This is a genomic window from Cyclobacterium lianum (assembly GCF_900143075.1).
GTDB lineage: Bacteria > Bacteroidota > Bacteroidia > Cytophagales > Cyclobacteriaceae > Cyclobacterium > Cyclobacterium lianum.
This window is the reverse complement of the sequence record NZ_FRCY01000001.1, coordinates 527,185-584,855: the sequence shown is the minus strand read 5'-3', so window position 1 is coordinate 584,855 and position 57,671 is coordinate 527,185. Positions and strand designations below refer to the sequence as shown.

Below are 57,671 nucleotides of genomic sequence, written 5' to 3'. Positions count from 1 at the left end.
AGAATGGCTCCTGCCTGCCAGACCTGATCGTAAAGCCCTGCATCTTTCAGGCCTTGAATAAATATGTGGTCCACTTCCTGAAGGGTTTGGACCTTGTCCTGCGTGATATCTCCCAGGATCCTGATCCCCAGACCAGGGCCGGGGAAAGGATGTCTGCCGATGATAGCATCCGGAATATCCAGCGCCTTTCCTACCTCTCGTACTCCGTCTTTAAACAAGGTTTTCAGGGGTTCTACCACCTTTAGGTTCATGAAATCGGGCAAGCCGCCAACGTTGTGGTGCGATTTGATTGTAGCAGAGGGACCATTGACGGATACCGACTCAATGATATCGGGGTAGATGGTGCCTTGCCCCAGCCACTTTACATCCTTAATTTTATGGGCCTCTTCGTCAAAAATCTCGATAAATGTTCTTCCGATGGCCTTGCGCTTGCCTTCCGGGTCGGAAATCCCCTCCAGGGCATCATAAAACTTCTGTCTGGCGTCTACGCCAATCACATTCAGACCCATCCCTTTATAGGAATCCAATACCTCTGCAAATTCATTCTTGCGCAAGAGTCCGTTATCCACAAACACACAGGTAAGCTGCTCACCGATAGCCCGGTGGATCAAAGTAGCCGCGACGGAAGAATCTACCCCTCCGGAAAGGCCCATGACGACCCGATCTGAACCTATCGTTTTTTTGAGTTCATCTACGGTGATATCGATAAATACATCAGAAGTCCAGTCCTGAGAGCAGCCACAAATCTGGACTACAAAATTTCTGAGCAGGTTTTTCCCCTCGGTAGAATGAGTTACTTCGGGATGGAACTGAATGCCGTAGGTTTCCTCCCCCTGGACTTTATACGCTGCTATCCTTACTGAGGGAGTACTGGCAATGATGTCAAAGCCTTCAGGCAGCTCCTTGATGGTATCCCCGTGTGACATCCACACCTGCGAACCATGCGTCATTTCCTTAAACAAGTCAATATGGGTATCCAGGTGAGACAAACTTGCCCTTCCATACTCCCTGATCTCTGAAGGCGCCACATTTCCCCCATATTTCTGGGCCAGCAACTGGGCCCCATAGCATACGGCCAGGACAGGGATTTTGCCCCGGATCATTTCCAGATCCAGGTCGGGAGCGCCTTCATCTCTCACCGAACAGGGGCTCCCGGAGAGGATAACACCTTTAATGTCTGCAGAAAGTGGGGGGATTTTATTGAAGGGATGAATTTCGCAATATACATCCAGTTCCCTGACCCGCCTGGCAATAAGCTGGGTGTATTGGGAACCAAAGTCAAGAATTAAGATCTGTTCGGCCATGCGCAAAGTTAACCAGCCCCTCCCAAATCCCGAAATAAAAACGCCAATTTTCAAAAGATTGTTTGGGATGCAGCCCGGATCAATCGTCCCTGGCATCCGCCGCATCCCCTTCGAACAGCGTATCCAGTACGAGTGCCTCCAGCCCCTGTTCGCGCAGGTGTCTGGCAAAAGCCTCATTGAAGCCGTGGGTGAGGTAAATCTTTGAAGCACCGGTAGCGGCTATGGCCCCATTCAGGCCCGCCCAGTCGGCATGATCGGACAATACGAAACCGGCATCTGCCGCCCTCCGCCTCCTGGTACCCCTGACATTCATCCATCCCGAGCAAATGGCCGTACGATAGGGCGCAAATTGCTTCATCCAGGGACTCCCGGCTGCTGATGGCGGAGCCAGTACCAGGGCATTCTTGTATTGCGTCTTGGGTATTTCCCGACTTACCTTCCTCACCTCTGGCAGCAAAATCCCATCCGCCTCCAAGGCAGCGTTGGTATTCCATATCGATCCATGGACAAAGACCGGACCTGTGTCCTGGTCCAGGTGTCTGAGAATGCGCTGGGCTTTCCCCAGGGAATAGGCAAATACTACCGTGCAACGGTTTTCTGCAGCATTGTCTGCCCACCATTTATTCAGCCCGGCAAAGATGCTCTCCTGCCTGTCCCACCGGTAGATCGGTAGTCCAAAAGTGCATTCGGAGACAAATACATGGCAGGAAATGGGAGTAAAGGGACTGCTGATCCCATCCGCTTCGGTCTTGTAGTCTCCGCTGACGACAGCCACCTGACCCTTGTATTCCAGTCGCACCTGTGCTGATCCCGGAATATGACCTGCCGGATGAAGGGAAAGTCTCACTCCGTTGATATGGATGGCTGTGTTGTAAGGAAGGGTTTCCAGGTTTATATCTGCGCCCAGGCGATATTTTAAAATGGACCTGGATTGTTCATGGGCCAGGTAATGTTTCATCCCCCAGCGGGCATGATCTGCATGGGCATGGGTAATGACAGCCCGCTCCACAGGTTTCCAGGGGTCTACATATATGCCTGCCTGCGGGCAAAAAATTCCCTTGTCATCAAGCGTAATCAAATGCCGCTTTTATTTTAGCTGTCAACTCCTTCATCTCTGTTTCCGGCACCTTCAATTTGGGCCGGCTGAAGTTGATATCATCCATGGTTTTCAATGGCACCAGATGGATGTGTACATGTGGTACTTCCAGCCCTATTACTGCTACTCCTATTCTCGTGCAGGGTACTACACTTTCCTGGGCTTTCGCCACCTTTTTGGCAAACAGGTGCAGGCTGGAATAAAGCGTATCGTCCAGGTCATAGATATAATCGACCTCCTTTTTGGGAACCACCAGCAAATGACCTTTGACCAGGGGCATGATGTCCAGAAAAGCGATATGGTGTTCATCCTCGGCGACGATATATCCGGGGATTTCTCTGTTGATTATTTTGGTAAATATGGAAGACATGATTCAGGAGCTTAATGGTGTCACACAAAAAAATCCCGATGCAAAGCAATCGGGATAGCGTTTAATAATTGATGTCCAATATTTCAAATTCAAGCATACCCGCAGGAGCCTGTATCTGAGCAATTTCACCAACTTTTTTACCCAGCAGACCTTTTCCGAAAGGGGATGCCAGGGAGATCTTATTGGCTTTCAGGTCAGCCTCTTCCTCAGAGACCAGTGTATAACTTACGGTCATGCCGTTTTTGACATTCTTGATTTTCACGGTACACAAAATGCCAACTTTGGAGGTGTCCACTTTGGAGTTGTCCAGGACCCTGGCATTACCGAGTACATTTTCTAGTTTGGCGATTTTCAACTCAAGATGTCCCTGAGCATCTTTGGCGGCATCATACTCCGCATTCTCACTCAAATCACCCTTGTCTCTGGCCTCTGCGATCTGTTTGGCAATATCAGATCTGCCCTTGGTCTTGAGTTGCTGAAGCTCCTCTCTGAGTTTCTTCAACCCTTCTTCTGTGTAATACTGAATGTTTCCCATATCAATTAATTAATAGCCTGACATTAAATAAAATAACGGTCTCAACTTTGAGACCGTTCCCTTACGCTTCCTGTATTTTTGTATAGACAAAGATATAATAAGAATTCCTATTATACAATTTAAACGGCCATTTATTGGCCGTTTAGCCCCTCCATTCTCCGCAGATCTTGGCCACCAATACCTGGTTGATCTTGAGGTAAGACTCCCGCGTCCATCCGGCCACGTGGGGAGAAAAAATTACGTTTTCCCATCCTGTTAGTTTCTCTAATGACAGCTTTTCTGCCGCGGTCAGTGTCTGAAACTTTTCCTTTTCCAGTACGTCCAATACCGCTCCTTTCAACAGGCCATTTTGCAAAGCCTCATTTAAGGTATCCATTCGGATTACTTCACCCCGGGCTGTGTTGATCAGGTAAAAGGGCTTTTTAAATCCGGCTATTATCTCGCGAGTAAAAAAATTCCGGGTTTCATCAGTCAGCGGTACATGTATGCTCAGCACATCTGCCCTGTCCTGAAGGGTCTTGAAATCGCATTCCCGCACCTGAGGGCTACCAAATCCCGATTTATACTTATCGTAGGCGAGGATTTCTACATCAAAACCGCTTAACTTTCTGGCGAAGGCTTGTCCCATATTGCCATACCCGAATACCCCTACGGTTTTCCCTGCCAATTCCTCCCCCCGGTTTGCCTCCCTGTCCCAAATACCGCTGCGAACCTGCCGGTCCGACTGTATGTAGTGGTTAAACAAGGCAAGCAGCATCCCGATGGCATGTTCGGCCACAGCATCCCGGTTACCTTCCGGCGCATGGTAGAGTGCAATGTTATTCTCCTTCAGAAAGTCCAGGTCGATATTGTCCAGACCGGCCCCTGCCCGGGCTACAAATTGCAGCCTTGGCCCCTGCTCCAGCAGGGGCCTGTCGATCGGCGTCTTGGAGCGTATCACCAGGCCTTCATATCTCTCCAGGCAAGCGAGTATTTCCTTTCTGTCTATTTCAGGCCGGTAGTCTACCGAATGCCCGCGCTCCTCCAATAGGGGAACGATGCTTTCATGCATTTGATCAATGATCAGAATCCTCATGTTTTGATTATAGGTTTAGCAATAGCGTGGCTACGCCAAAATAAACGCCGAGACCCAGCAGGTCATTGGCCGTAGTAATAAAGGGACCAGAGGCCATGGCCGGATTGATCCCTATCTTATCCAGAATAATGGGTGTAAGGGTGCCCATAAAAGAAGCCAGCAGGACCACACTAAACAGTGCGATGGCGACTACAAGGCCAAATTTTGCCTCTTCGCCATAGAGATACACTACCGTAGAAAACACAAATGCTGCCAATACCAGGCCATTCAATATAGCGACCAGCAAAACCTTGAAAAACCGTTTGGTAAGGCTATCCTCAAAAACCGATTTGTTAGCGAGGCTCTGCACTACCAGGGTAGAACTCTGAATACCTACATTGCCGCCAGTCGCCGTGATCAGGGGGATAAAGAATGCCAGTGCAGTAACTGCATTGAGACCATCTTCGAAAAAGCCAATAAAGCCTGCTCCCATCAGCCCGCCCACCATGCCAATCAGCAACCAGGGGAGCCTTGCCCGGGACAGCCGGTATATCGAATCGGACTCCTCCACGTCATCAGAAAAACCCGTCATGGCCTGTATGTCTTCTTCTGCCTGCTCGCGGATCAGGTCAAGAATATCATCCACAGTAATCCTTCCCACCAGCTTGTTTTTTACATTCACCACCGGCACCGCCTCCAGATCATACCGGCGCATGATCTCAGCTACTTCTTCGCCTTCCATATAGGTAGGCACGGAAATGATATTGTCTTCATACAAATCAGCCACCTTGGTATCCGAAGCCGCCAGAATCAACTTTTTTAGCGCTATTCGCCCCAAAAGCTTTTCCTTGTTGTCCACCACATAAATGGAAAAGATCTTTTCTACATTCTCGGCCTGCCTCCGTATTTCATCGATGGTCTGTACCACGGTCCAGTTAAGGTTGGCTTTGATGATTTCTTTGGCCATCAAACCACCCGCACTGTCCTCATCGTAGCGCAGCAGCTCTATGATATACAGGGATTTTTCCTTCTTTTCCAGATGACTGATTACAGCCTCCCTATCATTGACTACCAGTTGATTCAACACGTCTACCGCATCATCGGAATCCATGTGATCGATCAGTGTGGCCAGTTCTTCGGGTGGCATGGCGGTGATCACCTTATACTGTGAATCTTCATCCAGCTCGATAAGGATATCCGCAGAAAAATCCGGGTCCAGGGCACGGAGCACAAAAAGCGCCTCCTCCATGTCAAGTTCATCCAGCAGGGCAGCTACATCTGCTCTGTTGGCTTCCAGCATGGATTCCTGGATAAAAGCACTGTTTTCACTGCTTATATTTTCCCGCAATGCCTCCAAATACTCTTTGGAGAGCTCAAATGGTATTATTCTTTCCAAGATATTTCAAGTTGTCGGGTTAAATAAACAAATTCCGCTACGCCCAATTGTTCGGCCCGCAAATCTAGCAGGGGTTCATTTTTAAATGCATCGGATAGTCCCATAGGTTTCAATGCATTGCGAAGGGTTTTTCTCCGGGTATTGAATGCCTGCTTTACCAATCGGAAAAACAACTTTTCGTCACAATCCAGCTGGTAGGTGTCATTTCGTTTCAGTTGGATGACACCGCTATTTACTTTGGGAGGAGGATCAAAGACTTCCGGAGGCACATCAAACAGATAGCTTACCTCGTAGTAGGCTTGTAGCAGGACGCTCAATATGCCATAGGTTTTGCTTCCTTTTTTTGCAGCGATCCGTTCAGCTACTTCCTTCTGAAGCATACCCACGATTTCCGTTACCTGCTGTCTTTCCTCCAAAACCCGAAAGAAAATCTGACTGGAAATATTGTACGGAAAGTTTCCTATAATGGCATAAGGCTCATCAATCAGCGTCCTGAACCTGCGGTCCAGGAAATCCCCCTTGATCACTTTTATAGCCGGGTCTGCATATTTTGACAGCAGGTAGTCTACAGCTTCCTCGTCAATTTCGATAAGGTACAATTCCCAGTCTTGCCGGGCCAGAAAATCTGTCAACACACCCATGCCCGGACCGATCTCCAACACCTTTTTAATCTGCCGATGGCCTGAAAGTGAACCAGCTATCCTTTCAGCTACCTGCAGGTCTGTAAGGAAATGTTGCCCCAGATGCTTTTTGGCTCGCACTTTACGCATATTGAAAGGTATTTAATAGGGGTTTGAGTATCAAAAGTAAAACAATAATCTGTAACCACCATAGGCAAGCCGTTGCTCTGATATAAAATTTGGAACGGTAGGGGATATGCCTCAAAATCGGTCAGATACAGGAAGGAATTGCATAAATAACCCGGGCTTATGACCTCATTACCTCAGTGGCTTTTTGACGATTTCGGGGCGTTTGCGGTAGGCAACTCCCTGAAAATAACTCCTCAGCCGAATATCCCGGGGCACTTCCCGGTACTGCTTTCTCACCCAGTCGATGGCATGGTGGCTGAGCAACTCCAGGCTTACCGGAACAATCCCGTCACGTACCATATCGAGGTGTTCTGCTACTCCCTTCGACAAATCTATGATTCGCCTGGAGGATTTTGGCAGGCGGTCATTGATCCGCACAATGGCCTGGTATCCATTGTTTTTGTTGGTGACCTTTATCAAGGTTCCAAAAGGGAGGTGCTTGTGTGCAGCGGTAAATTCCCACATATCAAATATCTCACCATTGGCTGTCATTCGCTTGTGAAACCTGCTGCCATAATAGCTGGCAATTCCTTCCTGAATGATCAAAAGCGAATCAGGGGCTGTAAAAGGGGATTGGGCCATTGACGGAAAAGCCAGAAGCAACTGGCTCAATATCCCTATGGTAAAAATAAATTTCATACGCTTAATAATTGTCTTTGAACGAACTTATGCCTGTCGAGGAACTTCAGAAGAGGATCTCGCAGATCACCATCTCTACCCGGGACACCGGCATCATACCCCTCTGCACGGGCTGGCTTGATTTCATAGCTATTTACCTGATGATACATCTTTATGGCTGCCTGCGAAAAGAAAGCCAGGTAATTGATACTCAACCCTGTCCACTACCCGGATGGTTCCCAATGGTCTAAAAATCGTCTTTTGGTTCCAAGAGACAAACTAAAGCCAAAAATTTTGCTGTACGTTCAATGTCCGGATTTTTTTCCAAAACCACTACATCTGTACCAGGAAAATTTCGCTAAAAACTCATTGCCCTACCCTCCCTTTGGTGTAAATTGAGCTTTCAATTAATGTTTTAGCAGTCAATTTCTCAGCAATGAAAATCCTACATACAGCAGACTGGCATCTGGGCAAAAAACTCCAGGAAGTATCCAGGTTTGAGGAGCAGCAACTTGTGCTGGAAGAAATTGCCACCATTGCCGGAAAACATGATGTGGACCTGGTCCTGGTTGCGGGAGATATCTTTGATAATTTTAATCCCAGCCATGATGCTGTGGAACTGCTCTACAGGACCCTTCGCAAACTTTCCAGAAATGGAACCCGTCCGGTGCTGGTCATTTCCGGCAACCATGACGCTACCCAATTTGTAGAAGCGCCGGATCCACTGGCCAAAGAAATGGGGATATTTTTTTATGGAAATTACGATAGAGTGATTCCGGTCGGGAAACTCGACAATGGCTTGGAAATACTGGAATCAGAAGCTGGATTTGTTTCGCTGAAAATACCCGGGGTTGATTTCCCGGTACGGATAATTCTGGCACCTTATGCCAATGAACTGCTGTTGCGCAGCTATCTGGGAGAGAAAGACCGTGAGCAGGAACTAAGGAATCTTTTGGCCGGAAGGTGGAAAAACCTTGCTGACAAATATTGTGACGCCAGAGGTGTAAATTTATTCCTGGGTCACTTTTTCTTTGTAAATGAGGGGGAGGATCCGGGACCGGAACCGGAAAGTGAGCGGCCGATCCTGCATGTAGGCGGCACCCAGGCGCTGTACACCAATCATATCCCCAATCAGGTACAGTATGCAGCCCTGGGTCACCTTCACCGTTACCATGCTGTACGCAGCTCCCCATTTCCTGTAGTGTATGCCAGCTCTCCGCTGGCCTACTCCTTCAGTGAAGCGGGGCAGGAAAAACAGGTAGTACTTATCGAGGCCAAACCCAATCAGCCTGTAAATTACTCGGCCATACCCCTGACTCAGGGGAGAAATCTCGAGCGGAAAACCTTTGCAGAGCTGACTGTTGCGCTGGAATGGCTGGCTGACCACCCAAATTGCTTTCTGGAACTAACCTATGTAACCGAACACTCCATAGACGCTGCTACCCGGCGCAGCCTGATGAAAGCCCATGACGGGATCATCAATATCATTCCACAAATCAACCGCAATAAGGGCGGTTCGGACCAGCAACTGCAGGTGGCGGACCTGGAGAAAGACATGCTGACGCTTTTTGGGATGTACTACCAGGAGGAAAAAGGTCAAGCGCCCCATCCGGAATTAACCGCCGTTTTTAAAGAAGTAATCAGCCAAAACGACGCCTGATGATCCCCATCAAACTCAGCATACAGGGCCTCTATTCCTATAAGGAGCCCCAAACCATTGATTTCACCCAATTGACCGCTGCCGGACTATTTGGGATTTTCGGAGCTGTAGGTTCTGGGAAATCCTCCATTCTGGAGGCCATTTTGCTCGCCCTGTATGGCAGTACCGAACGGCTTTCCGACAAGGGTGAAAAAAACAGTATGGTCAATTTGCAAAGCGATATTTTGCAGATCAATTTTGAGTTTACCGCGGGTAACAACCACCATATCAGCTACCTGGCCAGGTATGCTGTCAAAAGAAACCCGAGAAACTTTGAGGATATCCGTCCAGCAGAGCACACGTTTTACCGAAAGCAGGACGGAGAAATGGTGCCGATTTCCGAAAAAGCGGAAGCAATCATCGGCATGAAAAAGGAGCACTTCAAACAAACAGTGATCATCCCCCAGGGCAAATTCCGGGAGTTTATTGACCTTAGGCCCGGACCACGCGCCGATATGATGAAAGAACTTTTCGGACTGGAAAGATTTGATCTGTCTGGCAAGACAGGAACCCTGGCGAAAACGGCAAAAGAGGAGAGAATCAGGTTGCAAACCAAACTGGATGCCCTGGAAGGGCTGAACCCGGAAATGCTTAGCGATAAAATGGAGGAAAAGCAGGGACTCGAAAAGCTCCTGAAAAAACAGGAGGAGCTCTGTGATTTAACCGGCAGGGAGTTGCAGCAAATGCAGGGAATCCGGGAAAAACACCTGGAGCTGAAAGTTCAACAACAATCCTGGGACAGCCTGGAAAGACAAATCCCGGAAATAGAAAGAAAGAAAAAAGAGCTGAAAGCCTTTCTGGAAGCCAGAACCCACCTATTTCCTGTCTGGGAAAAAATACAGGAAGAAGAACTGAGTCTGGAAGAAGCCAGCGTCGGATTTACGGACTGTTCCCGCTTTCGCCTGGCCTACGAAGAGGAGATCAAAAAACTGGAGGATGAAGAAACTTCTCTGAAGGAGAAAGCAGAGAAACGATCTGAGCGGGAAGCCAAAATCAGGGATCTGCAAAAGGTCCTGGAAATCCAGGCCATACAAGAAAAACGGCGCGCAGCGGAGGAAAAATTAAATGCGCTGAAACCTGATATGGAAAACTTCTCGCAACAGGAGCAAGTTCTTAAAGAGCAATGGGAAAAAGTGGACCGAGAAGCCGAAAAAGCGGAAAATACGGAAAACAGAGAATTGCTGGCCAGCTATGGAAACAAGGTCCGGGACTGGCAGTCTTTAACCTCTCGTAGCCGGGAGATCAGGGAAGAAATGAATGCAATGGAGCAGCAGGTACAGCAATTTGCGCATCAGGCAGACAGCATTGGCAGGAAGCTGCCGCCCGGATACAGGGACTTTGAGGAGTGGCAGCATGCCCAGAAAGCTGCCATCCAGATTCTGGAAACCGAAAAGGAAAAGCTGATAGCGAAAAAAGCCCTGCAGCACCAGGCCCACATCCTGACAGAGGGAGAACCATGCCCCTTGTGCGGCTCTTCAGAGCACCCTGCTCCACTCAGTCCTGCACCCTCACAAGACCTTTTGGAGAAGGCTAAAGATGAGCTGAAACAAGCGGCCAAAACTCTTGAACAGATCCAGGAGATGGCCAGGGACCTGTTGTTTTTGCAGACCCGGAAAGAAAACGAAAGCCTGAACTTGCAAAACAGGGCCGAGGCGCTCAAAAGGATAGATGAGGAGCTCAACGTGCTTCAGCAAGAGCTTGCAAAGGAGGGAATCCGGGACCTTGAAAGCCTGCAAACCGCGCAACGGAAATTGGAAGTCGAAATCGGGAATCAGAAAGCCCTGCAGGTCAAGAGCAGAGCGCTGAGAAAAAAACTGGATGAATTGCGCATGGCTATGGAGAAAAACCGAAATGAATTTCAGGAAATGGAGCAGCAACTTTTACAGGCGAGCAGTACCCTGAAAGCCAAAGAAGAGGAAATCAGCGATCCGGATTTTACAGCGGCATATCTGCAACGATCCAGTGACACCATTCACCAAACCATAGCAAAGGTCCGGGAGGACATCAGGGAAACGAACAACCTGCTGGACAGCAAACGAAAGGTCCTGAGCGACACAAAAAGCAAAGCTGCAACCAATCTGGCAAACCTGGAGAACTTTAAACAAAAAAGGGAAAAAGCGGCTGAAAAACTTCAGGGTCTGAATGAAAACTTCGAATTGCTCCGGCAGGAACTTGGCTTTTCAGACAAGGAACATCTGGTACAGCTTTTTGCCCTGAAGATGGACACGGATCAGATGGATCAGGAAATCCGCGAACATGAAAAGAACTACTCGGTGGTGAAGTCCAGAATTGCAGCATTGGAGCAGGTGCCGGGGGTGAACGCATTCCGACAGGAGGCATTCGACGAATTGAAAATCAAGCATGCAGCAGAGAGTGAGGAACTGGAAAAAATCCGAAAACAACTCACCCTGTTGAATAAGTCCATTTCGGATATCCGTGAAAAGCTGGAGGAAAAATCCAGGCTCAGCGAATTGTTTGAAAAGCTGGAATTGAGGCTGTCCTATCTGAAGGAACTGGAACAGCTATTCAAGGGCAATGGGTTTGTAAAATATGTAAGCCGGATTTATCTCCGGGAGCTGTGCAATACGGCAAACCTGCGCTTTACCAGATTAACAAAAAACAGCCTGAGCCTGGAAATCGACGACAACAATACTTTTTGGGTAACGGACTACCTGAATGGTGGTAAAAAGCGCCTGCTAAAGACCCTTTCCGGAGGGCAGACCTTTCAGGCTTCCCTATGCCTGGCCCTGGCTTTGGCCGAAAAAGTTAAATCCCTGAATCAGGCCGATCAAAGTTTTTTCTTCCTGGACGAAGGCTTTGGTGCCCTGGACAGAAATTCGCTGCGGATCGTTTTCGAAACCCTGAAAGCACTCAGGCACGAAAACCGGATTGTGGGCATCATCAGCCATGTAGAGGAGCTACAGCAGGAAATAGAAGTCTATGCCGGCATCAGGTTAGATCCTGAGCGGGGAAGTCAGGTCAGCTACAGTTTTGGTTGACAAACAGCCCCTTGTGAATGAAGGGGCTGCATGTCCTGCTTGAGAAACGGTAGAGCCTTAACTGGCAATGCGCTCCTTTTCATCCTGTTTCAGTCTCAGGATAAAATCGCTCAGCACATTCATATAATTGATAAAAGCTTCGTATGGACTTTCATATGGACTAAAATACGCGTGTATATCCCCGTCTGAAAAGAACTTGGTACACATGTAATAAAAGTGGTCGCTGGTCTGCAGGTATAGCCAGTCTCGCTGGATCTCCGGATTACTGGATCGCTTTACACTTGCCTCCAGTTCAAACAGGCGGTCAAAGGCCTCATCCTGAAGGTCATTGCCCAGCCAGGCTGTCAGGTCACGTTCTTCATCTGCCCAGGAAATTGGGATCGGCACATTTATTTTACCCACGGGTGAGGCATTGGCGATAACCTCCGAGGGTGTAGAAAAACCAAAATTGGTTCGATTCAACACTGCTTCCGGAAGGTGTCGCATGAACTCAAAGATGCCGGTTTCTTTCCATTGGTGCTCTCCGAAAGTTTCATAATCCATAAACAGGTTGATCACTTCGTCTTCCTGCGGGACCTGGTTGAGCCAACCGATAAATTTATCTGTTGTAAGGGGGTAGTCTGACCAGGTTTTTTCTCCGAATCGAAACGCTATGTCGTCACTCAAACGGAAGTTTTTGAGCAATACTTTCAGCTTCGGTTCATGTGCATTGACATACACAAAATTCGGACTTTTCCATCCCAATATATGTTTGGCACCTTCAGAAAGGATGCCGTCGAAGCCCATACCCGCTACCATCTCTCCAATGCTGTCGGAGTAGATGAGCTCTGTATTTCTGAAGACCTTTGGCTCATAGCCTTTAAAGTGATGTTTGATCTTCTCTTGGTGCAATTGAACCATATGCTTGAATTCAGACTCGCTTTTGAGTGCGCAAAGCGAATGAGAATAGGTTTCATTGAGCAGCTCTACATGCCCGGTATCCACCAGCTCCTGAAAGCTGCGCAACACCTCCGGGGCATAGGCTTCCATTTGATCAAGTATACATCCCGAGAGAGAAAAGCAAACCTTAAACTTTCCCTGAAATTTATGAATAAGCTCCAGTAAAAGTTGGTTCATGGGGAGATAGCATTTCTTAGCCACTTTATTCATGATGTTCCGATTGGAATAATCGTCCCAATAATCATGATCATCCCCAATCTCAAAAAATCGATACGGCTTTAATCTGAATGGCTGATGTACTTGAAAGTAAAAACAAATGGTTCTCATATCCTATTGATTAACAGTTTGCGTATAAATATCGATTACTTTTTTAGCCACGTGCTCCCATTTTAGCCTCTTTAGCTCCTCCCTGCCCATCTCTTTAAACATCTTGGAAATCCCATTATAATGGAGCAGTGCAAATATGGCATCTGCCATGGCATCTATGTCCCAAAAATCAACTTTTACGGCATTTTGAAGCACTTCGGCCACACCCGATTGTTTGGAAATGATCACCGGTGTATTGTGTCTTACCGCCTCGAGTGGAGATATTCCAAAGGGCTCTGATACGGAGGGCATGACATAGACATCACTGAGGGCAAACATTTTGTCCACATCGTCTCCTTTCAGAAAGCCGGTAAAATGAAATTTGGTACCAATTCTCAATTCCGCCACCCGCTGGATCATCCGATTCAGGAGGTCGCCGGAACCGGCCATGACAAACCTCACATTGTCGTCCTTTCTGATCACCTTATAGGCTGCTTCTACAAAATACTCCGGCCCTTTCTGAAAGGTGATCCGACCCAGGAAAGTGACTATTTTTTCGGGTACTTTCTTTTGCTCCCTGGACCTGATGATACTGGTATCCAAGACCGCATTGTGCACCACCACTACTTTTTCTTCCGCTATACCATATTTTGTGACGATGGTATTTTTGGTCAATTGACTCACGGCAATGATCTTGTCCGCCGCTTCCATACCTGCCCGCTCTATATCATACACGCGTTGGTTTACCGTCTGCCCGGAGCGGTCAAACTCGGTGGCATGGACATGGGCGATCAGCGGCTTGCCGCTCATTTTCTTGGCGGCTATTCCGGCCGGAAAAGACAGCCAGTCATGTGCATGGATCAGATCGAATTTCTTGTTTTTGGCGATCTGCGCGGCTACCAATGCATAGCGGGACACTTCCAGGATCAGGTCTTTACCGTATTTGCCACTAAAGCTGAATTTATTCGCCAACACGCTGGATTCCAGTTCATCCTGATCTCTGAGGAGTCGCTCGGTATGGTTGTGGTATTCTTCAGGACTCAGGTAAGGGATTAAAAATGAACTGACCTCCAGGTAGGTGAGGTTTTTCCAGATATCCCGAAAACGACGTTCCCGGTAATCGATTTCCACATCACTGGCATTGACGAATTCAGCCAAAGGATCCTCATCTCCCCATAACCTGGGGACGACAAAAATCAGGTCCTGTTTGTGGTGGGCCATCCCCTTTACCAACCCATAGCAGGCCGTACCCAAACCTCCTGAGATATGGGGTGGAAATTCCCATCCAAACATCAAAACTTTCATAAAAACCCTTTTAGAGATTATTGATTAAATATTTCATCCTTAGTAATTCGCCCACACTCCATGCCTGGGAAATAGATCCCTTTGGCCTATGGGGGGGGTCACCATCATAAATTTCGGCGATGGTGCCAATCCCGTACTGCGTCATTACCCCGTCGAAGCTACTGATCATGTTCTCTACCAGCTTCTTACCCTGCTTGCCGTGCAATTTGAGATACCCTTCCGCAAAATGTCCCAATAGCCAGGGCCAGGCTGTGCCCTGGTGGTAAGCGTTGTCCCGCTCATATTGATCCCCTTTGTAATAACCCTTATACCTGGGGTCACTTGGAGCAAGTGTCCTGAGTCCCCGGTGGGTAAACAGGTTAGTTTTCACTACTTCCAGCACATGGTCTTTTTGCTCGTTACTCAATGGGCTGAAGGGTAGCGAGGTGGCAAAAACCATATTCGGGCGAATAGACCAGTCTTTTTCTTCCCCATTCACTACGTCAGCCAGATAACCTTTCTTTTCACTCCAAAAACTTTCCAGAAATGATGTATCTACCTGTTCCGCGAGTTCGCTGTATTCTTCCTCTCCGGTGAGCTCATGAAAAAAGCAGAGGGCATTGTACCATAGGGCGTTGATCTCTACAGGACAGCCCATCCTTGCCGTAACCGGGCCATCTTTGGTGACTGCGTCCATCCAGGTGAGCGCAATACCTTCTTCTCCACCGCACAGCAATCCGTTTTCAAGAACGTGTATGTTAAAGGCAGTCCCCTTTTTAAACCCCTCAATGATCCCGCGACATTTTTCCAAATACTTTGAACGAATCGTTTCCTTATCACCGGTAAACAATACATATTGCTGCAGGGCCCAAAAATACCAGAGAGGTGCATCAATAGAATTCATGTTGGTCATCACGCCACTACCTACATTTGGAAACAAAGCGCCTTTCAGGTCCTTTGACATGGAGTCCATCACGTCCAGAAAAGTTTGCGTATCTCCCATGGTCAGGGTCAGGCCGGGCAATGCGATAAAAGTATCCCTGCCCCACCAGCCAAACCAGGGGTAACCGGCGATGACCCGGGTCTCTCCACCTCTCCTGCTGATAAACTGGCCCGCAGAATTTTTCAGGCAATTTTCGAAGTTGTCTCTTGGAATTCTCCTGCTGATTTCCTTTTCGAACGAAGCATGTAGCTTGGCCGGGTCTGCCTCCTTCAATCCGGCAGACAAAATGACAGACTCTCCCTTTTCCATATCAAATTCAAAATACCCTGGTACATAAAGGTCTTCCTGGTAGTCGTATCCCCGCTCAATTTCCCTGATGTACTCAATATTGTAAAACCAATCAGGTACAGGAACAAAAACATTGTCTTTAGAAACCTGCAGAGAGAGGGGATCATAAGCTTCATAAAGCCTGAACTGTACGCCATTTTTGATTTTTTTGAATTTTTTGTTGACGTAGGTATTGGCCTTGGAAAGCCCATGATAGCCCCTGAACGCTAAAAATGGACTAACTCTTAATTTAGTAGGAATCAAAGCCTCTTGTAGGGTATATTTGATCATCACCCTATCTGCAGTAGAATCCAGAATGATCTCTTTCTCCAGTAAAACCCCTCCTACCCGATAGCTCAGTTTAGGTATGGGTTCGGAATCAAAATCTTCCAGGTATTTGTGCCCTCTGGGATAATAATTACCTGGATACTTGTTGATCCCAAGATTAAATACTGCATCCTTCTGTGCGATGCTCTCGTGCACATTGGAAAGCAGCACATGCAACTGTCCGTCAATCTGCGGCTGAGGAGCCACAAGCAAGCCATGGTATTTTCTGGTATTGCAGCCGATAATCGTTGTACTCGTATAACAACCTGAACGGTTAGATCGGATAATCTCTTTTTCCAAAGAATAATTTAGGTTGATGAGTTGCGTTTTATCGAAATGTATGTAGCTCATTTAAACAATTTTTGTGGTTTTTATAAAAATACTTGAATACTTCGTAAAGAAAAATAATTGTTCGAAAAACTAATAGAAATAAGTTTTTTAGACAGGAAATGTATTTTCTCATAAAAATTTAGCCCAAAAAAAAAAGGGCTTCAATGCCCTTTTTCTCTACTTATAGTATATAACTGAAATTCAACTGTTTTCATTCTGGATTTCTTCCAGATTCTTAATCGACTCCTCAAACTTCATGATGTACAATTGAATTTGATTCAGATTGACGTATCTGATTTGAGGAAATTTTTTCGGGGGGCGAAATAATTGAAACATGACTTCTGAAAATTAAATAAATGCCTAACAACAAATCTCAAATAATATGCCACAAACCCTTGTTTGGGCTATCGAAAACGCTGCGATCTGAGACAGCTTGTAATGGATCTAACACCTGATCATGGTTTACTAAAAACGCAATCTGTATCAAATAGTTCAAAATACCGTCTCCTGACAACTGGTATTATACCGGCGCAGGCAGAACCATTCTAAAAAAAACAACCCTCCCGTTGCAGGGGAGGGTCTGGGTGAAAGACCGGGTTCGAACCGGCGACCTCTGGTGCCACAAACCAGCGCTCTAACCAGCTGAGCTACAATCACCATCTGGTATACTTTTGGTGCTTCTACCGCAAGAGAGTGCAAAGGTAATATGCTTTTTTTAGTCAAGCAAAATATTGCTATACATTTCTCGAAAATTTAAGCCGCTCTCCCTGCTTGTCTTCATGGAATGTACCATTTTCGTACGCCAGGTGTCCGGATACGATGGTATGGGTGATTCGGGACCGGAATGTCTGGCCTTCAAAAGGAGACCAGCCGCATTTCGACAGGACATTCTCCCTGCTAACCTCCCAGGGATCTTCCAGGTCTACCAACACCATGTCGGCATGGTATCCAGGCCGAAGATAGCCTCTCTTTTCAATTTCAAATAGTATGGCCACATTGTGACTGGTTTTTTGCACGATTTCTTCCAGACTGATTTTGCCATCTTGATACATTTCCAGCAGTGCTGGCAGACAATGCTGCACCAAAGGGCCACCTGATGGGGCCGAGGTATAGGGCTGAGATTTTTCTTCCAGGGTGTGCGGCGCATGATCTGTCGCGATCACATCGATGTGTCCATCCAAAACTCCTTTCAGAATGCCTTCTCTGTCTGCTGCCGTTTTGATGGCGGGATTCCACTTGATAAAATTGCCCTTTTTTTCGTAATCCTCCTCAGCAAACCACAAATGATGCACACAGGCCTCTGCGGTAATTCGCTTTTCCTCCAGGGGTAGTCTCTGATCAAAAAGCCGGACTTCCTTTGCCGTACTGATGTGCAGCACGTGGAGCTTGCTGCCGTACATCCTGGCCATATCCACCACGGTCTTGGAGGCATCAAAGCAGGCCTCTTCTGATCGGATCTTCGGATGAAAACGGGTAGGAATATCGGCGCCATATTCCTTTTTGTACTTTTCCAGATTGGCCCTGATGATACCATCATTCTCACTGTGGGTAGCGATCAGTATGGGACAGTGCCTGAATATCTTTTCCAGGCTGTCCGGATTGTCCACGAGCATATTTCCCGTAGAAGAGCCCTGAAACACCTTGACACCACAAACCGTATTTGGATTGACCTGCTTGATGGTTTCTATATTGTCATTGGTAGCACCCAGGTAAAAGGAGTAGTTGGCCAGGGACTTTCGCGAGGCCAGATTGTATTTTTTCTCCAGCAATTCCAGATCGGTAGTCTGGGGGTCTGTGTTGGGCATCTCCATATAGCTCGTAATGCCACCTGCCACCGCAGCTTTGCTTTCGGTATATATTTCTGCCTTATGGGTCAATCCCGGCTCCCGGAAATGGACCTGGTCATCGATCAGTCCAGGCAGCAGGTATTTGCCTTTCGCATCGATTTCTATATCGGCTTCATATCCGGACAGGTCTCCCCCGATGGCGAAGATCAGCCCTTCCTTAATGTAGGCGTCTCCGGCCATTATCTTGCCTTCATTCACTATATTTGCACCGCGTATCAATATTCTTTTCATATGTCTGTTATTTTCCTCTACCGCTCACCACTTGCCCAGCAGCCCAGGGGCGGCCTTTCATGATCTTCAGGGAACCTCTCAGGGACAACAGTCCTACCTTAAGCTACCCCTTGAAAAGCTGGATATCATGCCATTCGTTATCTCGTTTAGAAAACAAGTGGTTTGCCTATTTCAATTTTAATTTCCATAAAATTATAAAATCATGTCCGATCAAATGCAATCTTTTGAGAATTTTAAACTCAATAGCCAACTATTGAATGCTATTAAGGATATCGGCTACACCAGACCAACTCCCATCCAGGAAAAAGCCATACCCCTGGCGCTTGCAGGACATGATATCCTTGGCATTGCACAGACCGGCACAGGAAAAACAGCTGCTTACCTCCTGCCCCTCCTATATAAAACCAAATACGCCCGGGGCCAGCACCCCAGGGCACTGATACTGGCGCCTACCCGGGAACTGGTCATGCAAATAGAAGCGGACATCAGGAACCTGGGAAAATATACGGATCTGCGCTTTGCCTGCCTTTATGGAGGTCTGGGACCCAAACCACAAATAGAAAAACTCGCGGAGGGAGTTGACATCATCATTGCCACTCCCGGCAGATTTATGGATCTGTACAAAAAGGAAGTTCTCTATACCCGGGATATCAAAACCATGGTCCTGGATGAGGCGGACAAAATGATGGACATGGGCTTCCTTCCCCAGATCCGCTCCATTCTGGAGATCATTCCTGTAAAGCGACAAAACCTGCTGTTCTCGGCGACTTTCAGCGACAGAATAGAAAAATTGTCCCATGAGTTTTTAGAATTCCCGGAACGGGTAGAGGTAGCCCAGCAGGCCACCACCGCTGCCACCATCACTCAGGCAAAGTTTCTTGTCCCCAATTTCAAAACAAAACTTAATTTACTCGAAAAAATCGTCAGGGACAGCAAATTCGAGAGAGGCATTGTATTTACCAGGTCACGTAAAAACGCTGAAGCAGTATTTCGTTACCTGGAACAGCAGCGAACGGGAAGTATCCGTGTGATCCATGCGAATAAAGGGCAAAATACCCGCATCAATAGCATGGAGGAATTTAAGAAAGGCAATATCAGCATATTGGTGGCTACCGACGTGGCTGCCCGCGGACTGGATGTCAGCATGGTAAGCCATGTGGTAAACTTTGATGTTCCGGTGATCTATGAGGACTATGTACACCGAATCGGCAGGACCGGCCGGGCAGAAAATGAAGGCATGGCCTTTACTTTTATCAATCCCGCTGAAGTGTATCATTTTGAAAAAATCGAGGACATTATCCGCATGCAGGTTCCTGAACGCAGGATACCAAAAGGTGTAAAAATACTGGAAACACCTTTTGCAGAAAAACAGGCCTATGAGCGGGAAATTGACAAGCAAAAGAAAGGAACAGATCCGGATTACAAGGGAGCTTTCCACGAGAAAAAATACACTCCCAAAAAGACAACAGACAAGCCAAAGAAGCGCGGCAACAAAAACAGCAAGGCCAAGAAAAACCGCAACCAGATGAAAACCAGGGGCAAGTGGAAAAAGAGTTGAGCACCGGCCGCTGGTGACTTCACCTGTATATATTTTCTTTGAGTAACCCGAAAGCCTGTCCGGAGTCCAAATCCGGAGAAGGATCCCGCATGCTTTATGATCATTCCGCTGTGCGAGCTTCACCCATTGCCGGCCTGACTCCGGGCAGAGTCGATTTCATAAATACAAAACTGTTTTTCAAAAATTAAAATTTGTTTATTATGTTTTTATAGTATTTATTATTGTTTTTTATTAATTTTAATTTTTTTATTTTGAATATATGTGCGATATTTGTCAAGCGGGATCTTCGCGCAAGCGATTGGGAGATGTCTCGTGAAGATGCAGGCGGTGTTGGATTTTTTCCAGCTTTTTGATGTATAGTATTGAACATATACCTTTTTAAAAATATTAGCCATGAAAAAGATCATCTGTTTTTATTTGCTGACCTTTATGGTGGTAAGCCAGGTCAGCGGCCAACTGCAGTTTTTTAAAAATGCAGACTTTGAAAAAATTGCCGATGCTCACGAAACGATAGCAACGGTACCATTTTTGGCTAAGGTAAACCTGCTTCCGGAGCAAATGGATACCATCAGCACAGGGGAACTGGCAAATTTGGAAAAATCAGAGGGAGAAAGCATCCAGAAAGCCATTTACGCCTGGTTTCTACAAAAGCAGGAAAAAGGAAAACTTTCTGTTGCGATTCAGGCTCCACTTGTATCCAATGCCAGGCTGGAAGCTTCCGGTATCGATCATAAAAACTACCTGGCCTATAGCCCTACTGAGTTGGCCCGCATTCTGGGCGTGGATGCCGTGGTAATGGGCTATTATGAGACCAACCAACCCAAGGCCTGGCAGCAAAAAAATGGTGATTGCGAACATAAAAACGAGGGTACCGGGCTGGCCGTAATTAACTTTTCCATTTTCAATGCCGAAGACGGGGAACTACTGGTAAAGTTCCGCAACGGCATTGCAGCACAGAATGAAAGTCCCAATGAGGAAATTATCCAGGCTTTGATGAAAAAAGTTTCCAAACGGATGGCATATACCAAGATTTGAATGACTTATCCAACTATATTTTAATCTATCAGATAAGCTCCGGTAAAAATCGCGAGCTTATTTTTTTGCTATATTACGATCAGGATAGAAAACCAAGGCTATGGATCAATTTATGCAAGCGGCTATAGAAGAGGCCCAATCCGGCATGCACAGCGGGGGGATACCGATCGGATCGGTACTGGTATACGAAAATGAAATCATTGGAAGGGGACATAACCAGCGGGTACAAAAAGGCAGCACCATACTACACGGGGAAATGGACGCTTTGGAAAATGCAGGAAGGCAACCGGCTGCCGTCTACAAGAAATGCGTCCTGTATACCACCCTGTCGCCTTGCCCCATGTGTTCGGGCGCCATACTTCTGTACGGAATCCCAAAAGTCGTCATCGGTGAAAACCTGACCTATATGGGTGCCGAAACCTTACTCCGGGAAAATGGTGTGGAACTAACCATAGTCCAGGACAGCCGTTGTCAGGCACTGATGCGGCGTTTTATCCAGGAAAACCCGGCACTCTGGCAGGAGGATATAGGAGAATAGGCTTGCCGTTTTCGGAAAGAATTTTCACTTATTTCTGCCGAAAAGTGTCAGAAACGAAACTCAACACATCGGGAAGAGATTCCCTCCAATACGTCCAGTTGTGGGCACCGTCCCGAATCCTGAATTCGTGCGGGATTTCCTTTTTCTTCATGGCGATGTGTACCAGGCTATTCCCTTCATAAAGAAAATCATCGTCTCCGCAGTCAAAATACCATTTAACGGACCTGATGTCATCCAGCTCATTTACTTCAAGTTGCCGGAGAGCCTGGTGCCTGTCATAATAGGACTGCAGGGCCGCAGGATCATTTACCTTAGTCTGGTTACTTTCCAGACCTTTCTGGAAATCCTCAAAGCTGGAATTTCGCAACGCTGCACTTAAGGGGCAGGCAGAAGAGAAAAGATCTGGCCGGTGCATGGCATAAAAATAGGTGCCTCCACCCCCCATAGATAAACCGGCTATGGCCCGGTAGCGCTTTTCCTTTTTGATCCGGTACTGGGATTCCACATAGGGCATGAGTTCTTCAAAAAAGAAATCTTCATACCGCCAGTCATTGTTGACATCATTGAAGTAACCCCTCCTGCCGGTATTGGCATCCGGCATGACGATGATCATCTGAGTAGCGATGCCTTCGGCAAAAGCCTTGTCAGCAATATGCTGGACCTCACCAAACTGAACCCAGCCTGTCTGGTCATCTCCAGCACCATGCAACAGGTACAGTACGGGGTACGATCGCTGAGAATACTCATATCCGGGAGGCAGATACACCGCAAATTTCCGTTCCATATCCAGAATTTGGCTCTGCATACTGAGCGCATCAAAGACACGGCTTTCCTGCGCATAAAGGCTGCTGACCAGGCACAACAATAAAGGCAAAAGAAATTGTAAAGATCTCATAGATAATCTTGGGTTAATATTTTCTGGCTGGTAGAAGAAGTTCGACCTGACGATTAACAAGGCACAATCTACTAAATTTACTTGTTATCCAACAAAAAAATGGCAAACCTTTTAAACAGCAATCCCTGATTGTAAATTATGGTCTCTGATTGGGCCGGCAAAGAGCCGTGGCAGCAGCCTTCAACTGGGTGGATCAGCCAAAAAAAAAAAAAGCGCTTACCGAAACCGGCAAGCGCTTTTGCATATGGAAACAATTCCTTGATTATCGCTTTATTTTTTGGATTGATCCATTTTTTCTTTTAGTGCAGACAGGGCATCCAGATCACCCAAAGTAGATTTCTCTCCTCCGGCGCTACTGTCTGATCCTGTGGCTTTCTTCTTGGTACCGGACGCTGCTTTCTTGGCAGCAGCTTTTGGCATGGCCTCTTCTTTAAAAGTTGCCGTATGTGAAAGCACAATTCGCTTGTCTTCCTTAGAAAATTCGATCACCCTGAATTCAAGGCTTTCTCCAGCCTCTGCCTGTGTACCGTCTTCCTTCTCCAGGTTTTTGGCCGTAACGAATCCTTCCAGGCCGTAGGGCAATTCCAGTACGGCGCCCTTGTCATTTTTGGAGATGATAGAACACTTGTGCGTAGATCCGATTGGGAATACGCTCTCGAAGGTATCCCATGGATTTTCTTCCAGCTGCTTATGACCCAGAGCCAGTCTTCTGCTATCCAGGTCCAGCTCCAGAACAATGACATCCAACTCGTCGCCTACTTTCACAAATTCAGAAGGGTGCTTGATTTTCTTGGTCCATGACAGGTCAGAAACGTGTACCAGACCGTCGATACCCTCTTCCAGCTCCAGGAACAAACCAAAGTTGGTCAGGTTTCTGACAATACCTTTGTGTTTGGTTCCGATGGCATATTTGGTGCCCATTTCGGCTTTCGTCCAGGGATCTTCTGTGAGTTGCTTGATACCCAGCGACATTTTTCTTTCGTCTTTGTCCAAGGTCAACACCACGGCATCGATTTCGTCACCTACCTTCACAAAGTCAGCAGGGTTTCTCAAATGCTGAGACCAGGACATCTCTGACACGTGGATCAGGCCTTCTACACCTGGTGCCAATTCAAGGAAGGCACCGTAATCGGCCACATTGACAATTTTACCACGTACTTTGGATCCAACCTCAAGATTGGCAGAAAGTGAATCCCAAGGGTGTGCAGTAAGCTGCTTCATGCCCAGGGAAATTCTCTTTTTGTCATCATCAAAATCCAACACAACCACCTGTACCTTATCGTCCAGGTTGAGTACTTCTTCCGGATGGTTGATGCGGCCCCAGGAAATATCAGTAATGTGCAGCAATCCGTCCACACCACCCAAATCGATAAATACACCGAAGTTGGTCATGTTTTTGATCACTCCTTCCAGTACCTGACCTTTTTCCAGGTTGTTGAGGATTTCTGCTTTTTGCTTTTCGAGGTCTTTTTCTATCAATACCTTGTGAGAAACGACCACGTTATCGTTGGCGTGGTTGATTTTCACTACTTTCACTTCCATTTTCTTACCTACATAGATATCAAAATCACGGATAGGCTTCACGTCTATCTGAGATCCGGGAAGGAACGCCTCTACGCCATATATATCTACAATCAGACCACCTTTGGTCCTTCTCTTCACCAATCCCTCAATGACGTTATCCTGCTCCAGCGCCTCTTCGATCGTCTGCCAGGCTTTGACCATTTTGGCCTTTTTTCGGGATAGAACCAATTGGCCCAAAGCGTTTTCCTGCTCCTCAATGAAAAGCTCCACCTCGTCTCCGATCTTCAGGTCCTCTACGTCGCGAAACTCGTTCAAAGGAACCAATCCATCCGATTTGAAACCGATGTTGATGATCACGTCCTTGTCGTTGATGCCCACTACCGTACCGGTGATGACCTCTTTTTCGGTGATCTCGGTCAGCGTTTTGTCGTAAAGCTTCTCCATCTCGGCTCTTTCTGCCTTGGTATAGCCTTCTCCAAAACCCTTGGTTTCAAATTTTTCCCAGTTAAAATCTTCTTGATTTGACATATTAAATGATACAACCCTGATTTTCAACAGCCTTAGGGTCGTCTGGCTGAGGTTTTTATGAAGAATACCTTCTTTGTAGAAGGACCGTCCACCCGAACGGATTGCAAATTTACAAATTATTTCAGGAATAGAAACCTGTAACCTACAAAAAATCAAGTTCTTTTGCAGACAAGGCCCGGGCTCAACCTACCGTTTTGGCGGCTAAAAATGGCAGCCACTCCTCTGCGTGTCGTTCTGCATATTCCGCTAAAAAATAGGCCAGTGTTGGTTTGAAAGGCAATGCTTTTAACTTAAGGCCGGCCTGCTCAGGCGTCTTGTCGCCTTTTACTGTATTGCAGCGGTGGCAGGCAGTTACGAGATTCTTCCAACTCGTTTTCCCTCCCTTGGACCGGGGAACCACATGATCCAGGGTCAGCCCTTTATCTGTACCGCAATACTGGCAGGAATGCTGGTCCCTCTTGTACAGGTTGTTCCTGTTTAGCATCACTCCCTTATAGGGTATACTCTTGTATTCGACAAGGCGGATCACAGCGGGATATGGAAAATCCCTGTCTACTGTCCTGATCGTAAGGTAATCAAAATGAGCAAGGGACGAAGCTTTATCGAGCAAGGTTAGTACCAATGCCTTTTGCACATTGACCACGCCCACAGGGGAGTGGTCCAGATTCAGCACCAGCACTTTTTTTTCCATCCATTCTTTCATGAGCCCATAAGATTTTTAACATGAAGAACCTGTAGCTGTTTGGATTTGTTTTCGGCTGAGATCCATTTGTCCGGGTCAAAGGGGCTTAACCTTACTTTTCCCTGTATGGCCAGCATTTGGCCATCTCCCACATACAGTCCTGCCCTGGAGGCAAATCCCTGCTCATTGCCAAAAACCACAATGTCTCCCGCCTGTATGTCTGCCAGGCCCACCTCTTCTCCGGATGTCAAAAGTTGTGACAGGTAATTGGGTATGATATATCCGGCAATCTTGAACACCAAGTGCATCCAGCTTCCCTCATACAATCCAAAAATACTCCTTCCCCCGGACAGGTACGGCGCATTTATGAAGGTATTGGCTATATTCACCAACTCCGTCCTGTCTGCTTTTTTAGAAAAAGGCCGGCTACTGCCTTCAAAAGAAAATAAGGTTTCCCAATCAAAAAATTCGTGATTTCCGGCATGAAGCTGGCTTCCCGGCAGCAATAAAACCTGTGATTTTTCCCAAATGACTTTACTGATCGGCGCTGTAGTGATATGGAGTGGACTTTGTAGAAAAACATCAAAAGAATCTGCCGACAGATCATGGTGCTGGCTGGCCAGCATCCAGCCGGCCCCGGCCTGGGACTCCCCTGCTACAAAATACCACAGGCCGTCCCTGGTTTTGCGCTGCACCTTGTATAGTTCTCCAAACAGCAACTGCGACGTCAGCCCTGAGCCTACCACGGGTTCCCGGTACAGACTGAGCAGGGATAAGCGGCAAATGCCGTATACCGGTTCAGAAAGCCATACGTTGGAGGTCTCGTTTTGCATCTTTTTCCTTTATAGACTGCCTTTTGTCATGGGTCTTTTTGCCTTTAGCCAGGGCCACTTCCATTTTGGCCAGACCCCGGTCATTGATAAATATACGCACCGGAACAATGGAAAGGCCTTTTTCGGAAAACTTATTTTGAAGTTTTCTGAGTTCCTGCTTTTGCAACAACAACTTCCGCTCCCGCACAGGATCATGGTTAAAATGGGAGGCAAGGCTGTAGGGGGCGATATGCATTTGTTTGATAAACAACTCTTCTCCCCTGAAATAACAGTAGGCCTCTGTCAGCGAGACCTTTCCTTCACGAATAGATTTGATCTCAGTACCGCGAAGTACTATCCCCGCCTTGTATTTGTCCAGGAATTCAAATTCAAAACTTGCCTTTTTGTTCCTGATATTGATGATCTTGTCGAACTTATTATTTTTTGCCATGATTTCCAATTTTCATTCTTGCCAGCGGGCTGATATCCAGCCCACAAAACTGGCCGGCCTGGTACTTGTAATGGGCAGCCATGGCCACCATAGCTGCGTTATCGGTGCAATACTCCAATTTGGGCAAATACACCTTCCAGCCCTGCTCTCCGGCCGATTCTTTTAACGCTTTTCTTAAACCAGAGTTTGCAGACACGCCTCCTGCAATGGCCACTTCCCTGATCTCTGATTCATTGCATGCCCGGATCAGTTTGTTCATCAACATTGCGATCAGCGTTTGCTGTACCGATGCACAGATATCTTCCAGGTTGCGGGCTATAAAATCAGGATCCTCTTTGAGGTTCTTCTTCAGAAAATACAAAACGGCCGTCTTGATTCCTGAAAAGGAAAAGTCTAGTCCCTTCATGTCTGACAAGGGGAAAGTAAATGCATCCGGATCTCCGTTACCTGCCAATTTGTCCAGCTGTGGACCTCCGGGATAGGGCAGGCCCAGTATCTTGGCAATCTTATCAAACGCTTCTCCCACTGCATCATCCAAGGTTTCCCCCAGGATCTCCATTTCCAGATGGCTGCTCACCCGCACAAGCTGTGTATGCCCTCCGCTTACCGTAAGACAGATAAAAGGAAATGAGGGGCTGGGCTTTTCAATGAAATGTGCCAATACATGGGCCTCCATGTGATTGACCTCGATAAGGGGCAGATCAAGGGCATGGGCAAACGATTTGGCAAAAGAAACGCCCACCAGCAGGGCTCCCATCAGCCCTGGACCGCGGGTGAATGCTACTGCCGAAAGAGCGGATTTGTCCACTCCCGAAGATTTTAATGCCTCGGAAACCACCGGGACCAGATGCTGCTGATGTGCTCTGGAGGCCAGTTCCGGAACCACACCCCCATATTTCTCGTGAACGGATTGCGTGGCCACGATATTATTAAGTATTTTGCCATCAGAAATCACTGCTGCTGACGTTTCATCACAAGAGGATTCTATAGCTAGTATATTACAACTCATTTAGTGCCTGTTGGAAAATAAACCGAAAGTTAAGGAAATTTTGCTGAATGCCCTTAGGCGGCTATATGGGGTATTGCGGTACCTGTTGGTATTTTTGCTTACTTTCACACTCTTATTGCAGATTCCGGGGATTCAAACCTACCTGGCCGGATTCATTACCAACAGGATTTCCAGCAATACCGGATATGTAACAGATATCGGCCGGGTAAACCTGCGCTGGTGGGATGCCATTAGTCTACGCGATGTGACAGTGTACGATCTGCAGGACAGCCTGATGATAGACCTGGAAGAGGTTTACATTGACTTTTCCATTCAGGGCTTGCTGGATAAGGAGCAGCCTGGTCTGGACGTAATCAATCTCAGAAACGGAAATGTACGTTTGCTTACCCACAAGGACGGTGAAGGGTTGAACATTTCTGTATTTCTGGAACGTCTCAGGGCCAGCTTTTTTTCCCGACCCATGGAAAAGCCCCTGCGGGCATCCACCTTTTCCATCTCTGACATTTCCTTCGAACAAACCTCTCTGGACATCATCGACTATACGCTACCGGATATTGATCTGAAATTTGACTATGCCAATCTGCAGTTCAGGGATCTGGTAGCCAATGCCACTGATTTTTACGTAAGAAGGGATACGGTAGCCTTTGATCTTGAATACATGAGGGGAGTGGAAACCAATTCGGGAATGGTTTTTCAGCAACTCCAGACAGATTTCACCTACTCCAGTACCGGCATGGAATTCAAATACCTGTTTCTGAAGTCTAATGAAACAGAAATCAAAAACTACCTCCGCTTCGATTATGAGAATGTTGCCGACCTCAGAGATTTTAACCGTAAGGTAGACCTGCTCGCGCGCCTGGACGAAGCCATTCTGGATATCCGTGATCTCGGCTATTTTTCGGACAATGTGCCCCTGATAGACGATCGGCTGTATCTCAGTGGTGAGATTATTGGCAAGGTCAATTCGATGTTTTCGGAAGAGTTGTTATTGAGGTTTGGGGAGCGGAGTGCGCTATTCGGAAAATTCACCATCGAGGGATTGCCGGCAGTGGCCGAAACCAATTTTAACCTTTCCCTCATGAATTCAATTTTGCAACCTGAAGACCTTTACCCCTACATCTCTGCAGAAGCCAGAAATGAAGTGGCTAAATTTGGCGTCATCCGTTTTGACTCTGATTTTGATGGCTACCTGACTGACTTCAAGGCAAAAGGTGAATTCAGAACCGCCATCGGTACCTTGACAGGAAATCTGAACTACGTCAATCAAAACGGAACACCTACTTACCGGGGCAACATAGAGGCACGAAATTTTGACCTGGGAGTGCTGACCGGGGAACTAGAAAATTTTCAGAAAGTAAGCTTTAAGGGCGACCTGAGGGGAACTGGCCTTACCGTAGACGAAGCACTCATCGATTTGGATGCACATATCAGCAAAATTGGCATTAACCAATACGAATTTACCAATATCAATACCAAAGCCACTTTCGGAAAAGACCTTTTTCAGGGCCAGCTTAACATCAAAGATCCCAACCTGGTGATGGAGGTGGACGGCACCCTGGACCTGAGAAATGCAAAAGACTCTGCCAACCTGGTCATGCAGTTGGACACGGCTTTTTTAAGGGACATTAACCTCACGGAGGAAGACATTTTCCTGAGCGGCAATTTTGAACTGGACACCAAAGGCATTCACTGGGATACTATAGAGGGGGTGACCCGTTTCAGAGATGTTCTGGTCAGTTATGACGGCAGAGACCTCTTTCTGGATTACTTCCTTTTCCAATCCCTGTTTACGGAAGACTCCAGGGTGATATCCCTCAATTCAGACCTGCTGGTCGCGGGGATCAGCGGTAATTTTAAGGTCCGTCAATTGGCTCAGGACCTGACACATTTGTGGAAGGAATATTATGCCATTCTGACCAACGATTATTCGGGACCTGTGGCCAATGCTCCTCCCGCCGGAGAAGCCTACGAAATCGACCTGTCCCTCGACCTCCGTGACCCAAATCCCATACTCAACCTGATTGATCCCAGGCTGTTTATATCCAGCAATACCACTGTGGAAGGTGCATTCTACCAGACCGATCAAAATACGGTATTCAACTTTTTCACCGGTATCGACACGATCTATTACAACGGCAATTACTTTATCGACAACAATATTGACCTGAATACCGCTAAATACAAAAACAGCGATGAAGTCCTGGCTTCGTTCTATACCTTGTCACGTGAAATCCAGTTGAATTCCGGCTTTAATTTTCACAACCTATCCATGGAAACGATCTGGGATCAATCCCGTCTGAACGTTTCCTTTTACCTCGACCAGTTGCTTACAGAGAGTTACCTGAACATCGAAGCAGGTATCAATCTTGCCCGGGGAAACACCACGATTGAATTCAGCCCTTCCGAAATCAAATTGTTGGAAGACTACTGGCAATTTGAAGAAGGCAACAGCATTCGCATCGCTGCAGGCGAAACGATATTTGACAACCTGAAAATCTATCATGAAAACCAATACATATCGGCCGATGGAAAAATCAACCTGGATCCCGGGGACCAGATGGAAATCAACATTCATGAATTGAACCTGGATTTTTTAAATTCTTTCGGCACCAGGGAATTTGAAGGGTTGGCCAATGGGCGTATCGGACTTGCGGAGGGCTGGAATAAGGAAGGCATGGAGGGACAATTGGATGTGCAGGATATCCACATTAACAATTTTCTTGTGGGAGACGTCTCCGCCAATGCAACCTTCGCAGAGCAGGCCATCAACCTCTCCCTGCAAAATTACCGGGAGGGCAATAAGATAATCGACATTACCGGCAATCTGGCCTCTGAGGATAAAGAGATGGCGCTCAATGCTAACTTTGAAAATGCAAATCTGTCTGTTCTCGAGCCCTTTATCGAAGACTATATCAGCAATATCGATGGCAACCTGAATGGAAATCTGGGCATCAGCGGAAGCCTTACACGGCCCATCGTGGAAGGGCTGGGAAAACTGGAGAATGCCACCTTCCGCTTCAATTACCTCAACACCACCTATTTGGTGGATGGAAACGTAATCTTCGAACCGGACAACATCAGTTTCCGCGGCCTGGAGCTCAGGGATGTCAATAACAACACAGCAAGGCTGCGGGGAGGGATCACGCATGACAATTTTGACAACCTGATTTTAGACCTGACTGCCGATATCAATAATTTTCAGGTAATGAACACCAGCGCGGCAGACAATGACTTGTTTTTCGGAACAGCATATGCTTCCGGCGATATCAACGTGTTTGGTGCAGCAAACAACCTGGACCTGACGGCTAATGCCAGTTCCCAGCCCAATACAAGAATATACATCCCCATCGGTGAAAGCAATGGGCAGGCGCAGGAAGATTTTATCAACATCATCAATGTCAGAGACACGACGGAGTCTGTCAATTTTGAGGAAACGGTAGAAAAGCTGGCTATCAATAACCTCAGAATGAACCTGAATCTGGACATCACACCCAATGCATACGTGGAGATCCAGATTGACCCCAAAACGGAAGAAAATATTCAGGGAAGAGGGAGGGGTATATTGAACCTGAACATTGACACCCAGGGCAACTTCAACATGACCGGCAATTTTGAAATTGTAGATGCCTTGTACAATTTTTCGCTGTACAATGTGATCAACAAAAAATTTCTGATCGAACCCGGGGGGATCATCAACTGGTACGGCGATCCCTACGAAGGCGTAATGGACATTTCGGCGGTTTATGAAGAAAACGTATCGCTGGCATCGCTGCAACCCAATACCAATAATGGTCAGTTTGAAAGCAGCCAACTGAAGCGCCGGTTTCCGGTCAAAGTAATCATGGATCTGAATGGCCCCCTTTTGTCGCCGGATATTGCATTTGACTTCGATTTCTCCGAATTTCCGGAAGATAGTGAAATACAAACCACCATTTCCGCTTTCAGTAACAGGATAGCTAATGACGAACAGGAAAAAAACCGGCAGGTGTTCTCCCTGATCATGCTGCGGAGGTTTTCTCCCGAAGGGCAGTTTAGCGGGGCCGGCATTGGCTTTTCCAACCTCAGCCAATTGATTTCCTCCCAGCTCAACAACCTGATCGCACAGGTGGACGAAAACCTGGAGATAGACTTTGATTTGCTTGGACTGGATGAAACTGCCCTGGAAACCTTTCAGCTCAGCATCGCCTACACCTTCTTTGACGGCAGGCTCAGGGTCACCAGAGATGGTGGATTTACCGACCTGCAGGGCAATGCAGATTTCAATACCATCGCCGGAGACTGGCAGGCCGAATACCTGCTTACCGAAGACGGCAGGTACCGGGTGAGGGTGTATAACCGAAACAACTTCAATACCCTGACAGCGCTCGGTATCAATAATCGAGGTCCGAATACCTATGGGGTTTCAGTATCACAAAACCTGCTATTCAGCTCCTTGAAGGAGCTTTTTCAGAATTTCAGCCGGAAGCGGTCACTGCCAATGAACGATTCGGACGAATACCTGCGCAGAGACTTCAACATCAACCTGGACAAAGTAGCCCCCGACTTGTTTAAACCCGACCCAGTCGAAGATCCTTCGGGCATACGGATACTGGAACAGGAAAAACCTGGCGAAAAATAAACAAAACCCTGCCCAAGACTATTTATACCTCATGGAAAAAATAACCCTTTTTTGGTTCAGAAGAGACCTCCGCCTGGAAGACAATATGGGTTTGTACTATGCCTTCGAAAATGAAGAAAATGTACTCCCCCTTTTTATTTTTGATCGTGAGATCCTGGATAAACTTGAGGATAAAACAGATGCCCGTGTCCAGTTTATCCACGAACAAATCCGCCACCTCCACCAATCCCTACAGAAATACGACAGCTCGATACTGGTGAGGCATGGCAAGCCTCCTGAGGTTTTTAAATCTCTTCTCAGTGAGTATGAAGTAAAAAATGTGTATACCAACCGGGATTATGAGCCCTACGCCCGGGCAAGGGACCAGGAGGTAGAGGGATTGTTAAAGGAGAAAAAAATCGACTTCTTCGATTTCAAAGACCAGGTGATCTATGAAAAAGACGAAATCACCACAGAAAAGGGAGATTTTTATAAAGTGTTTACGCCCTATAGCAAGGTATGGCTGAAGAAATTTAAAGCATCAAAAATCGAAACCGTAAGGCTCGATGGCCGCAAAACCGGCTTCTTACAGACCAAACCATTGCCCCTACCCACTCTCAAAGACATTGGATTTCAGGAAAGCGATATCGAAATCCCTCCTATGGATATCAACAAACCCCTGATCAGGAAATACGACAAAACCCGAAATTTTCCTTACCTGGAGGGAACAAGCAGGTTGGGGATTCACCTGCGGTTTGGAACCATCAGTATCCGAAAGCTTGCCCTTGAAGCCGCCCAGCTCAATGATACCTACCTGAACGAACTGATCTGGAGGGAATTCTACATGATGATCCTCTACCACAATCCTCCGGTCGTGGATAAAGCCTTCAAGACACAGTATGACCGGATTCCCTGGCAAAATAATGAAAAAGAATTTGACCGTTGGTGTGAGGGAAAAACCGGTTTTCCCCTGGTAGATGCCGGTATGAGAGAGCTCAACCAGACCGGCTACATGCACAACAGGGTACGCATGGTGACGGCAAGCTTTCTGACCAAGCACCTGCTGATAGACTGGCGCTGGGGGGAAGCATACTTTGCCAAAAAACTTCTGGATTATGAACTCTCCTCCAACAATGGAGGTTGGCAATGGGCCGCTGGCACCGGAACAGATGCGCAACCCTATTTCCGGATCTTTAATCCGGAATCTCAACTGGAAAAATTCGACAAGGAGAAAAAATATGTAAAGAGATGGGTCCCTGAATTCGGTACTGAGGACTACCCCAAACCCATGGTAGACCACAAAACTGCCCGTGAGAGGGCGCTGAAGGTATACAAGGAAGCAGTTGGAAACTAAGTTCAGGAAATGAGGTGTTGATCAAAACCCAAAGCCACCAATTGCTCAAATGCCCTCCATACCTCATCGGGTATATCCTGATGTATCTGAAAGCCTCTTTTGGGGTATTCCCTGATCCGCTGCAAATCTCCCACCATGGACTGGATTACTACGGCCATGGGGATCTCCGCATTGGGATAAGCCTCCAATGAAATGCGGGGACTGGTCACGTATACCATTTTATCCGGCCAGTGCTGCTTGAAGGTAGCATAGGACCTCCTTTCCATATACGGCTTCTGGACGATGATAAACTGATCGATATCCAGCCCTTCTCTGGACAGTAGCTTCTGCGTAAAACGTATGTTCTCACCGGTATTGGTAGATTTATTTTCAATCAAGATGGCGTTTTCGGGAACACCAAGTTCCAGCGCAATTGCGGCGAATTTATCCGCCTCTGCTTCGTCCCAAACTCCTTGAGTGAAATTGCCCAAACCTCCGGAAAAAATCAGGTACTCTGCCAGGCCTTCCAGCCACAATTCGGCTCCCCGTACTGCCACCCGGGTATCATGGCTGCCCAGCACCAGGATGGCACCTGCAGGCTGAAGGCTGTGGTTAAGCTGGTGGTAATCCCATAAAATTTGCGCCAGTGAGAGAACCTCTGAATCAATTTTTGGCTGATTTTCCTGAAACATGATGACAATTTTTTCTTCCGGGCACAAATATAATTGTTCCGGGCCGTAAACCATACCCGAGTCCCTCTGCCATGCGCAACCTGATCATACCAGATTTTGTCAGTATTCCGGGGTTTTAATTGTCGCCAATTACTGGTAATTTCACAGAAAGGCCTGCTCCCTTGCCCTTGAATGAAAAAGAATATACCCTCCTGGTACGAATCTTATGAATCAAAACAAACACCAGATCCTGTTTCGGCTATTTGACAGCTTTATTCCGGTGATCAGCATTGGAGAAAAAGTCCTGTTGTTTTCTGTCTGTTCATACAGAGAAGAAATGGTAAAAAGAAATTTCCAGACAGCGGTCATTGATACTCCCGGTGGATTGCTCAAATACTATAAAGGTTGTGAAGGACCCGCTCCCTTGACCGATGCGGATATCATGTCTGCCAGCACTCCATTGCTGGAGGCCTTTGACAAATTGGTGGAGCAGAGAAGATTTTTCCTGAAAGAGGGTCAGCAGATCAGCCATATCGTCACCCAAAGTGATCTGGACAAGATCCCCATGAGGCTGGCCATGATGGGTTTTATCAGCGTATGGGAGACCTATCTCAGGGATTTGGTGAAAACGGATATACCAGACTGGCAACAAAGTTTGTCAGCCCGTCGCATGCAGGATGCTCAGAAACTTTTTGCATTGAAATCGGCCAGAAATGAAGAAATCGACCTCATCCAATGTCTTCAACTGGCCGATCTGGGCAGCATTTTTTCTAAGAAACAGGGGTTCAAAAGATTCCTTCCGGACGGCAATCGGGAAGAATACGACAATATGGTCAGGAAAATCGGGAAACTCCGTGATGCGCTTGCCCACTCCCAGGCAGTGTTACCTTTCTCCTGGAAGGAAATCCACCTGCTGCTCGCTTTTATCCGAAATGCGATTCGATCTGTTTGATGAGGCAGGCGCAAAGGGCCCTGGTCCATCTGCCAGCTCTGGTATGGGACTCTGCTCCGCTTCCATTCCGAAATGCGCCATCATCAGCAAAGCTCCAGCCGTACCGTCCATGGTGGGCTCATTGGTACTGTAGTCTCCCACATCGTCCTGATATACCACATGATCGTTTTGTAAATGGGCAAACTCATCCGGATCATTTAAAGTGAGCCCCAGCAAATTATCGTGTATGCTCCGGTAAATGGGACCGTCCACCAGTCCTCCGGGTACATCAAGTCCCAGTAATACATATACACTGGTATGAATATCCTCCGGTACCTCTCCACCCTCCGGCAATCCGGTAAACATGGAGGTACCCCAGGGGTTTCTACCAAAAAGCCAGTCTCGCTGCCTTGCTAGAAACTGCTGGTATTGTTGGTCACCACTCATCTTTTCGTACAGTATCATCTGAGCGATCAAACTCGTAAGCAGGTTATTAGAGCACCAGATAAATGGCACCCCTATATGAAAGGGATTCCTTTCGGCCCTGCGCCGGGTATAGTCTATTCCCGCTTTATAAAATCCCTCAAGTATGCTCTTGAATTCTTCATCCACGTGCCGGTGCAGTGCAAAATGCCCCAGATTGATGAACGGATAGCGTTGGTAATGCGCTGCAGTATCTTTGGTGGTCCAGGAATCAGCATTGCTGCTCTGCAGGGCATAGGCTTTGGCCTGCTCCAGGTAAGCTTTCTCTCCTGTCAGCGCATATAGCTCGGCCGCTCCCCACTCCATATCGTCTGCCCAGGTATCTTCATTGTAGCGGTAGGGTGCGCCATAGGAATTACCCTGCTGGTATCCTTCGTGCTCCCGGCCCAGCTTGTAGAGCGAAATCGCAGCTCTTCTGCATTTGGCTGCATACACAGCATCCCCCAAATGCGATTGCCATATCCGGGAAGCCAGGGCCATTGCCGCAGCACTTCGCCCGGCCAGGTTGGCCAGACCTGTGGCCTGACTTTTAAACTCGCCCAGACCCTGTGGCTCGCCGGTAGCCAGATAGGCTGCCCGGTAGCTGTTTTCTCCCCATCCATAATCTGAATTGTCCTTGTTGGGGATTTTAAATCCTCTGTGATCCCGGTCGTCGGCTACCTGATGGAAAAGCATATCGGGAGCAGCATGCATTTTATGTATCCAGTCAAGGCCCCATTTTGCTTCATCCAATATGTCCGGTATACCGTTGCTTTTGGGCTGCCCGAGGGCATTGTATTCATCAGCAAACTTTTCAGGATACAGTTCAAAAGTCATCAACATGTGTGCTGTAGCGTAGCTGCCCGTGATCAGATACTTGAGCTGGTCTCCTGCATCGTGCCAGCCTCCACTCAGATCCACATAAGTGCTGTCTGGCAGGCTGCCATAAAAACTCCTGCCATCTTTTTCATGGCAGACCATGTCCAGGGTAGGATTGTATCCGCAGCGTTGCTGACGCATGAAAGTTAGCAGTGTTTCCTGATGCCGGCCATACGCCGCCGCTCCGATTTGAAAAGAAGAAGACCGATGCCCGGATTTTTTGGTCCGAAGAAAGTATTCGCCCGACGCTGTAAAAGCACTGAAATTCAGTGTATAATAAAAAGGAAAGGTACCCCAATTTTCCGCTTTTTCCCTTTCTGGCTTTAGCTCCAGGACTGGCCTATTGTCTGCAGACCGGATAAGTAATACAGGTTCCCGAACAGCCGAATGGCTAAAAAGCAAGGCCTCTTTATGATCCTGTGGCAGATAACCCAGCTGATTTACCCTCAGGTAAATGTCTGACTGGCATCTGCCTTGCAGCATCATGCCCAGACCGGTAATCAACAATAAAATAAGTTTTAATTTCATTAGCATGCTGACTCAATCAAATTTTCCGAACCGAAATTAAAAAAATTGATTCATTCCCGGAGTAAAAATTGATAAATCCGTTAATTTTTTCGTTTTCGGCCATTTTCAGCTTTCCTGCTTCCGGCAGCTTCACTATTCTTTTTTGGCTGGGTCAATGAATTCTGCCATTCTATTTTTATTATTGTAAGATTTTCTATGGTAAAACCACCCAACATACCACGAGGCAAAATTTACGTGCTGCTGACCATACTTTCATGGTTTTGCCTGCTGCTAGTGGATCTGGTAAGAATTTTTGGCGAAATCAACGAGATGGAGGGGGTGGTAAAAAGAGAAATCACCTGGATCCTGGAGATCATCTTCTTTATCCTGCTGTATTTATTTTTTAATAACTCCATCAACAAAAAGGAAAACAACAATTTTCTCAACCTGATCTGGAGGGCAGCTTCTACCGGATTGATTGCCACCGGCACCTCGTTTCTGATCATTTACTTCTACTACATCCTGGAGGACACCCGGCTATCTGACGATCCCTTGCTGAGAAATTTTTTCTATCATGTAAATTTTGCGCTGACCGCCATCTTTCTAATCTCTACGGCCCTGCTCTGGAAGCATCTCATCTTATATCAGAAAAACAAAGCTGTAGTCCAACAATGGCAGGCTTATGAGGTCATTTTGCTGATCAGCATGTTTTTCGTGCTGATCAATCAGGAAAGCTTCAACTATGGCTTTATGTTTGGTCTGATTTTCCTGATCATATACGGCATCATATTGTCGGTAAATTTAAAATGGATCCCCTACCTGACTTTTAAAGAAAAATGGAAATCCATATTGTTTCTCGCCATCATTGTAGCCTCTACCATATACCTGTTGATTCAGTTGGTATCCTACACGCAGAAAAATGTCCATTTTGTGAACCTCAGCGAAAACCTGTTTCTGCTCGGACTTTTTGCCTTTGTGCTGATTTACGCCGTATTCAGCTTTCTGGTCACCTTGTTTAATCTACCCACTTCTTCCGTCTTTGAGCAGAAGCTGACGGAGGCCATCAGCTTCCAAAAATTGAGTCAGTCCATCCAGCCCGGTGAAAATGAGGACCAGGTTCTGGATATTTTGATGGACAGTTGCATGAGCGCCGCTTATGTGGATGCCGCCTGGCTGGAATTATATCCAGGTCAGCATGAAGAAGAAAAAACCGGTGCCATACCCTATCAAAAATTTATCAGCAATGGTGAGCGGCAGGAGATCATGGACCTGCTGAGAAGGACGGAACCTTATTCAGATTACCTCAAAAACCCTGCTGATGTCAAAATTGAATACCTGTATGGAAAGATCGCCCACGAAATATACCAATCTGTGCTGATCATACCGGTGCGGGCAAACAAAAGGCTTCTGGGAGTCATGTTTTTGCTCAAAGAGGTGAAGGACGGATTTAATCGGGAGATGATCAACATTATATCCACTTTCGTAGGTCAAACCTCTATCTCGATAGAAAATTACCGCCTGCTCAATGAGGCCATTGCCAATGAACGGTACCGGGAGGAGCTTGAAATTGCCCAGCGCGTACAAAGAAGCCTGTTGCCATCTGCCTTGCACCACAACAATTGTTTTGAAATCGATGGCTTCTCCGCAGCAGCCGATGAAGTAGGTGGTGATTATTATGAAACATTCCGTTTTGACAAAGACAATTTTGCGCTGATCATTGGAGACGTATCCGGTAAGGGTACTTCCGCTGCGTTCAACATGTCTCAGATGAAGGGGGTATTTCACAGCCTGGTGCAACTAAATTTCAGTCCCAGGGAATTTCTGGCCAAAGCCAACAGTGCCCTGAGCCGGTGTCTGGAAAAAAACAATTTTATCACCACTACGTATTACACGGTCAATACCGGGGAAAAACTCATCCATTTTGCCCGGGCAGGCCATTGTCCCACGCTGTATTATAACCACAAAGAGCAGTCTTCCAGGTTTCTGGATATCAAGGGTATGGGCCTGGGAATTGTAAGAAACGATACCTATGAACAATACCTGGAAGAGGGCACATTGCACTATCATCCCGGCGACATTATGGTCATGTATACAGACGGCGTTGTAGAGGCTAAAAATAACAAGGGCGAAGAATTTGGCTATGGCAACCTGAGAGATTTACTGGATTCGCTGCAGGGGTTACCGGCACAGGAGATACGGGAACGCATTATCCAGGAGGTGTATACCTTCGTCGGCAAGGAGACCCTGCCAGACGACGATTATTCCTTGCTGGTCATCAAATTTAAAGCATAAACTTAAAGGGAAATAAAGCGTATAATCGGATATGTTATCAATCAATAAAGCGCCCGAGCGAGATCATCTGGTCATTACATTGAACGGAGAAGTGGATGCCAGTAATTCAGTGGAGCTGGACGAAGTGATTCAGGAGGCAATTGCAGAAAACGCCAGCAAAATACTCGTAGATGGCAATCGTCTGGAGTACATTTCTTCTGCAGGCCTGGGGGTATTCATGTCCTATCTGGAGGATTTTAATGAAAAGCAGGTAACCTTTGTCATCTTCGGATTAAATGAAAAGATTTTGAATGTGTTCCATATTCTTGGCCTCGACCAACTCATCAGCATCAAAAGTACAAAAGAAGAAGCCGAAAGAGCGCTTTATGAAGCATGAATTGAAGCTATATTGTGAAAAAAGCCGATTGGCAGAACTGAGGAATTTTTTATCCGGTATTTTGTCGGCAAGCGGACTCAATGATATCACCCAAAACCAATTGATATTGGCAGTGGAGGAGGTCTGTGCCAATCTGATCATTCACTCACACGACTGCAATCCCCTAAATCACATAGAACTGGAAGTACTGGTCGGCAAGGATACCATTGTCTTTGAGATCAGGGATTCCGGCAAAGCATTTAATATCATAGAATACAAATCTCCGGAAATCGATGCAGTGGTCAGGGAAAAGCGAAAAGGAGGACTCGGCCTGCTATTGGTCCGCAAAATCATGGATAAAATCGAATTTGAAACTGACCCCTCCTTCAATACCTGCCGGCTGATCAAAAAGCTGAAATCCAAATAAATGTTAAATCCCCTTACTTATCCTGCGCATCTCCCCGAATTGTGGGGTAAAATTCGTAACATTGCAGGCTAATTTGTATCCCTTGTCCTATGAGTTTGAAGCATATATATTTCCTTTTTCTGGGAATTTTATCTGCAAGTGCGGTTCAGGTTACTGATCAAGGCATGGAAAAGCCAGCTCCTGCTGACTTTCTTCTGAAGATAGACGAGACTACCTCAGACCAGGAAGAATTTTTATACATCTTCAACAAAAACCGGCAAAGGGCTGATTCCGCCCTTAGCAGAGCAGCTTTTGAAGAAAATTTTGAGCTTTTCGTTAATTACAAGCTAAAGGTGAAATACGCAATTGACCTGGGCCTGGACCAATCTGAGGAGTTTCGCAGCGAGTTTGCCTCCTTCAAGGCAGATATCATCAAGCCATACCTGCAGGAAAACAAGTTGGAAGATGGAGAGATGCAAAGGGTATATGAACGGATGAACGAAATGGTAAAGGCCAGCCATATTTTGCTGCAATTTCCCCCGAATGCCAGCAAAGAGGATTCCATGGCTGTCTACCGGATGGCAAAAAAGTTAAAATCAGAGGCTGAAAGTGGCGCAGATTTCAGCAAGCTGGCATTAGACTACTCCGAAGACCCCTCCGTGAAGGACAATCAGGGCAGCCTCGGCTATTTTACGGCACTCCAGATGGTTTTGCCCTTTGAAGAAGCTGCTTTTGCACTAAATGAAGGAGAAATTTCCGAGCCGGTCTTATCCGATTTCGGATACCATGTGATCCGGCTGGAAGACCGAAAGACAAATCCGGGGCAAATCCGGGTTTCCCATTTACTGATACGCAGCCCGGCGGAAAATCCCGAAAGTGAAGCGGCAGCACAGAAAAAAATCGCAGAACTGTACCAAACCCTGCAGGCAGATCCAGCCCAGTGGCCAGATCTGGTATCCGCTTACTCTGAAGATCCGGGCAGTAAATCCAACCAGGGAATAATCCCCTGGTTTGGCCCGGGTGCTATTGTTCCCGAGTTTGAACGGGCTGCTTTTGACCTTCAGCAAATCGGAGATTTTACGGCGCCAGTGAAAACCAGGTATGGATACCACATCATCCGGCTGGAAGGTAAGCGGCCCGTACCGCCCTTCGAAGAGCTTAAGCCGACAATACAGGCCAGAATAAGCCGGGGAAGCAAATCAGGCATGCTTCAGGACAAGATAATGGACCTGCAGAAAAAGCTGCTGCAAGTGGAAGTCAATGATTCCCTGCTCAGCGATCTCGATGATATCTTTAGCTCCCTGAGAGGAAAGCCCTATGCAGATCTTCTGGACAAACTTGCTGAAGTCGGGCATAGCAATACAGATTTGGTACAGTCAAACCGGCACACAGCCACACTCGGCAATTTCATTAACCAGGTAAAGGTGGCGCTCAGCGACACTACCGCTACCGTGCATGTTTCGTTTGACGAGCTATTTCAGCCCTATCTGAAAAATTTACTGGCCTCCTGGGAAGAAGAATACCTCTATGCGACCAATACCGATTACCGGCAGCTAATCAATGAATACCGCAACGGAATGCTGCTATTCGAATTGATGAACCGTGAAGTATGGCAGAAAGCAGTGGACGACAGTACCGGCCAACAAAAATATTTCCTGGAAAACCGGCAAAACTACCTCTGGGGCGATCGCATACCTGCAGTGCTGGTGAAAGCAAGGGCAGATAAGGACCTCTCAGATGTCGGCAACTGGCTCGCAGAACAAAAATATCATTCAAAACTGGACTCCCTGCTGAAGGAAAAATTTCTTCTGGATGACCCCTTGTTGTTTACCTTGGAGCAAAAGGAATTTGAGATTTCAGAAAATAAGCTGCTGGCTTCATTGGACCTGAGCCAAAAATTTCACCAGCTACATGAAAATGGGGAAATGGTGCTGGTATTGTCGGGAGAAAAAATACCTGCCGCACCGAAGAAATTTGAGGAGATCCGGGGGCGGGTAATTCAGGATTATCAGCAATACCTCGAAGAAAACCTGCTTCAACGCTTACATAAAAAGTATACCATCCAAATCAATGAGGATGAAAAAGAAAAAATTTATCGCTCCCTTGAAAAGTAAGGTACTGCTCGTATTCAGTAGTCTGCTGTTCCTGGCTTCCTGTGACCTGTTCAGTATCAAGTCAGAGGAAGAAGATCCGGACAATCCCCTTGTGGCAAGTGTGGGTACCGCCAATCTTTATCTTGCAGACATCGATCATATCAGCAAGGAAATGGCTACCACGCTGGATTCTGCTGAACTGGTCAACCGGTACATTCAAAGCTGGATCAAAAAGCAGCTAGTGATCCGGGAGGCGTCTAAAAACCTGACCCTGAATGAAGCGGAAATTAACCGTAAACTCCTGGATTACCGCTATGCGCTGATCGCCTACGAATATGAAAAAAACTTCGTAGAGCAAAGTCTGGACCGGGAGGTAACACCGGCTGAAATTCAGGCTTATTATGAGACCAACAAAGAAAATTTTGCCTTAAAGGAAATCATCGTGCGTACCAATTTCATCAAACTGGAAAAATCACTCCCCCAGAAAAGGCAATTGGAACGCTTATTGGCCGGTAATCAGGACGACCAGAAGGAAGAACTAAAAGAGTTCGCCATTCGTTATGCCAATAACTATTTTATTGAGGATTCGACCTGGATAAAATTCGATGATATCATCATCAATACCCCTCTGTCTCAAAACAACAACCATGTGCAATTGCTCAGAAATGAAAAGCTGATCAGTGTGGACGACGAAACCTATTCCTATTATTTCAAGATTCTCGAATATCGGTTAAGAGACCAGGTACCGCCACTGGAATTTGTCAGAGACGAAATCTCTAAAATAATCGTTAACAAACGTAGAGTAGAGATAGCAGAAAAATTAAAAAGAGACATATACAACAATGCACTTGAAAACAATGAATTTACCATATATGAATAACTGGGCAAGAAAGGTAAGCCTCTTTTTGATCATCCTCGGCCTGTATGGTCAGCAAATCAGCCTGGCGCAGGATACGGACAGCCCGGCAGCCAGCAGTAGTGCGGAGACGGCTGAAGAAAAACCCAGTGGGCAGGTCCTGGACAAAATTATTGCCAAGGTGGACAATTATATTATTCTGGAGTCAGATCTGCAGAAAGCCTATCTGGAAGCCGTCTCGCAGGCGCAGCAGGGAATGGAAGCACCCAGTCGCTGCCAGATATTTGAATCACTGCTGATCAATAAGCTAATGATGGCCAAATCTGAAATCGATTCTGTAGTTGTGTCGGAAGCGGAAGTGATCATCCAGACAGACCAGCGTTTCAATATGGTCTTGCAGCAATTTGGAGGAGATGAGGAAACCCTGATCGAAGCCTATGGAAAAACGGCAGACCAACTCAAAAGTGAGATACAGGATGCCGTCAAGGAGCAGATGGTGGTACAGAAAATGCGTGGTGTAATTACGGAAGAACTGGAAGTATCTCCCAACGATGTTCGTAAATTTTTTGGCTCCATACCCAATGATTCGCTGCCCTTTTTCTCTGCGGAGGTCTCTGTGGCCCAAATTGTCAAAAAACCAGAGGTAAGTCAGGAGGAAAAGGACAAGGTTGTAGAACAATTGTTGTCTATCAAAGAAAAGATCCTTTCCGGAGAGTCGGACTTTGCGACCATGGCCCGGCAATACTCCATGGATCCCGGCTCAAAGGTTCAGGGTGGTGATCTGGGATTTTTCAGAAGAGGTGAGCTGGCACCGCAATATGAAGCCACCGCCTACAGTCTGAAGCAGGGAGAAATCAGCGATCCGGTAGAAACCATGTTTGGGTTTCACATGATCCAGTTGCTCGAAACCCGCGGAAATACCTTTAATAGCAGACACATACTGATCATACCCAGCCCGTCAGAAAATGATATCAAAAAAGCGGAAAGGTATCTGGACAGCCTTCGCCAGCAAATTGTAGAGGATAAAATCACTTTTGCGAAAGCAGCGAAGGAATATTCTGATGATCGGGAGACATCCGACAATGGTGGCTTTTTTACAGACCCGGGAACAGGATCCAATCGGCTGACCTTGAGAACGCTGGAAGACCCGGTACTCTATTTTACCCTGGACAGCATGGAAATAGGTCAGATTACCCAACCGATAAGGTATGAAGATCAAGACCCCAGAACGGGCCGGTCAGAGCCCGGCGTGCGCATCCTGTACTATAAAGAACGCTTTCCGGCCCACCGCGCCAATCTTTCAGATGATTATGAAAAATTAAAGGCCGCAGCGCGCAGAAAGAAAGAAGAAGATATCTTGTCCAATTGGTTTGTACTGGCCAAGGAAGAGGTATTTATTGATATCGATCCTCAATACGACCGCTGTGAAGTGCTGCAGGATTAATTGAGTCATGCTTGGGTGTAACTACATCCCTAATATACCATGGAATACGAAACCTTAGGTATTTATAAGGCCATTTCTTTAAGTTAGATCGTAAAAATGGTTATATAAAACCTGCACGATTAGCCATTTTAAATGGCTTTTGGGTGGCTCCTTTTTAGTTACGAATGCGATACCAAGGTGAAATGGTATACTTCACCCAGTTTCTTATCTTTAATCTGTCTCAATCCGCGTAATCTGTGGTGCACCTTTTTTCTTACTGACTGTTACTCGTCCGCTTCGTACTCACGATTTAGAAACTGCCACCAGGAAGCCTGATCCTTCATGGGATGGTGCTTTCTTTTCAGTAGGACTTCCTTTATCAGTTCGGCCCTTCTGAGAAAGGCCTCCTCCTATGGAGAAGACCAGAAAAGTGGTTCATGCCAAAAATGCCACTGCACAGCCTCTTGCATTTGCTCCCAATCCCGCTTAACAGCCCCGGCCCGGAAAGCTTGCCATTTTTCGTGCTTCTTGCGCATATAGGCTGCGTAAGGATTCCCATTTATCGGTGCGGTCTCTATCTCCAGCTCACGAAGCAGCAGGTCCCTGAAAAATACCGCAAAGCCCGTACGAATATCCGCAAGATTGGATTTTCGGATGGTGAATCAAAAAACCAAAAGATCTATATGTTTACAATAATAGATGTACGAGGATATGCCAAGTGGAAGCTTGTAGATGCTAAAACAGATGATCAGAATTATTCCCTAATTTGGAAATATGGATAAACTAATCCTTTTCTATAAAATAAATTCCCTCTGTGAAAGTTTTAAAAGGGAAGTTCAGGATTTTGCGGGAAACCTGAAAGGAATCCTGTACCTGTAAAAACCATTTTAATCAATCTGCGTACATTTTTGTACATTGTAAAAAAAATGATTACCAAAGATCAAAAAAATATCATTATTGAGGTTTTGCAACCTTTTACCCCTAAAATGATCGGCATTTTTGGCTCCTTCGCCCGAAATGAGAATAAGGAAAATAGTGATTTGGATATTCTGGTAGAATTCCAGAATACAGTAAATCTGCTGGATATTATCGGAGCTGAAATGCAATTATCTGAATTGTTGAATCTTAAGGTGGACCTTATCACCACTAAAGCCATTTCCCCACGATTGGTCCCTCGAATTGAAAGCGACTTACAGCAAATATTTCCTGATGAAGGATAATGTAGTTTACCTTTACCACATCCACGATTGTATTGTTAAAATTCAAAAATACACAGACAACATTTCCCTGGATGAATTTTTGAGCCAATCAGTCATCCAGGATGCGGTTATTCGAAACTTTGAAATAATTGGAGAGGCAACAAAAAATCTTTCCTCTGGACTAAGAAGAAAATATCCTGATATCGAATGGAAAAAGATTGCTGGAATGAGAGATAAATTAATCCATGATTACCTCGGTGTGGATCTATGGGCCATTTGGGCTGTTGTGGTCGAGGTTATTCCTGAATTTAAAATTAAAATCCAGGATATCATTAACGAGGAGAGATAAAGCTATAAGGGCTAATGTCCCCTGCGACAGGCCCGTCAGCAAATAACTCATCGAAAGCATTTGTATCGATAAAAACCCGATCAACGGTCATAGTTGCGAATTTTCTCAATAAAATCATCTTAGCGATTAAGAGGAATCCAATTATTTTGACCAAGCCTTGCATCAACTTATTCTGGCAGATCTAGTGTTATATATATTATCTCGCCTGCATCCATATCAAAGGAATATAGCGTTTTGCTATCGGGGGATATTGAAAAAGACATGACCTTTCTATCGAGCTCCAATTTTGCTATTGGAGATCCGTCCCAACTATACACGTGAACTATGTCAGATAAAAAGGGGTCGATAACATTGTCGTAATTCCCGGAAAAAAGTACAAAAATATACTGATCTGTTGCTGCTACATCAACATTACAATGTTGAATTTCACCACCTCTTCCGAACTTCATTACTCCAAATTCATCTTTCTTCAACGCAAATTCATTATTTATATTCCCAGGTCCCCTAATCAAAAAGCTTTCGGAAGTCTCCAAATTAAAAATTTCAATTGCCTCATTCCACCTGTAGGCCGACACCATTTGCTTTCTGTCAGGCTTTAAAGCAAAAAAAGCTTGGAAGAAATATTTAAATACATCACCCTTAATAATCTCAGGTACCTTTTCAAAATCGCCAAACTCGCCTAATATCTCTCCGGTATGACGGTTTAATTTTTGGAATTTTTTTTGAGAACCCATTAATCCGTTAGCGAAGATTTCATTTTCATTAAAAATTTCAAGAACGCTAAAATAGTCGACTAATTTGGTTTCTTTTTGCGATTCTTTTGCATCTAAATTTGTCAAGTCATTTTCTATTACCTTATGCATGGTAAAATCCTGGACCCATAAGGTCTTATCTACAATTCCGGACGATTTTGGAGAAAATGTTTCATAAGGGCCACTGCCCTTTCCAATGTAACTGGCTGTAAAGCTATCTAAAGGAAACGAATAGAAGTGAAATACCCTATCATCCCTTGCGTCAATATCAAAAATATATAATCCTGAATCCACTTCATATAATTTATAGGGCATTCCCACATTATAATCAATTAGTTTTGTGAACTTCAATTCACTATTTTCAGGAAAGGATTCGATCTCATAAAAATTCTTGTTTATAATGATCTCCATGTCCTCTTTAGCACTGCATCCAATCAAAATAAATAGTATCGCACTTTTCAAACACAGAATTTTCATTGTTACAAAAGGAATAGATTATTAAAATTTAATTTTTTTGGTTAGTATAAAAGTCCGGATTTTTCTAGGTATTTCTGAGGAAAAGCCAAGAGGTAAACAGCATTTTCCAAGGCCTTCTCCGTTTCCGAAAACACCGCCTTAGAACCACCGAGCCCAAACTGCCAGCCGGCTACCATCAAAAAAGCCACCACTCCAAGAGAAGCCAATAATTTTCTGGAATTTTTAAATTATCTCTCCATAATTTTTTAGGTTTAATCTAACTAACTGTTTTACAGAAGACAAGATGCAAAAAAAACTATTCGTTGCCACTATTTTTTTTAAAAAAATATAAAAAATTTAAAATCAATCTTTTTTTTAGCATGTATTGTATTTTTAGGGGGAGACGGATTTTGTGATTATTTTCGAAGTTTTTTACCACAGATTCGCACAGATTTTCGCGGATTTTTTAGCTGTCAGGATTGATCCTTCGACTGGGTGTAGATTGCATCTACATCACTTTTATAATTTAATTTACGCCAGCAAGGCATTTGCAATGCCGGGTCCTGAGGACTGACCGTTTAAAAAATCATTCCCGGAAAGGTGTACGTTTAGCCATTTCAAATGGCTTTTTGGCGGGTCTAAATCGTTTGTGGATATTCCGAAGATAGCAGGGTGAAGTGGCATACTTCACCCAGTAGAGGGAAATGTGCCATCCTGGATTCAGTGCCCGCTAAAATTTAACAAGACGGATGACAAACTCGTCTCCCTTCAGGTGGTCTTTTACCCATTCGGGTAAATCCTTCATCGTCTCTTCGCCAATGTATTCCGGATCAAGATAGGACAAGGCATAGCCATCATCAAAGCCCACAAATTGACCCAAAAACCCATAGTAATCGGTTTTGGCTCCTAAGTAAAGCTCGTTTTCAAGTGTATCCATCAAAAAAATCCGATAGCCTCCCTGATCATATAGGCTTCCCAGATACCCCTTGTCAAAACCAACCAGGAAATTTCGCATGTATCTAAAGTTCTTGATTTCCTCGAAATTTTCTTCGAGGTTTTGCTTGAGTTGATCCGGAACATTCAGCAAGCCAAAGTCGAATTTTAACACCTGATTTAAATCTCCTTTCTGATCAAAAACATGGACTCGATTATCTATGGGCTTGTTGTAGTAGATCTCAGACCCATTGCTTCCAAATTGATAATCCATCCAAATGGTTTCATTTAAGCCTTCATCAAAGTCAAGCATTGCGAATTTGTCTGTCAGTTGGTTATCCGTCCTGAGAATTTTCTTGCCTTTAAAATCGCCAAAATTCCAGGAGGAAAGGCCAAATACAAGTGATCCATCCTCAGTAACTTTAACCACATCCGCTTCAAAGGTCAACTCTTTCGATCCCTCAAGATCATGATCTGCATCATAAACAAACAGGCGGTCTTTGTCCCTGAACCCATCCAGCAGGTATACCTGACCATTATTCGTCAGATCAAAATCCGAAAGATTCATAAATTCCCCGGGACCTGTTCCCTGCCTTCCGATATTTTGTAAGAATTGGCCGCTTTCATCAAACATACTTAGGATTTTTTTTGATTTATCCAGGATATAAACCTTACCGTTTCGGTATTTGATCTTATCAATAAACGTAAAATAATCCTTATCGAAATCCCGCTTGATGGGAATGTATTTCACTTCCCGGATAAATTCTTCTGGGAAATAATCCGTCTGCTTAATGTCAAAGGAAGAAATCGAAATGGTTCTTTCATTTTCTCCAAATACCTTCTCTTTTTTATCAGAACAAGCTGATAAAAAAGCACATAGGCCGCATAAAAACAAGAGATGCCTGATTTCCATTGTAAATGACTTAAAACAAATAAACACCCAAAGATGAAAGAAATTTTTGGGTTTAAAAATCTCACATTCAATTACTGACATCCAGAATTATCCTTGCAATTTATCGTTTTTAGGGATAGAGACTGGAACGTAACCTCATGTGTAGGTCCTCCCCAGGGTGTTCCTGAACTAGCAAAGGCCTCGATTTCTTCTTTGTCCGCAATTTCGATTGTATAAGCGGAACCAAATTGCCAGCCGGCTACCATCAAAAAAGCCACCACTCCAAGAGAAGCCAATAATTTTCTGGAATTTTTAAATAATCTTTCCATAATTTTTTAGGCTTAATTTAACCAACTGTTTTACAGAAGACAAGATGCAAAAAAAACTATTCGTTGCAACTGTTTTTTTAAAAAAAATGTAAAAAAATTAAAAACAATCTTTTTTTAAGCATGTATTGTATTTTTAGGGGGAGACGGAGTTTGTGCTTTATTTGTGAAGCTTTTTCACCACGGATTCGCACAGATTTTCGCGGATTTTTTAGCTGTCAGGATTGATCCATTTTCCAGTTTTTTATCTGTGTTAATCTGAGTAATCTGTGGTGCACCTTTTTTTAACCACAGACTCGCACAGATTTTCACGGATTTTTTTATTTTTTGCCATTTTAAGGCCGGGCGGGAAAGGGTGTAGGTTGAAACTACACCTAAATATTTTCGGCCCATTAAACAGCAAAACTTGTCCTATGGCGAATTGTATCCGTGTCCGGAAACGGTTCATTACGTATTTCTAATGGGTACCGGCATTACAAATTCCGCAGATACCTTTATTCCTGATAAAAGTGTGGAAGATGCAATCTGCACCCAGAATAGTAGCTCTTCTGAAGACAAGCCCAGGCTGAGTGCCGTTTTGAATAATAAAACCTATTGACAACACCCCAGGCACCCCTGGCAGTCTGAATCGATGTGTACACGACAGGTGTACCTAATTGCCATTCTTCGATTTCCTGACGGTATCGCTCCGGTTCAGATTGCTTCGCAGAGCTCGCAATGACGGGTCTCATCGTTACTGCGAGAATTAACTTTTCTTAAACGCAGAAATTGGGATGAAGATATATGTTTTTCAATACATTGATTTACAGGTATTTAAAAAAAACCATCATGGGTGGGGTGCAGTTTTTGAATAATTCAACCTATCGAGAACATCTCACGCACCCGCGGCAGTCTGAATGAATGTGGACAGTCTATTTCGATCTTGAATAATGAAAACACATGAAAAAACCCCTACTCCCTTAATAAGGGGGATTTGCTGAATGACTCGGTTTAAGCTCAATTGGTTTCATTGAAATGGGCAGAAAAAACTCACCGGTAATACCCGTGACCGATAATTCATTCTGTCCAAATTTTCCTTGAAAAGAGATCAAAATATTTTTTTTTGAAAATCCTGGGAAACTTAGAATCTACCTAGGGTTAATTGGCGGCCAATACCAGTTCCTGCTTTAAAAATAAGCTGAAGTCCCGGATCCTTTCGGTATCATGGTACTTCAGGGCCGTAATGGAAAACTGATAGGCGGCCAGGGGATTGCCTTCATTGAAGTAGCGGATGGCCTGGTTGAAATACTGCAGGCCCAGAAGATTCTGGAGATCTATGGTCTGGTAAATATCCGGCGAGGCAAACGAAGGACCAAATTCTTCACCTTCCCATAAATTGTCTGCAAGCCGGGAAAAATCACTCAGATACAAGCTCTTTTGCGCTGCGTCGGCAATAAAACCAGCCCGAGGGTCGGTGACTTCCAGTAGCAGCGACTTATCGTTCAGCCATACCTCCAGAAATACATGGTAGGACGTTTCTTTTACCTCATAGACAAATCCAAAGTGATCCAGAAGGGTTGCCAGAATCAAAGAGCCGCTGACACAATCGTATAGCCCCTTTTCCAGAACATCCCGATCCAGGGTAAACTGCTGATATTGACGAAAAAGTTTTTGATGAGCCCGGTAAAAAATATTCTTTACCATTTTCTCACTCTTGCCAAACCTGAGAAAATCCTTTTCAAGAAGTACCTGCAAATCTGCAAACCTTTCACTTTCTGCTCTCCAGCTATCCAAAAACACCTTTCCAGTCCTGGGTTTAGCTTCAGAAGGGGTGCCATAGGAGGTCAGGGCTGAGGCTTTTCCCGCCATTACAGCCAGCAAAAAACAGATAATGGTAAAAACACGGATATGCATTGGCCGATGTTATTAAATCATTAAATCAAGTTAACAATTTATTAACATACAAGCAAAAAAATATCCCTTCAAATTGAAGGGTTATTTTTTAAGGTAATGCCCCTATTCTAAAAGGAGTACGAAAAATTCAGGTTGACCAGGGTACCTGGATTCAGACTCGAAAAAATCTGATCCTGTGCTCCGTATGACCTGAACACCTCCTGCCGGGACTGATTCAGCAGGTTCTGAATATTCAGGCCCGCCTGAATTTCTTCCTCTGCCCCGAAGGATTTGTTTATACTAACATTCAGGGCATGGAACGGTACGGTATAGGTATCGGTCCGGTTTCCAAAACCAATGTAATTGAGGGTAGATCCCTGGACATTGTAAAAAATGCCTGCCTCGACCCCGGAGACAAAATCGTTGTAGGACAGCCCGGAATTGATGATATAGGGGGCCTGTCCTGCCATATCCCTGGTCGAAGAGATTACCTGCCCTTCCCTGGCTGTCAGCCTGCGCGAACGTAATTCAGAAGCTGACATCTGTATGCGCGATGAGGTAACGGTTCCGTTAAAGGTAAAAAAGAGGTTTTCAAATTGAGGATAGAGAAAAGCAAGGGACTTTCTGGCCTCCAGTTCCAGTCCCGCGACGGTACCATTGCCTACGTTCCTGGGCTGAAACGCTCCCGGATCGGATAAAAACTGCACCATTTCGATGGGCTTGTCGAAAGTCTTGTAAAAGGCACTCACTGAAAATAGCTGACCAGCAGGAAGGAATTGCTCCCATCGCAGATCAAAATTATTGATCCTGGTGGCTTCAAGTTGTCCATTCCAGAGGACCTCCGTGCCACCGTTGGTAGTTTCCGGAAAGAGCGCACCGATAAAAGTCCTGCCCGTTATGGGGTCCAGAATTTCTGCAAAGGACATTTCTTTAAATGAAGGCCTGGCGATGGTCCTGGAGAAGGATAGACGAATATTCTGAGTTTCCTTAAGGCTGCCGATCAGGTTGATGGTAGGAAACAAGTCCAGGTCGTCCAATACTTTTTCGTTGTCAAACACGATGGTACGGGTCTGATTGGAGCCGGTATAGTATTGCTCGTATTTCTCAGCCCGGAGGCCAACGATCGCTTTCAGGTTGTCGAATGGCGAAAATTCGCTATGAACATACAGACCTAAGTTGTTCAGGTTCGCGTCAAAGCTATTGGGATTATTGGGAATAAATAGCGGATTGTAGCGGACTCCATTCCTGTTATTTTCCGAGAAAAGGTTTTCTTCTTTCATCACTTCGTTGGGATCGCCCGTGAAGGTGGTATTCCCGGTGGAAAACTGGAAATCCTGAATAAGAAACTCCCGCTGCTTGTGGGTGAAGGCGGACCCAAACCGCAACCTGGCAGTCTTTCCAAACAGGCTGTGGTTCCTTGTCAGGTCCAGTTTCCCTACCAGATTTTGTTCTTCCAAAGATCTCCAAATGCGCTGCGGCAAACCTACCTCGGAGGAAATGGTATTGTTTGGACGACGAAATCTCAGCACCCGTACATCCGGATCGTCTATGGTAGACAATGTAGGTGATACCTTCCAGTTCACTTCCCAATCACCTCCAGAGAGAAAATGCGCTCCACTGAGCATCAGATTGGTCAAAGACCGCTGACTGTATTCAATATTGTACTGGTCTGCTTCAAAAACAGCCCCCAGATTGGTATTGACAAAATCAAAGACACCCACTTTCGACTCTCCATTTTGAAGCCGGATCAGGTTGAGCTTGTATTTAGAAAAATCTGTTTTGTAAGCCAAGCCTGCAAGCCCTCCCAACAGTACATTGCTCAGGCCAAAGTTTCCTGTGGATTGTTCCAGGGGTTCCAGGGCCGTTTCTCCACTCTCTCTGGGTTTTGCATGCAGATTGTATGCTGCATTCCGGTAATATTCCGAAGTGTTTTTGTAGGTAAGGGCCAGGTTGTAACCCAACTTGTTCTCTCCGACAGAAAGCTGATTTCCGAGCGAAAAGCCCAGGCTAAAGTTTCCCAGGTTCCTGTTCTTACTTCCTTCAAATTCCGGGTTAAACCCTCTTAAAATACTTTGGTATTGCTGACCTCTTTCTCCGGAAGGATTCCCGATGACCTCACCAAATTGGGGGATATCGCTTACTCCACTTGTGGGGATATCCCGGAAACCATTGTCGAAGCCCAAAAAATCGGTTTTGCTGCCACTGGCAGTAAGAAAGTCGGAGTTGAAATGCATGGCAGGATTGTACCCGGCACCCAGAGAGATCCGAATGGTTTTTTCCTCCGGAAAATCTTTGGTTTCTATATCCACCACGCCTCCCGTAAAATCCGCCGGCAGGTTACTGGTAAAGGATTTGGATACAATGATATTGTCAATGATATTGGTGGGAAAAATATCCATCTGAATCGTATTTCTGTCTGGATCCAGCCCAGGAATATCCATTCCATTCAGCACGGTCTTGGTATACCTGTCGCCCAATCCCCTAATGTAGACATATTTACCCCCCTCTATGGAGACCCCCGTAACTCGCTTTATGGCAGAAGCGGCATCGCCGTCCCCAATCTGTCGGAAGGCAGAAGCAGAAATACCATCCACGAGCTGTGGTGCGTTTCTTTTTACGGTCATTAGTGCTGCTTCCGTAGTTCGGATCGCTTCGGCTGTAATGGTTACCGTCTCCAGGTCAGAGGTGTACTCTTCCATCTTCAGGTTGTCCAAAACGGTGACTTCTCCCGAGCGTACCACAATCTCCTTCAGATTAAGGGGATTGAAAGAGATAAAAGAAGCCTGTAAATCGTAGGTACCCGGGGCAATAGAAATTTCGAAGTCCCCGTCAAAATCGGTAACCGCACCCGTCTGCCCGCCAACGACAGAAACTGCCACACCAAATAAGGGCTCCCCGGTACCTCCGTCATAGATGGTCCCTCTGATGGTTCCATTCTGGGCTGACACATTTGCAGACAGGAACATCATTCCCATGCAAAGCCAAGCAAAGATTATTTTTTTCATTTTTCTAATTTTAGTATATACAGCGATGTAAGGATAAAAAAATCGAGAAAAGGGATGCACAAGCGCATCCCTTTAAAAAATGATATGGTTTTCAGTGATTACAATTCGTCTAATTGCCCTGCTTCGGCAGCCCAGGACCAGCCTGCAAATGCTGATTTGTCAGCACCTACCGTGTTTTCTCCAAGGGCTACCTGGCTGGCATGCTCGTGGGTGCCGTTTCGGAATACGGTCTCAAGCGTCACTCCCTCTGCCAGGGTAGCTTCCAGGTTTTCGAAATTCAGGATACCATTCTCAAAATTGGCAAGGCTCAGATCGCCACTGAGAGAGAGATCACCCCTACCTTCGGTTTCGGCAGGATCGGAAAATCCGAAGAAATAGATGTTTTTGAAAGTACCTCTGGCACCATCACGAAAATCTCCCAGCTCAGCAACATCATTCCCCACTACAGTGCCGTTAGTAAGGGTATGTGCGGCATTAAAAGAACCCTCAGGGCCGTCTACCTCCATGGCATGATCTGTATTCGGTCCGCAAAGCAGGATAAAGTTATCCATGGTACCTGCCCATGCCTGATCGGTATCCAAAGCATCGTCGCCGGAATTCCAGATGATGGCATTTGTCACGCTTACAGTTCCTCCAAACCACTCGATCCCATCGTCCTGGTTGGCAACAACCTCTATGTTTTCCACTACTGTAGCAGATCCTACTCCTCCAAGAGTAAGGCCATTGATCTCATTACCTTCACCGATGTTTGATCCACCGTGGCGAATGGAAATGTACCGCAATACCCCGGAATCGTCTTCCGGATCATCTCCTCCGTAAAGGCCATTGGTATCTGATGGGGGAATGCCTTCAATTTGCACCTCAGACACATCTCCGGCAAAGGAAGATGGCGCACGTCCCAATACGATCAGCCCACCCCAAAGGCCCTCAATATCGGGATCCAGATTTGGACTGGCAACCATACCGGGCTCAATCTCATCGGCTACGGAGGTAAAAATAATGGGTTGATCGGCTTCTCCGGCAGCATTGATCCTGGCCCCTCTGGCAATAACCAAAGCTGTGGCATTGGGACCGGACCCTGCTTCACCCTTGACAATTACACCCGGCTCTATGGTCAGCGTGGCGCCATTGGTGACTGTGATTCTGCCCCCCAGGATATAGGCCTTGCCGGTTTCCCAGACAGCATCTGCTTCTATGTTTTCCTCTATTCTGATGGTTGTCGCTATTTCACCTACTGTAAGTACATGGGTGGCCGTCTGCGTATTGCCATTACTATCGGTAGCGACAAATTCAAAAACCAGGTTGCTATTGGCATCTTCTTCGGTAGAGGTGTAGGAAAACTCATGGCTGGCCGAGGTTTCACCATCAAAATTCAGGGTTTCTATGGTGGCACCGTCCTTTCTTACCACGACAGAAGCCAGTCCATCGCTGGCACTGATGCTCACTGATACCGGCCCTACTGTTTCCCCTGCTTCTATAACAGCGGTAGGTGGAACACCTGAGATCGATACGGATCCAATGGGCTGCTCCTCTTCTCCACAAGCCATAAGCAGGCCTGCTGCAAATGCAAAAGTCGTTAAACTCCTGAGAAATTTCTTCATAATGAGTAGTAGATTAATAAGTCAGATTAATTGATGGCACAAAATTGACTTAAAAATCTATACCCGGAGAAGAAAGGAAATTATCAAATTTTAAAATTATATTCGGAAAATTAATATTAGGGTAACATTAATTCTAAGATCCCCGTATCAGGCCTCTACGTCGACTTTTCCGGTCAATTCTGGCTTCAGGAATCTGGCCGTATAGCTGCTTTGGTGGGCAAGCATATCCTCGGGTTTTCCACTAAACAGAATTTCTCCTCCCTTCTCCCCTCCTTCAGGCCCCAGGTCCACTATATGATCGGCAACTTTGATCACGTCCATATTGTGTTCGATGATCAATACCGTGTTGCCCTTATCTACCAGTTTATTGAGTACCTCTAGCAGATGGCCTATATCCTGAAAATGTAGGCCGGTGGTTGGTTCATCCAGGATGTAAAATGTCTTACCAGTATCTTTTTTGGACAGTTCTGTGGCGAGCTTAACGCGCTGTGCCTCTCCACCGGATAAGGTGGTGGCATGCTGGCCCAAGGTAATGTAGTCCAGACCTACCTCGTGCAGGGTTTTGATCTTCCGCAGTATCCTGGGCTGATTTTCAAAAAATTCCACCGCCTGCTCTACGGTCATATCCAGGACATCAGCGATGGATTTGCCCTTGAACCGTACTTCCAGGGTTTCCCTGTTGTATCGCTTGCCTTTACAGGTCTCGCAAGGGATGTGTACATCCGGAAGGAAATCCATCTCTATCAATTTCATACCGCCCCCCTCGCAATCTTCGCATCGGCCGCCTTTCACGTTGAATGAGAATCTTCCAGGTTTGTATCCTCTTATCCTGGCTTCGGGCAACTCTGTAAAAAGTGCCCTGATATCGGTAAACACTCCCGTATAGGTTGCCGGATTAGAGCGGGGAGTCCGTCCGATGGGAGACTGGTCCACTTCAATGACCTTGTCCAGATGCTCCAGCCCCTTGATTTCCTTATAGGGCAGGGGTTCTTTTCGGGAGTTGTAAAAACGCTGGTTGAGCAATGGGTAAAGTGTCTCGTGAATCAGCGAACTTTTTCCAGAACCCGAAACACCCGTTACGCAAATCATGGTGCCTAGCGGAATATTCAGGTCTACCTGTTTGAGATTGTGTCCACTGGCACCTTTTAGCTGAAGTTTTTTCCCCGTTCCCTTTCTTCTCCTGGCAGGCACTGGTATACTCAATTCCCCGATGAGGTATCTGGCTGTTAAACTGCCCGAATGTAACAGTTGCTGTGGTGTCCCGCTCGCTACCACATGCCCGCCGTGCCTGCCAGCTCCCGGGCCGATATCCACCACATGGTCTGCCTCCAGCATCATGTCCCGGTCATGCTCGACCACAATAACCGAATTGCCCAGATCCCGGAGATCTTTGAGAGCATGGGTCAGTTTGACGTTATCCCGCTGGTGAAGTCCTATGCTGGGCTCATCAAGGATATACAATACCCCAACCAACTGGGTGCCGATTTGAGTTGCCAGCCGGATGCGTTGGGCCTCACCGCCGGATAGAGTTCTTAAGGGTCGATTCAGCGAAAGGTAGTCCAGGCCGATATCCAATAGAAATCCGATACGCTTCCGGATTTCCTTCAAAACTTCGGCTCCGATAATCTTTTGCCTTTCTGTCATCCGCCCCTCCAGGTCCTCAAACCATGCACCAAGGCTGCTGATATCCATATGCGCCAGCTCTCCGATATGCTTTTCTGCAATCCTGAAATGCAGGGCTTCTTTCTTCAAGCGGTATCCATTACAATCCGGGCAGGTACGGTTGGTAGTAAAATCGGCTATCCATTTCCTGATTTTATCGGAACCCCCGTCCTGTTGCTTCTGCAAAAAATTGAGGATACCTTCAAAGGTGGTATTCCATTTGGTACCGGGATATTTTACCGAATCGACTGCAACTTCGGTCTTGTCTCCATATAGCAGCGTGTGGACCACCTTTTCGTCCAGCTTTTCGATGGGGGTGGCCAGGCTATCATTATAGCGCTTGAGAATGGCTTCGATTTTTTTAAATATCCAG

General features: G+C 46.1%; 43 protein-coding genes and 1 tRNA gene (2 of these 44 only partly in view). 16 read left to right on the top strand and 28 right to left on the bottom strand.

Translation table 11 applies throughout. The features are described from left to right. The 8 genes from guaA to BUB19_RS02280 all read right to left on the bottom strand — a co-directional run. Positions 1–1,304 carry the 5' portion of a glutamine-hydrolyzing GMP synthase gene (gene guaA / locus BUB19_RS02315; protein ID WP_073091201.1) on the bottom strand. Its footprint begins 226 nt before the window's first position, so 1,304 of the gene's 1,530 nt are visible here — the first part of the coding sequence; the start codon lies at positions 1,302–1,304; its stop codon lies beyond the left edge, outside the window. A 79-nt stretch (positions 1,305–1,383) separates the two neighbouring features. Continuing rightward, positions 1,384–2,382, bottom strand: coding sequence for a ligase-associated DNA damage response exonuclease (locus BUB19_RS02310; protein ID WP_073091196.1), 999 nt, complete (start codon positions 2,380–2,382; stop codon positions 1,384–1,386). Then, the gene (locus BUB19_RS02305) at positions 2,369–2,770 is read right to left on the bottom strand and encodes an HIT family protein (protein ID WP_073091191.1); all 402 of its coding nucleotides are present in this window, start codon (positions 2,768–2,770) and stop codon (positions 2,369–2,371) included. Before BUB19_RS02305 ends, BUB19_RS02310 begins: the two co-directional genes overlap by 14 nt. A 61-nt stretch (positions 2,771–2,831) precedes the next feature. Beyond that, on the bottom strand, positions 2,832–3,305 hold the full coding sequence (gene greA, locus BUB19_RS02300; protein ID WP_073091189.1) for a transcription elongation factor GreA: 474 nt from the start codon (positions 3,303–3,305) through the stop codon (positions 2,832–2,834). A gap of 142 nt (positions 3,306–3,447) precedes the next feature. Continuing rightward, positions 3,448–4,380 (bottom strand): NAD(P)-dependent oxidoreductase, encoded by a 933-nt coding sequence (locus BUB19_RS02295; RefSeq protein WP_073091186.1) that lies wholly within the window; start codon positions 4,378–4,380, stop codon positions 3,448–3,450. Positions 4,381–4,387: 7 nt separating this feature from the next. Then, on the bottom strand, positions 4,388–5,755 hold the full coding sequence (gene mgtE / locus BUB19_RS02290) for a magnesium transporter (RefSeq protein ID WP_073091183.1): 1,368 nt from the start codon (positions 5,753–5,755) through the stop codon (positions 4,388–4,390). Further along, on the bottom strand, positions 5,743–6,525 hold the full coding sequence (gene rsmA / locus BUB19_RS02285; protein ID WP_073091180.1) for a 16S rRNA (adenine(1518)-N(6)/adenine(1519)-N(6))-dimethyltransferase RsmA: 783 nt from the start codon (positions 6,523–6,525) through the stop codon (positions 5,743–5,745). Before rsmA ends, mgtE begins: the two co-directional genes overlap by 13 nt. A 168-nt stretch (positions 6,526–6,693) precedes the next feature. Next, entirely contained in the window at positions 6,694–7,203 is a 510-nt protein-coding gene (locus tag BUB19_RS02280) for a septal ring lytic transglycosylase RlpA family protein (RefSeq protein WP_073091177.1), read from the bottom strand. 415 nt (positions 7,204–7,618) lie between these two features. Here BUB19_RS02280 and BUB19_RS02270 point away from each other — a divergent pair, with 415 nt between their 5' ends. Both BUB19_RS02270 and BUB19_RS02265 read left to right on the top strand, forming a co-directional pair. Then, on the top strand, positions 7,619–8,842 hold the full coding sequence (locus tag BUB19_RS02270) for a metallophosphoesterase family protein (protein ID WP_073091172.1): 1,224 nt from the start codon (positions 7,619–7,621) through the stop codon (positions 8,840–8,842). Further along, positions 8,842–11,880 (top strand): SbcC/MukB-like Walker B domain-containing protein, encoded by a 3,039-nt coding sequence (locus BUB19_RS02265; protein WP_073091169.1) that lies wholly within the window; start codon positions 8,842–8,844, stop codon positions 11,878–11,880. The genes BUB19_RS02270 and BUB19_RS02265 overlap by 1 nt, the downstream gene beginning before the upstream one ends. Before the next feature lie 57 nt (positions 11,881–11,937). On the opposite strand, the gene BUB19_RS02260 is transcribed toward BUB19_RS02265, so the two are convergent. From BUB19_RS02260 to BUB19_RS02240, 5 genes are all read right to left on the bottom strand, one after another. Continuing rightward, the gene (locus BUB19_RS02260; RefSeq protein WP_073091164.1) at positions 11,938–13,146 is read right to left on the bottom strand and encodes a glycoside hydrolase family 57 protein; all 1,209 of its coding nucleotides are present in this window, start codon (positions 13,144–13,146) and stop codon (positions 11,938–11,940) included. 3 nt (positions 13,147–13,149) lie between these two features. After that, positions 13,150–14,430 carry a glycosyltransferase family 4 protein gene (locus tag BUB19_RS02255; RefSeq protein ID WP_073091159.1) on the bottom strand — a complete coding sequence of 427 codons (1,281 nt, stop codon included), beginning with the start codon at positions 14,428–14,430 and terminating at the stop codon, positions 13,150–13,152. Positions 14,431–14,440: 10 nt separating this feature from the next. Further along, the gene (locus tag BUB19_RS02250) at positions 14,441–16,357 is read right to left on the bottom strand and encodes an amylo-alpha-1,6-glucosidase (protein ID WP_073091153.1); all 1,917 of its coding nucleotides are present in this window, start codon (positions 16,355–16,357) and stop codon (positions 14,441–14,443) included. Positions 16,358–16,918: 561 nt separating this feature from the next. Further along, positions 16,919–16,994: transfer RNA gene (locus tag BUB19_RS02245), tRNA-His, on the bottom strand. A 76-nt stretch (positions 16,995–17,070) separates the two neighbouring features. Beyond that, complete coding sequence (locus tag BUB19_RS02240) at positions 17,071–18,414, bottom strand: dihydroorotase (protein ID WP_073091148.1); 1,344 nt, start codon at positions 18,412–18,414, stop codon at positions 17,071–17,073. 202 nt (positions 18,415–18,616) lie between these two features. Between BUB19_RS02240 and BUB19_RS02235 the strand changes: the two genes are divergently transcribed. The 3 genes from BUB19_RS02235 (at position 18,617) to BUB19_RS02225 (ending at position 21,545) form a co-directional block, all read left to right on the top strand. Then, positions 18,617–19,972 carry a DEAD/DEAH box helicase gene (locus tag BUB19_RS02235; RefSeq protein WP_073091144.1) on the top strand — a complete coding sequence of 452 codons (1,356 nt, stop codon included), beginning with the start codon at positions 18,617–18,619 and terminating at the stop codon, positions 19,970–19,972. 393 nt (positions 19,973–20,365) lie between these two features. Then, positions 20,366–21,007, top strand: a complete 642-nt coding sequence (locus BUB19_RS02230; RefSeq protein ID WP_073091141.1) for a hypothetical protein — start codon at positions 20,366–20,368, stop codon at positions 21,005–21,007. A gap of 100 nt (positions 21,008–21,107) precedes the next feature. After that, positions 21,108–21,545, top strand: coding sequence for a nucleoside deaminase (locus BUB19_RS02225; protein WP_073091138.1), 438 nt, complete (start codon positions 21,108–21,110; stop codon positions 21,543–21,545). 28 nt (positions 21,546–21,573) lie between these two features. Here the strand turns inward: BUB19_RS02225 and BUB19_RS02220 are convergent, their stop codons facing one another. The 6 genes from BUB19_RS02220 to tsaD form a co-directional block, all read right to left on the bottom strand. Continuing rightward, complete coding sequence (locus BUB19_RS02220; RefSeq protein WP_073091135.1) at positions 21,574–22,440, bottom strand: alpha/beta hydrolase; 867 nt, start codon at positions 22,438–22,440, stop codon at positions 21,574–21,576. A gap of 270 nt (positions 22,441–22,710) precedes the next feature. Further along, a complete protein-coding gene (gene rpsA, locus BUB19_RS02215) occupies positions 22,711–24,492 on the bottom strand; it encodes a 30S ribosomal protein S1 (RefSeq protein WP_073091132.1) in 1,782 nt (593 codons plus the stop codon). Between the two features lie 181 nt (positions 24,493–24,673). After that, complete coding sequence (locus BUB19_RS02210) at positions 24,674–25,183, bottom strand: HNH endonuclease (RefSeq protein ID WP_073091506.1); 510 nt, start codon at positions 25,181–25,183, stop codon at positions 24,674–24,676. Between the two features lie 8 nt (positions 25,184–25,191). Continuing rightward, positions 25,192–26,007 carry a C40 family peptidase gene (locus tag BUB19_RS02205; protein WP_073091129.1) on the bottom strand — a complete coding sequence of 272 codons (816 nt, stop codon included), beginning with the start codon at positions 26,005–26,007 and terminating at the stop codon, positions 25,192–25,194. After that, the gene (gene smpB, locus BUB19_RS02200) at positions 25,973–26,437 is read right to left on the bottom strand and encodes an SsrA-binding protein SmpB (RefSeq protein ID WP_073091126.1); all 465 of its coding nucleotides are present in this window, start codon (positions 26,435–26,437) and stop codon (positions 25,973–25,975) included. The genes BUB19_RS02205 and smpB overlap by 35 nt, the downstream gene beginning before the upstream one ends. Continuing rightward, positions 26,424–27,446, bottom strand: coding sequence for a tRNA (adenosine(37)-N6)-threonylcarbamoyltransferase complex transferase subunit TsaD (tsaD, locus tag BUB19_RS02195; RefSeq protein WP_073091122.1), 1,023 nt, complete (start codon positions 27,444–27,446; stop codon positions 26,424–26,426). Before tsaD ends, smpB begins: the two co-directional genes overlap by 14 nt. 10 nt (positions 27,447–27,456) lie before the next feature. Here tsaD and BUB19_RS02190 point away from each other — a divergent pair, with 10 nt between their 5' ends. Beyond that, positions 27,457–32,064 carry a translocation/assembly module TamB domain-containing protein gene (locus tag BUB19_RS02190; RefSeq protein ID WP_073091117.1) on the top strand — a complete coding sequence of 1,536 codons (4,608 nt, stop codon included), beginning with the start codon at positions 27,457–27,459 and terminating at the stop codon, positions 32,062–32,064. Positions 32,065–32,095: 31 nt separating this feature from the next. Then, positions 32,096–33,397 (top strand): cryptochrome/photolyase family protein, encoded by a 1,302-nt coding sequence (locus BUB19_RS02185; RefSeq protein WP_073091111.1) that lies wholly within the window; start codon positions 32,096–32,098, stop codon positions 33,395–33,397. A 2-nt stretch (positions 33,398–33,399) separates the two neighbouring features. On the opposite strand, the gene BUB19_RS02180 is transcribed toward BUB19_RS02185, so the two are convergent. Continuing rightward, positions 33,400–34,068 carry a YdcF family protein gene (locus BUB19_RS02180; RefSeq protein ID WP_073091104.1) on the bottom strand — a complete coding sequence of 223 codons (669 nt, stop codon included), beginning with the start codon at positions 34,066–34,068 and terminating at the stop codon, positions 33,400–33,402. Positions 34,069–34,273: 205 nt separating this feature from the next. Here BUB19_RS02180 and BUB19_RS02175 point away from each other — a divergent pair, with 205 nt between their 5' ends. After that, complete coding sequence (locus tag BUB19_RS02175) at positions 34,274–34,999, top strand: hypothetical protein (RefSeq protein ID WP_073091101.1); 726 nt, start codon at positions 34,274–34,276, stop codon at positions 34,997–34,999. Here the strand turns inward: BUB19_RS02175 and BUB19_RS02170 are convergent. Continuing rightward, a complete protein-coding gene (locus tag BUB19_RS02170; protein WP_394333869.1) occupies positions 34,931–36,853 on the bottom strand; it encodes a glycoside hydrolase family 9 protein in 1,923 nt (640 codons plus the stop codon). The genes BUB19_RS02175 and BUB19_RS02170 overlap by 69 nt on opposite strands. Before the next feature lie 189 nt (positions 36,854–37,042). Between BUB19_RS02170 and BUB19_RS02165 the strand changes: the two genes are divergently transcribed. The 8 genes from BUB19_RS02165 to BUB19_RS02125 all read left to right on the top strand — a co-directional run bounded on the left by BUB19_RS02165 (position 37,043) and on the right by BUB19_RS02125 (position 45,799). Then, complete coding sequence (locus BUB19_RS02165) at positions 37,043–39,118, top strand: GAF domain-containing SpoIIE family protein phosphatase (RefSeq protein ID WP_073091097.1); 2,076 nt, start codon at positions 37,043–37,045, stop codon at positions 39,116–39,118. A gap of 31 nt (positions 39,119–39,149) precedes the next feature. Next, positions 39,150–39,494, top strand: a complete 345-nt coding sequence (locus tag BUB19_RS02160) for an STAS domain-containing protein (protein ID WP_073091094.1) — start codon at positions 39,150–39,152, stop codon at positions 39,492–39,494. Beyond that, positions 39,484–39,900 carry an ATP-binding protein gene (locus BUB19_RS02155; RefSeq protein WP_073091089.1) on the top strand — a complete coding sequence of 139 codons (417 nt, stop codon included), beginning with the start codon at positions 39,484–39,486 and terminating at the stop codon, positions 39,898–39,900. The genes BUB19_RS02160 and BUB19_RS02155 overlap by 11 nt, the downstream gene beginning before the upstream one ends. Positions 39,901–39,989: 89 nt before the next feature. Beyond that, on the top strand, positions 39,990–41,993 hold the full coding sequence (locus BUB19_RS02150; protein ID WP_073091084.1) for a peptidylprolyl isomerase: 2,004 nt from the start codon (positions 39,990–39,992) through the stop codon (positions 41,991–41,993). After that, positions 41,956–42,852 carry a peptidyl-prolyl cis-trans isomerase gene (locus BUB19_RS02145; protein ID WP_073091077.1) on the top strand — a complete coding sequence of 299 codons (897 nt, stop codon included), beginning with the start codon at positions 41,956–41,958 and terminating at the stop codon, positions 42,850–42,852. Before BUB19_RS02150 ends, BUB19_RS02145 begins: the two co-directional genes overlap by 38 nt. Beyond that, positions 42,830–44,272: a peptidylprolyl isomerase gene (locus tag BUB19_RS02140; protein WP_073091070.1), complete on the top strand. Its 1,443-nt coding sequence runs from the start codon at positions 42,830–42,832 to the stop codon at positions 44,270–44,272. Before BUB19_RS02145 ends, BUB19_RS02140 begins: the two co-directional genes overlap by 23 nt. Positions 44,273–45,177: 905 nt before the next feature. Continuing rightward, positions 45,178–45,471: a nucleotidyltransferase family protein gene (locus BUB19_RS02130; RefSeq protein ID WP_143155885.1), complete on the top strand. Its 294-nt coding sequence runs from the start codon at positions 45,178–45,180 to the stop codon at positions 45,469–45,471. Next, positions 45,461–45,799 (top strand): HepT-like ribonuclease domain-containing protein, encoded by a 339-nt coding sequence (locus BUB19_RS02125; protein ID WP_073091049.1) that lies wholly within the window; start codon positions 45,461–45,463, stop codon positions 45,797–45,799. Before BUB19_RS02130 ends, BUB19_RS02125 begins: the two co-directional genes overlap by 11 nt. Positions 45,800–45,966: 167 nt before the next feature. Here the strand turns inward: BUB19_RS02125 and BUB19_RS02120 are convergent, their stop codons facing one another. The 7 genes from BUB19_RS02120 to uvrA form a co-directional block, all read right to left on the bottom strand. After that, positions 45,967–47,013 carry a BF3164 family lipoprotein gene (locus tag BUB19_RS02120; protein ID WP_178371423.1) on the bottom strand — a complete coding sequence of 349 codons (1,047 nt, stop codon included), beginning with the start codon at positions 47,011–47,013 and terminating at the stop codon, positions 45,967–45,969. A gap of 724 nt (positions 47,014–47,737) precedes the next feature. Continuing rightward, positions 47,738–48,853 carry a 6-bladed beta-propeller gene (locus tag BUB19_RS02115; protein ID WP_178371422.1) on the bottom strand — a complete coding sequence of 372 codons (1,116 nt, stop codon included), beginning with the start codon at positions 48,851–48,853 and terminating at the stop codon, positions 47,738–47,740. 71 nt (positions 48,854–48,924) lie between these two features. After that, on the bottom strand, positions 48,925–49,161 hold the full coding sequence (locus BUB19_RS02110) for a hypothetical protein (protein ID WP_073091030.1): 237 nt from the start codon (positions 49,159–49,161) through the stop codon (positions 48,925–48,927). A 1,134-nt stretch (positions 49,162–50,295) separates the two neighbouring features. Continuing rightward, complete coding sequence (locus tag BUB19_RS02100) at positions 50,296–51,051, bottom strand: hypothetical protein (RefSeq protein ID WP_073091017.1); 756 nt, start codon at positions 51,049–51,051, stop codon at positions 50,296–50,298. A gap of 107 nt (positions 51,052–51,158) precedes the next feature. Continuing rightward, complete coding sequence (locus tag BUB19_RS02095) at positions 51,159–54,035, bottom strand: TonB-dependent receptor (RefSeq protein WP_073091011.1); 2,877 nt, start codon at positions 54,033–54,035, stop codon at positions 51,159–51,161. Positions 54,036–54,133: 98 nt separating this feature from the next. Beyond that, positions 54,134–55,636 (bottom strand): hypothetical protein, encoded by a 1,503-nt coding sequence (locus BUB19_RS02090; protein ID WP_073091004.1) that lies wholly within the window; start codon positions 55,634–55,636, stop codon positions 54,134–54,136. 147 nt (positions 55,637–55,783) lie between these two features. Then, positions 55,784–57,671, bottom strand: partial view of an excinuclease ABC subunit UvrA gene (gene uvrA, locus BUB19_RS02085; RefSeq protein WP_073090997.1) — the 3' portion only. Its footprint extends 962 nt past the window's final position; only the last 1,888 of its 2,850 coding nucleotides appear in the window; its start codon lies off the right edge, out of view; its stop codon occupies positions 55,784–55,786.

Excerpts from the sequence above, each read along its gene's own strand:
- BUB19_RS02170 (WP_394333869.1), bottom strand. The coding sequence starts at position 36,853 with ATGCTAATGAAATTAAAACTTATTTTATTGTTGATTACCGGTCTGGGC.
- BUB19_RS02125 (WP_073091049.1), top strand. The coding sequence starts at position 45,461 with ATGAAGGATAATGTAGTTTACCTTTACCACATCCACGATTGTATTGTT.
- BUB19_RS02090 (WP_073091004.1), bottom strand. The coding sequence starts at position 55,636 with ATGAAGAAATTTCTCAGGAGTTTAACGACTTTTGCATTTGCAGCAGGC.
- BUB19_RS02110 (WP_073091030.1), bottom strand. The coding sequence starts at position 49,161 with ATGGAAAGATTATTTAAAAATTCCAGAAAATTATTGGCTTCTCTTGGA.
- BUB19_RS02265 (WP_073091169.1), top strand. The coding sequence starts at position 8,842 with ATGATCCCCATCAAACTCAGCATACAGGGCCTCTATTCCTATAAGGAG.
- BUB19_RS02230 (WP_073091141.1), top strand. The coding sequence starts at position 20,366 with ATGAAAAAGATCATCTGTTTTTATTTGCTGACCTTTATGGTGGTAAGC.
- BUB19_RS02185 (WP_073091111.1), top strand. The coding sequence starts at position 32,096 with ATGGAAAAAATAACCCTTTTTTGGTTCAGAAGAGACCTCCGCCTGGAA.
- tsaD (WP_073091122.1), bottom strand. The coding sequence starts at position 27,446 with ATGAGTTGTAATATACTAGCTATAGAATCCTCTTGTGATGAAACGTCA.
- rsmA (WP_073091180.1), bottom strand. The coding sequence starts at position 6,525 with ATGCGTAAAGTGCGAGCCAAAAAGCATCTGGGGCAACATTTCCTTACA.
- BUB19_RS02260 (WP_073091164.1), bottom strand. The coding sequence starts at position 13,146 with ATGAGAACCATTTGTTTTTACTTTCAAGTACATCAGCCATTCAGATTA.
- BUB19_RS02095 (WP_073091011.1), bottom strand. The coding sequence starts at position 54,035 with ATGAAAAAAATAATCTTTGCTTGGCTTTGCATGGGAATGATGTTCCTG.
- greA (WP_073091189.1), bottom strand. The coding sequence starts at position 3,305 with ATGGGAAACATTCAGTATTACACAGAAGAAGGGTTGAAGAAACTCAGA.
- BUB19_RS02270 (WP_073091172.1), top strand. The coding sequence starts at position 7,619 with ATGAAAATCCTACATACAGCAGACTGGCATCTGGGCAAAAAACTCCAG.
- BUB19_RS02305 (WP_073091191.1), bottom strand. The coding sequence starts at position 2,770 with ATGTCTTCCATATTTACCAAAATAATCAACAGAGAAATCCCCGGATAT.
- BUB19_RS02150 (WP_073091084.1), top strand. The coding sequence starts at position 39,990 with ATGAGTTTGAAGCATATATATTTCCTTTTTCTGGGAATTTTATCTGCA.
- BUB19_RS02165 (WP_073091097.1), top strand. The coding sequence starts at position 37,043 with ATGGTAAAACCACCCAACATACCACGAGGCAAAATTTACGTGCTGCTG.
- BUB19_RS02155 (WP_073091089.1), top strand. The coding sequence starts at position 39,484 with ATGAAGCATGAATTGAAGCTATATTGTGAAAAAAGCCGATTGGCAGAA.
- BUB19_RS02240 (WP_073091148.1), bottom strand. The coding sequence starts at position 18,414 with ATGAAAAGAATATTGATACGCGGTGCAAATATAGTGAATGAAGGCAAG.
- BUB19_RS02145 (WP_073091077.1), top strand. The coding sequence starts at position 41,956 with ATGAAAAAGAAAAAATTTATCGCTCCCTTGAAAAGTAAGGTACTGCTC.
- BUB19_RS02175 (WP_073091101.1), top strand. The coding sequence starts at position 34,274 with ATGAATCAAAACAAACACCAGATCCTGTTTCGGCTATTTGACAGCTTT.
- BUB19_RS02160 (WP_073091094.1), top strand. The coding sequence starts at position 39,150 with ATGTTATCAATCAATAAAGCGCCCGAGCGAGATCATCTGGTCATTACA.
- BUB19_RS02140 (WP_073091070.1), top strand. The coding sequence starts at position 42,830 with ATGAATTTACCATATATGAATAACTGGGCAAGAAAGGTAAGCCTCTTT.
- BUB19_RS02115 (WP_178371422.1), bottom strand. The coding sequence starts at position 48,853 with ATGGAAATCAGGCATCTCTTGTTTTTATGCGGCCTATGTGCTTTTTTA.
- BUB19_RS02255 (WP_073091159.1), bottom strand. The coding sequence starts at position 14,430 with ATGAAAGTTTTGATGTTTGGATGGGAATTTCCACCCCATATCTCAGGA.
- BUB19_RS02295 (WP_073091186.1), bottom strand. The coding sequence starts at position 4,380 with ATGAGGATTCTGATCATTGATCAAATGCATGAAAGCATCGTTCCCCTA.
- BUB19_RS02205 (WP_073091129.1), bottom strand. The coding sequence starts at position 26,007 with ATGCAAAACGAGACCTCCAACGTATGGCTTTCTGAACCGGTATACGGC.
- BUB19_RS02235 (WP_073091144.1), top strand. The coding sequence starts at position 18,617 with ATGTCCGATCAAATGCAATCTTTTGAGAATTTTAAACTCAATAGCCAA.
- BUB19_RS02250 (WP_073091153.1), bottom strand. The coding sequence starts at position 16,357 with ATGAGCTACATACATTTCGATAAAACGCAACTCATCAACCTAAATTAT.
- BUB19_RS02280 (WP_073091177.1), bottom strand. The coding sequence starts at position 7,203 with ATGAAATTTATTTTTACCATAGGGATATTGAGCCAGTTGCTTCTGGCT.
- BUB19_RS02100 (WP_073091017.1), bottom strand. The coding sequence starts at position 51,051 with ATGCATATCCGTGTTTTTACCATTATCTGTTTTTTGCTGGCTGTAATG.
- BUB19_RS02180 (WP_073091104.1), bottom strand. The coding sequence starts at position 34,068 with ATGTTTCAGGAAAATCAGCCAAAAATTGATTCAGAGGTTCTCTCACTG.
- BUB19_RS02130 (WP_143155885.1), top strand. The coding sequence starts at position 45,178 with ATGATTACCAAAGATCAAAAAAATATCATTATTGAGGTTTTGCAACCT.
- smpB (WP_073091126.1), bottom strand. The coding sequence starts at position 26,437 with ATGGCAAAAAATAATAAGTTCGACAAGATCATCAATATCAGGAACAAA.
- rpsA (WP_073091132.1), bottom strand. The coding sequence starts at position 24,492 with ATGTCAAATCAAGAAGATTTTAACTGGGAAAAATTTGAAACCAAGGGT.
- BUB19_RS02225 (WP_073091138.1), top strand. The coding sequence starts at position 21,108 with ATGGATCAATTTATGCAAGCGGCTATAGAAGAGGCCCAATCCGGCATG.
- BUB19_RS02210 (WP_073091506.1), bottom strand. The coding sequence starts at position 25,183 with ATGGAAAAAAAAGTGCTGGTGCTGAATCTGGACCACTCCCCTGTGGGC.
- BUB19_RS02220 (WP_073091135.1), bottom strand. The coding sequence starts at position 22,440 with ATGAGATCTTTACAATTTCTTTTGCCTTTATTGTTGTGCCTGGTCAGC.